Below are 57,671 nucleotides of genomic sequence, written 5' to 3' on the forward strand. Positions count from 1 at the left end.
GCGCTGCGCATATCGGGCGACCGGCACGACGCCGAGGATCTCGTCCAGCGCGCGTGCCTTCGCGCGCTCGAACGGGCGCATCAATTGCAGCCCGATACAGCCCCGTTAAGCTGGATGTTTTCGATCGTGCATTCCACCTGGATCAACGAGTTGCGGGCGCGAAGCGTGCGCAAACGTTCCAGCATGGAATGGGATGACGACTTCCTGGAAAACATTGCCGACCCTGTCGATAAAGGCCCGGAAACGCAGCTGATGCACGGGCAGATCATCAGCGCCGTGGAGCGCCTGCCCGAAGCGCAGCGCGTGGTCATGCTGCTGGTCGCGGTCGAAGGCCTGAGTTATCAGGAAGCTGCAGATGTACTCGAGGTTCCTATCGGAACCGTCATGAGCCGCTTATCGCGCGCACGGCAAGCCGTCGGCGCGCAATTCGGCACGCACGAACCGAAGTCAAAAGCCTCGGCGACGCGAAAGGACTCAATTGCATGAAGACCGATGAAATAACCTTAATGGCGTATGTCGACGGTGAACTGCCGATCGACCGGCGCCATGAAGTCGAGGAACACATACGGGCGTCAGCCGAAGCCGCTGAGCTGGTCGAGCTGCTAAAGGCGTCGCGGGTGGATTATCAGGGCGCGTTCGCCACGCAAAATTTGCCGCCGGTACCGGATTCGTTGACGCAGAAAATCGAAGCAATGGCGCGTGCGCATGCCGCTCCTTCCGCCGTCAACGACAGCGCTATGCCGGCGCCGGCCACCGCTCCCGTGCGCTCGCGCATGCGCTCGGTTCCGGCGTGGCTCGCGGCAGCATGCGTGGCCGGCGCATTCTGCGGCGGATTGTTCCTGCGCCTCGGGCCTTTGCTGGACCACGGCGCATCCAGTTCGATGGCGTCAAGCAACCTCTCGCCGTGGGTGCAAGCCGCAACTGGCTATCAAAAGCTCTACACGCGCGACACGCTCGCCTATGTCAGCGAGACGCCCGAAACTTCGTCGAAAACCGTCGATGACATCCGCCGCGAAGACGGACTTGCGTTGCGTATTCCCGATCTGCGCAATGCGGGTCTGACGTTCAAGACGGTGCAGCGCCTGCGTTTCAACAACAAGCCGCTGGTGCAGATCGTGTATCAGCCGGAAAAAGGCGAACCTGTCGCGCTGTGCGTGATGAAAGACGTGAAACCGGATCAGGCGGTAGCTGGTCAGGACGTCGATTCCATGCGTGTGGTCACGTGGCGTCAGGCCGAGCTCAGCTATGCGCTGATCGGCAAACCCGCTGGCGTGGACCTCAATGCGCTCGGCAAGCAGATCTCGAACCGCGAGGTCGAGCAGCTTTTTAGCGATGCAACCTCCGCGACGCAGCCCAAAGCATCGGCTAGCTGACTCCTCGCACTTGCATACGCCGTGCGTTCGACCCGCGGCGTTTTTCGCTCCGCAACCTACAACGTGTGGTTTGCAGGAAACAACGATTAAGCATCCGCACCAAATCACAGTTACACTTGTTACAGGTTCGGCTGAGGCTAGACTGCGCTGGGTTTCAGGGTTTTCAATTTAATCGTGCGCATATGGAATTTTGCGTCGAACCCAGGTGTTCTTCATTTAGGACCGGTATAACCTTGATGCGTCGTTATGGAAATCGCGTTGATTTCAGGTTGCGATTTTCTCGAAAGACAATGTAATCGAAAACCCCGGCACGCTCCTCGCCGAGCGGTGCCGCAAGCGCAACGGGTGGTTATGCTGGTTGTACAGGTGTTCCGGCTTGTTTATAAATAAGCCATTAGAGAAACTGTGACGAAGCAGTAGAGTCCTCGAAGGTCGATTGCAATTTCAAATCAGAATGTTCTGTTGATTGGGGAAATGCAATTAAGGGCACGAGAGAAACAAAAACATAAATCATCAGCGAAAGCAAACTGCTTAAGTCTTATGAAATCGGACGATACTTGGCTGATGGCCTACGTGGACGGCGAACTGCCGTTGCACGAGCGCGAGGAAGTCGAGCGCGAACTGCGCACTTCTCCCGACGTGGCCGAGCGTGTTGCGCTTTTGCAGGCTTCGCGGCTGCCATATCGCGATGCATTTGCCGGACAGAAGTTGCCGCCCGTTCCCGCGAGCCTGACGGCGAAGATCGATGAAATGGCCCGAGCGGCCAAGCTCAAGGCCGAAAGCCAGACAAGCCAACCCGATGTCAGCGTCAATGATCCGGTGGTTGAGCGCGCGCCCGGAAGTCCGGCGTCGCCGACTATTCGTTCGCGCCTGCGCGTGGCCCCGGCGTGGCTTGCCGTTGCATTCCTCGGCGGCGCATTCGCATGCGGCCTCGTGCTGCGGCTCGGACCCGGCGCGGGGCCTGCGTCGAACGTGGGAGCGTCGATTGCATCAGTGGGAACAGGTGTGTCGCCGTGGATCACGGCTGCGGCGAGCTACCAGCAACTTTATTCGCGTGACACGGTTGCCAACGTCAACAGCGATACCGACCTGTCCATCAAGACCGTCAACGAAATCCGCCAGGACGATGGCCTTGCGCTGCGCATTCCGGACTTGAGCGCGGCGGGGCTGACGTTCAAGCGCGTGCAGCGCCTGCGCTTCAACAACAAGCCGCTCGTACAGATCGTGTATCTGCCAAAGGAAGGCGCGCCCATTGCGCTGTGCGTGATGAAAGAAGTGAAGCCGGATGCGGCGGTGGCAGACCAGAAGGTTGCATCGATGACCGTGGTCACCTGGCGTCAGGCCGAACTCGGCTATGCGTTGATCGGGCAGCCGCAAGGTGTCGATCTGACGGCGCTCGGCAAGCAGATCTCAAGCAGTCAGGTCGCGCCGCTTTTCAGCCGCAACGAATCTCGCGCGGCAGACGCTGCGTTTTTGGCATCGGCCAAAGTCCCGTTCAATACCCGCTCTGTTTTCTAGTCGCGCGGAATAATTTCATCGCTTCGCTGTTGTGTTTAATGCACCAGCCATTTCCTGGCTCGCGGCGCATTAACGCACAGCGGAACGCATGAGATATCGCCTCGAATACTTCCTGTTTCTGTTGCCCTCGCGCGGACTGCGCCAATTGCTCGCGTTCGGCTTGTTGTTTGCAGTATCGCAAGCTCATGCCGGCTGGACGATTGCAAATGCCGAAGCGCCCGCCACAGTCATTCGCGCAACGAACGTCTATCAGCTAGGCGCGGGTGAGGCGCTGCGCGACGATGACCTGATCGAATCCGCGCCACGCAGCGTCGTCCAGCTTCAGGACGACGCCGGCAACCTGCTAGCGCTCGGCGCACAGACGCGCGTGCTGCTTCAGGCGGGGTTGCGCGTGTCGCTGCTCGATGGCTGGTTGAAGGTCGCGCATGCGTGCGTCACGCAGCCGTGCGCGGCGCCTGTTATCGATACGGAACGAGGCGCCCTCGAGTTCGGAGCGAACGCGGCGGCGGTTATCGCAGCGCTTCCCGGCGCCGATGACGGCAAGTCGACCATTGCTGTCTTTAGCGAAAGCGGCACGCAAACGTTGGCCGCTTCCGCGCGTCGAAGCACGATCACGCCGGGAAGCTTTGCTTATGCAACCGCGAGCGCACCGCCGCAGATTGCGCAGCGTCCGTCGAGCGCATTTCTCGCCGATATGCCGGTCGCTTTCCGCGACGCGTTGCAGCGTCTGCCAGTGACGCCGGCCACGCATGACAGTGCAATAAAACCGCAGCGCGCCGTGGCCTACGACGATGTTTCCGCGTGGCTCGTAAGCGACCTGCCTGCACGCAAGCGCTTCCCCGCACGCTTCCGGCCGCGCCTGAGCGACCCCGCGTTCCGCCGCGCCATCGACCAGAACCTCAAGGCGCTGCCCGAGTGGCGCGTCCTGCTCTATCCGCCCGCGCCACGTCCCGATGCCCGCCAACGTGCCTTGCAAGCCTTTCGCGTCAATACCTCCGCGCTACCCGCGAACTCACTGTATCAACACCCATGAAACGCAAACTCTCTCTTAGCGCCAAGTTCAACCTTGTCTTCCTGATCGTCTTTGCAATCGGGCTGAGCGCGGCGGGCGTGGTCGCAGACCGTTTGTTGCAAAAGCAGGCGCTCGATGAAACCGTTCACGACGCCAACGTGCTGATCAGCGCGGCCGCATCGATGCAAAGCTATACCGCGACCCACGTGACGCCGCTTCTTGCCACGCAGATCAAATATCAGTTCGTGCCCGAATCCATTCCGGCGTTCTCGGCCATCGAAATGCTGAATCTGCTGCAAAAGGATTTCCCGAACTTTTCGTACAAGTCGACCATGCTCAATCCGACCAATCCCCGCGACCGGCCGACCGATTGGGAAACGGACGTGATCACGCATCTGCACGATCATCCCGATCTGAAACAAATGACCGGCCAGCGCGTTTCATCCGGCAACCCGACCTTGTTCCTCGCGCGGCCGAGCCGCATCACGGACGTCGCGTGCATGCAGTGCCACAGCACGCCGAGCGCGGCGCCAGCCACCATGATCGATAAATATGGCTCGGCGAACGGTTTCGGCTGGGCCATGAACGACGTGATCGGCGCGGAATTTGTATCGGTGCCGATGACGCAACCTATCGAACGTGGACGCGCCTTATGGCGCACGTTCATGCTGTCGCTCACCGCGGTGTTCGCGGTGGTGCTGATCGTGATGAACGTGATGGTGAACCTGCTGATTACGCGGCCCATTCAGTCGCTCTCGCGCGCCGCCGATGAAATGAGTCTCGGCAAGCTCGCCGATACGCCGCTGCCGACGGGTGGATCGGATGAAATCGCGTCGCTGGCGGTATCGTTTGGACGCATGCGGACGAGCCTGATCGAGGCGTTCAAGATCCTCGATGAAGGCGCGCACTGATCATGACGGCATCCGCCGATATCCCATCCGAACTCGGCCGATACCGCATCGAGCGTGTGCTCGGACGTGGCGCAATGGGCATTGTGTACCTCGCGTTCGATCCGCAAATCGAGCGTCATGTCGCGCTTAAAACCATCCGCAACGAGTTGTTGCCGGCGGGTTCCGAAGGCGGATCGATGCATGAACTGACCGCGCGTTTTCTAAACGAAGCGCGTGCAGCCGGGCGTCTTGCGCATCCGAATATTGTCTCGGTGCATGACTACGGCGAGGCGGGAGACACGGCGTACATCACGATGGAATATGTGCGTGGGGAGAGTCTCGCCGCGCGCCTCGCGCAGCATGCCCGCAATCAGACGCGTATTGAACCGGCGCGTGCTTTGGGTTGCTTTGTGCAACTGCTCGATGCGCTCGACTATGCGCATCACGAGGGCGTGATTCATCGCGATATCAAGCCCGCAAATTTGCTGATCACGCAACGCGGCGAATGCAAGATCACGGACTTCGGCATTGCGCGGATCGAAGCGTCGCATCTCACGCAACTGGGCACGGTGATCGGCACGCCCAGCTACATGTCGCCGGAACAGTTCACGGGTGAGACCATCGATGCTCGCGCCGATCTCTTTTCCGCCGCGGTCGTCCTGTATGAAATGCTGACGGGCGTATGTCCGTTTGCGGGCACGCCGACCGTCGTCATGCGGCAAGTGCTGAGCGAAACGCCAGTGTTGCCGTCGGAACGCGCGCCGGACTTGGCCAGCTTTATCGATGCGATGTTGATGAAGGCGCTTTCGAAACGGCCCGAGGATCGATACGGCTCCGCGCGTGAATGGCGCGATGTGCTGTTGGGCGCGCTCGGCGCGGCGCAATCCGACGACAGCGATCAGACCGTCATTGCGTTTGCAAAGCCGGTTGCGTTGCTGGAAGCGCCCGAACTCGCCGAGCCTTCAATGGAATGGCCGCCCGAATTGATCGCGCAACTGGAGGAGCGGCTGGCGAGTCACGTGGGGCCGGTCGCCACAATCTTGCTGCGTCGTGCGACGGCCAGGTCTTCGGACTTCAACGCATTGCGCGAGCGGCTTGCCGCGCATTTCCCCACGGACGCCGCGCGTCGTGATTTTAATTCGCTGTTGATGCGGCTGGAAACGCCGGGGGAAGGATCGCGGGTTTTGTCGGGTATGAAGCGGACTTCAATGCCCAAAAGTGAGTCGGTGAATTACGCAAGTATAAAACCCGACGTGCTGCAAGACGCCACGCTTAAACTCGCGGCTTATGTCGGGCCGATCGCACGCGTTATCGTGGTGCGCGCCGCCGCGAATGTGCCAGATATCGATACGTTTTACGACCGTTTGATTGCGGCCGTGCAGGATCAAAAAGATAGCGATGCGTTGCGGCGGGATCTTGGTATCGCGCCGGATTAGCCTTCTAGCAATCGCAAGAACAACGCTGCATCGGGCGCACCGTCATGCTTATGCAGCACTTGCGGCGCATGCAATTCCGTTGCCGTCCACCATACGCTCGCAACATCTGCTTCGCTCGAAAAGCGCTTGAACGTATCACGCCAGACCAGCGTCTCCGCGCCATCATCGAGTTGCTCCAGTTCCGTCTCGAACTCCGTCAGCGCGAACCTCGCCTTCAACGTCGATAACGCCAGGGCCGCCGCATGTTCGTACCAGACCGAACTGCTGCGCAGCCAGTCGCCGAAGACCGCTTGGTCCATCGGCCGCGCCACCACGAACGGAAAATAACGCCCGACCGCATCGATCCCCGGCATCATCACGCCCGCATACGCGGCGTCATCCATCACCCCGGGTTTCATCGCGAAGCACCATAGCGGCATGCCGAGAAAGTCTCGAAGCCATGCATCGCCGAGACGTTGTTGGGCCGTAATCAAACCGCGTTGCAGCCACGCGTCCCATTGCACGACAAACTCGTGCGACAACCCCCTTCCCACGAAGTCGCCATGTGTGCGCACTTTTCCGTAGAAGCCCGTGCCCGCTTCTTCAAGCTTGGTCATAATTGCGCCGGGCAGCGGAAGCGGTCGAGCACGCCCGCGCGAAACGGATTGATTACGCTGCTCGCGGTGAGATCGACCGAGACCAGGCCACCATCGAACGCCGCCTTGAAATGGTCAGGCTGACCGGCAGGCGCGATCCGGGCGGTATCGAGGAGATGGAACAACGCCCATGGACCGTCCGCGTGCGCCGCACTCGTTGATGCCGGATCAAGCTCGACGTGCGCCTGTCCCGTGCCCTTGCCGCTCGGCCACTGGAAGGCGGCGGTCGCGCCAGGCGTGCTGTCGGTTGCGACCAGTTGCACGCCGTCTATATCGAGCACAAAACGTTTGACGGATGGATCGATGGACGCGAGCTTCGCCGAAAATCGCACCGATACATCATGGCCGCCGTCGCGAAACAACGCGTCGCGTATCTGCGCGGCATTTTGGAACTGCGCGAGGACGTCGTCGGGGATGCCGAGCGAGCGCGCCTCCGGACGCCAGCGCCACACGGCACCCGAGGTGTCCACGCGGTTCTGCAAGTTCTTCTGGAAGAAGTCATCGATCAAACCGCCCGGCCCGAGAATGCGACCGAAATCATCCGGCGCGGCATCACGCGTCGAAGTACGCACGAGCGGATAGCGGCCGTCGAGCGCTTGCCTGCAAGCCGGTGCAACCGTCGATGCCCAAAGCGCACGAACCTGCGCGCGCTGGCTTTGGACCTGCACGGTATCGGCGTTATCGGCGACGCCTTGCAGCACCGAACCCAGCGGCGCGGGCGCGCCTTGCGCGAGCAGCTTGAGACGGTCGAGCGAACTCGTCGGCGGCAAGGGCAGCGATTGTTTGCGCGCGGAATCGACGGCTTGCAGCGTCGCGGCGGCTTCCTTCAATGCACCAATCGAGTCGTCGATGGGCGCGCCCGATGTCGCTCCCGGCTTGCCCGCAAGATCATGCAGGGACTGAAAATGCGTGTTGACGAGCGCGGCGCTGTCGGCGGTCGCAGCGGGTTGCACGGCTGACCCACCCAGGCTTTTGCGCAATGCACCGAACTTGCCGGTGGCAGCGTCCGCGCCAGAACCAGGCGCAACGAACGTAGTCTCATTCGATGCCGCTTCGATCAGCGCGCGCAAGGGCGAATTTTGCGAACCCATCAGGTTCGCAACGCGCGCGCCCTGGTCGGGCGCGGAGAACGGCACGACGCCGACATCGCCAAGCAGACCGTCCCATTGCCGGATGCTTTCCTCGCAATACAAACGCGTCAGGGCCGTGCGAAGGTCATCGATACCCGCCGCATCCGGCTTCGTTTCCGCACGCCCCAACACCCAGTCATCCTTTGCGATATTGGCGAGCGTCATCTCGCGCAAGCGCAGGAATGCGGTGAAGCCGGCTTGGGTATAAGCGCCGTCGATACCCTGCGTCAACGGCGTCCCGCTCTTGCGCACGAACACGAGCAGACCACTTGGCCCCGCCGCCTTGGCGACGGAAAAATCCGCCAGATGCAGTTGCGTGAGCTGTTGCTGGATGCGGCTGTTCAGGCGCTGCGCAAGCGGTACGCGGCTCAAAGTGGAGCGCGCTTGGGCGATCAGATTCTGATTGAGCGGCAGGTTTGAATCAAACTGTCCGCGACGGAACAGCGCTTCGAGATGCTGGTCGATACTCGCGCGTTGCGCGTCGCTTGCTGTTTTCAGCGGACCGCGCTGCCAGTCTCGCATGGCCCAGCTTCTCAGCGCGTCGGGATCGTAATGCGTCGGGTCGCCGAGCATCAGGTAGGCGCGCAGCACTTCGTATTGAAGCGCGGCATTGTTGGCGTCCCCTCTGCGCAGCTCCTCTTCCATCCGCTGCACAACAATGGGCAACAACGTCTGGCGCAACAATCGCTGATAGACACGCTGCGCTTCGGCGCCGAGCTTCTCGCGCTGATCGAGTCCGAGCTTTGCCCACCAGGCATCGCCACGGCTTTCGCGTTCGGCTTCGCCGCCGGGAAGATCACGGGCTGCATCGAGTACGGGAAGTACCGCGAGCGGATCATCGCCCAGCGTGGTTTGCTGCACGCGCTGCTGAAGCGCGGCGATCTGCTGCCGGCTTTCTTCAACAAAGCGGCGGTTCGCGCGATCGCTCACGAAGAGGCCAATCAATCCCGCGATCAGCACCGCCCCGACCACGCCGATGGCCATCTGCTGGAACCGCGCGCGCCGCCGCTCCACACGCGGGTTGCTGCCCGCAAGACCGGCTTCCTCGAAGATCACATCGCGCAGCAGACGCTTCACGAAATACGCGCGTCCACTCGATGTATCGGCGAGCAGCACTTCACGTTGCAAGCCGAGCGCCGCCGCCATGGAACTCATCATGCGATCCAGCGGACGACCGCTTTGCGTACCGCTCGTGAAGTAGACGCCGCGCAACAACGCAGCGCGATCGAAGCGCGATTCGCTGAACGCGTCATCGAGAAAACGCTGCAACGACCCTTCGATACCCGCAAACTGCTGCGGGAACGAATAGATCAGCGCGCGACGGCGCACATCGGTTTCCTGCTGCATGCGTTGCAGCACGCGATCCTGAAGTTGCCGGTGCAGCAGACGGAATTCGTCGGGGAAACGCTGCAGCGGTTGCTCTGCGTTTTCCGCATTTTCTTCAGGCGAATGCGGAAAGGTCACGCCCCAGACTTGCTCGCGTTCGTCGCGGCCGAGATCATCGAAGAATTCGGAGAAGCCCGAGAGCATGTCGCTCTTCGTGACCACTACGTACACTGGAAAACGCATGCCGAGCTGCTTGTTCAACTCGCTCAGGCGTTCACGAACCGATGCCGCGTGCGCGGAGCGCTGGGTGTCGGTCTGCTGCAACAAATCCGCCGCCGATACCACCACCATCACGCCGTTGAGCGGACGGCGCGGACGGTATTTGCGCAGCATCGCGAGGAAGCCGATCCATGCGCCGCGATCTGCTTCGGCGTGGCTGTCTTGCGTGGTGAAGCGGCCGGCAGTGTCGAGGAGAACGGCGTCGTCGGTGAACCACCAGTCGCAATGACGCGTGCCGCCCACGCCGCCAATGGCTTGAACGCCCAATCGATCCGCTAACGGAAAACGCAAGCCGGAATGGACCAGCGCAGTAGTCTTGCCTGCGCCCGGCGCCCCGACAAACATGTACCACGGCAAATCGTAGATGGTCTGACGGCGTGCGCTGAACCACGACTTCCAGCCTTTGCTGTCTTTACCGGTGGCAGTGCTGCGCAAGGTTTTCAACGCTTCTTCGAAACGTGTGCGCAGTATGGAAAGGTCGGCGTCGGCGGCTTTGCGCGCTTCGCTCGGCTCGCGATTCGCCGGGTTCACCGAATCCGCGATAAGGCTGCGCACAAAGCTCGAACTCGCGAGCCGCGTCTTCAAAGCACGCGTGCCGAAGTACATCGCCCAGCCGGCAAACAGCAGCGCGATCGCGATCCACCTGCTCGTCGTGCTGCCAAGCGGCGCGCTGCCATTGAACGCGAGCAACGGGCCTTCGAACCACACAATGAACGCCAGCGCCATCACGCCGAAGAACGACATGACCACCGGCTTTCTGAATCCGCTTAACCACCTCATGACGCGGCTCCTGGCGAGAGAATCACAATGGCGACGCGACGGTTTTTCGCGCGGCCGGCAGGGGTATCGTTCGATGCAATCGGCTCGGTATCGCCCCGTCCTTCCGAGCTCAGGCGCGCCGGCGTATTGATCCGCGCGGCGATGATCGCGCGCACGGTATCGGCGCGTGCCTGCGACAGCGCCACGTTCGACGGAAACCGCGCCGAGATGATGCGCTGGTTATCGGTATGGCCGATCACCACGACGTTGCCCGGTTTGTCCTGCAATGCATCGGCAATGCGCTGCATCAGCGGCGCGAAATGCGGATCGAGGTCGGCGCTGCCCGATGCAAACAATTGCGTGCCCGTCGCGGTGTTGTTGATGGTAACGGTGGTGCGGTCCGCGGAATCGCCGACCGTGACCAGCCCCTGCGCAATTTCAGGCGCGAGGAATCCGGCGAGCGTCGCGGCGAGTTTGGGCGCCGCATCGACCTTCGATGCCAGCACGGGCGCCGGCGCCACGCGTATCGAACGCATGGAAGCAAATACCGGGTCTGAAAAGTCGTTGATCCGGAAGCTCAACACCAGGCTCGCGGTGACGAGCACGAATGCGGCAAGCGCAAGCGCGACCCACAGCGGCACGAACTGCAGCAAGCGCTTGCGTTCACGCGGCGCCGGCTGCCAATGCGGCGACAACGCGCGTTCAACGGGGGCGCGCTGCGCGCGAATCATTTGTTCGAGCCGTTCGCGGATCACGTCGAGTTGCGTCTTGCCGCCTTCGATCAGGCGATATCGTCCGTCGAAACCGAGTGCGAGCATCACGTAGATCAGTTCGAGCAGATCCACATCGATAGCCGGTGTTTGTGCAAGACGCTGCAGGATCACGAACAAACGCTCGCCGCCCGATGCTTCGTTGTGGAATGTCACGAGCAGACTGCGGCGGCCCCATACGCCCGCGCCCCACGGCGTGGCAGCAATCGACTCATCGATAAACGTGCACAGGCAATAGCGCGCCGGGCCGAGTTGTGCATCGGGCACGCCGAACGCGCGGCCGTTGGTTTCAAACGTGCGCACCATCTGGATCAGCTGCGTACGCAATGCCTCGAGGTCCGGGTGGCTCGTCAGGCGCCGCAACGGCAACGCGAGTTCAAGCAACGGGTTCGCGGCGCGCAACAGCGGGTTGCGGCCGGCGAGCGTGGCATCGAGTGGCGCCAACGCAGGCGCCGCCGCTGCGGACCTCAGCGTGGCCGGGCGCTCGCGCTTCAGGCCGGGCGTGGGCATCATGATGGTGCGCGCGGCGTCGAGGAAACCGGAGTCGTCGATGGCCGGATTCGTGTCGTTAGTCATTGCGGTGTCCTTGTTTCATCGGCGGATGGCCCAGCATTCCATGGTCAAGCCGGGGAATTCGCCGGCCACGTGCAGCGCCATGCCGGCCGATGCGTTGAGCGCTTGCCAGCCATCGTTCTTGTCATCGAGTTCGAAATAGGTGAAGCCCGCATGGAACGGCAGCTGGCGCGGCGCAACCGGCAACGCACGCAAGCCGATACCCGGCAATTGCAGGTTGACCAGATCGCGGATCTTTTCAACCGCGCCGATCTTCACCTGGCTGCCGAATGCGGACAGCAGCGTTTCGGTCGATACCTGTGCGCGCACGGCGAGCACAAAGGTCGCGTTCGTGAAGAGCGAGCGGTCGGCGACCAGGGCCACACGCAGGCCGTATTTGCGCTCCTCCAGCGGTATCGATACAACGCCCGGATCAGCAACCCGGCTCAAGGCAAGGCGCAACGCTTCAATTACCGGCGTGAACGTTTCCTTCAACCTGTCATGCCGATACACGGGAAACACAGGCGGCCTGCGGTCGCGCTGGCTGAAGGTCGCAAGCTCCCCGGCGAGCTGCACGGTGGCCTGAAATAGCGCCTCGGGATGCAGTCCGGTCATCGACCCGAAATGCGCGACCAATGGCTGCGCCCGGTTGACGATCTGCAGCAACAGGAAGTCGGAGATCTCCGCCATGCCCGCAGCTTCCGGCTGCGATAAGCGCCCCGCCAGCGCTTCACCACGTTGTTGCAGCAAGCCGTTGAGTTCGGTCGAAAAACGCGCGAGCTTGCCCGCCACGCTGAAGTCGAGACACGGCGCGCAATACTCATCGTCGAGCACCACGCGCGAATCGCTCAGGCGTTCCACTACGCGCGCCACGCCCACATAAGCGTGTGCGTTCGCGACATCCGGTTCGAGCGCGAGCTTCAATCGCAGCTTGCCGACCTGCAACAACGTGCTGACGGCGTCGGGATCGTTGCTGTCATGGACATCGAATTCTTCCGCCCGATACCGCGCGAGATTGTCCGCACGTTCGGGGCCACCGGATTCAGTGGCGCCCGGCCGGCGCACCGGCAACGCGAGCACGACGAGCAGGTTTGCCGTGCCTTCGGGAATGTCGAGCGGCTCGGGAAGGTCGTCATCGGCGGGGAGGTTGAAAGGCGTGCCATCGGGCAAGACACCAGCCGCTGAACGCAGCGCGAGTTTGCCGAGTTTCAGCAACGCTTCATCGATTTCCACCGATGTAAATCCCCAACCGTAAGCACGCAGGCTTTCAACGCGCGCTTCGAGTTGTGTCTGTACGTACCGGTCGTGCTGCTGCAGATGCTGCGGCTGCAGGAACATGCCTTCCGACCAGATGACCTTGCTGTTCCAGTACATGGCGTTATTCGCTTGGGGTTGAACGTGTGAGTGCGTCGAGCTGCGCCTGGTACGCGCGGCTGAAGGGTTCGCCGAAGGTGCGCTGGAAGTCGTCGCCGGCATCGCGCGCAACGTGCTCCCATGTATCGACGAAACGCTGCCAGAGGCGCGCGCGGCGGTTGCTCAGCAATGCATCGAGACCCTTCGCGGCATCGAGCGATTTGTCGATGGTCACAGGATCGATACGCGACATGGCGTGTTCGAGCGCCGCGCGCATGCCCGCAACGACCGCGAGTTCGTGCGCCTGGATGTCGTGGAAAGCTTCTTGCAATGCGTCTTCGGGCGCGAGATAACCCGCGCCGCGTGCGCCGAGCATTTGCGTGAGCGCCATGTCGACGTCGGGGAAAAACTTGAGCGGATTATTGTCGCGCTCTTCGATCAGCGTCATTGCAATGCGCGTTTCGCGCTTGGCCATCGAGCGGGAGCGCAACGCGGTCATGGTGCCTTGCGTCGCAACGCGCAACATGCCGCCGACGAGACGTGCGAGGTCCTGCGCGGGAATGTGGCGGACGGTGCTGGCGTCTATGCCGAGGCCATCTAGTAGTGCTGCAAGCGTGGCGTTGTCGTTGTCGTCAGCGATGCGCGCAGCAGGCTTTGGCTTGAACTCTGTTTTGGGAACGAGCGGCGAGACGGGCTCCTGCATTTCTATCGGCGGGATGAACGGGTCGAAGTCCTCGGGGATGGCTGCGGCAGGCGCTTCATCTAAAAGCGGCAATGTCGGAACCGAAGACATCGCGCGTTCCGGCGACACATGCTCGAAACCCTTGCTCGATCCCGACACCGCGAACGGCGACACTTCCGGTCTGGCTGGACCCAAGCCAAGCGAACTGTCGGGCACGCCAAGCGCATCGATCAATTCCTGATTTGCGTTCACACCGAATCGCGCAGGTTCGTGCAGGAGCGGTGTGGCCGCGAGCGGATCAGGCGTGAACGGTGCGGCTGCGTGGCTCTCCTTCGATGCCTCGTGCGGCGCGTTCCAGTCATCCGGAATCAGCGGCGCGACGGGCTTCACGTCCCAGTCCGGCTTTTCCGGCGAAGGCGCGGAAGGCGCCGGCATGTCCGGGCGCGTCATCATGGTCATGTTCTGCAGATCCTGCTCAATGCACACATCAAGCGAATACGGCCCAATGCGCAAGCGGTCCCGGTCGTGAAGTTCCGCCTCGCGCGAACCATCGAGAATCTGATCGTTCAGCAAAGTCGGATTGCTGCCTGCATCGATCAGGACAAATGCCCCATCGCGCCATTCAATGCGCGCCTGCACGCGCGAGATTGCACGTTGCGTGTCGGGCAGCACGACGGTGCACTCGGGCGCACGGCCAAGCGTGCCGCCGGCTGTATCGAATGCGATGCTTCGCGACGCGCTCATGTCGCCGCCGCTCAGCGTCAGCTTGAGTGTTGCTGCGTTGGGATCATTCAATGACATGCAATCTCCTTATTTGGCGACCTTGCGCGAGCCGTCGTCGGCGTCGCGTGGCGGGGTCGGCGGCGGTGGCGGCACACTCACCGGAACAGGCGGAATGCCGGGGCCGATGGGTATCGGAAAACTCGACATCTCGATGGTCTCGGGGCCGATCAAAATGTACGAAGCTCCCGCGCGCAACGCGATGGTCGCGGTCGCCTCGATCTCCACCGCCATGCCCGCTTTGATCTGCACAGCCATGCCGGCATTCAGCGAATAGGCTTCGCCAACGAACTGGTTGTGTGTGGTCATGGTCGCGGCCGTTACGCCGCCAAGCACGCTCGACTTGCAGCTGCCCATCACGGTGTCGTTGCGGGTGCCGTTCGTCTTCACGAACTCGCTGCCACTCACACTCAAATGACGATCGTGTTTCACGTTCATCAGCGCGTCATGCTTGACCCACGTCTCGTGATCGCGCTCCGCGTGGAAAAACAGTTGCTCATCGCCCTTGCGGTCGTCGAGCCGCACTTCGTTGTAACCGTTGCCGCCTTTGGTCGAATTGCTCTTGAGCGTGGAGATGGCCGCGTTCGCAGGCAACTCATACGGCGGCATGTTGGTCGAGTTGTAGACCGCGCCCGTGATCACCGGACGATCCGGATCGCCCTCGATGAACTCGACGAGCACCTCTTGCCCAATGCGCGGCAGTTGCATCGAACCCCAGCGTTTGTTGGCCCAGCTCTGCGACACACGCACCCAGCAACGGTCGAGTTTCTGCGCGCCCGATGACTGCGCAAGTTGCTCCCAATGGAACTGCACCTTCACGCGGCCGTATTGATCGGTGAGGATCTCATCGCCATCGGGACCCACCACTACGGCCGTTTGCGGACCGCCTACGCGCGGCTCAGGCGTGGTTCGGGCAGTGCGGAAAGTGTTATCGGCGCGAATTGCCTTGAAGCTGCAATCGAAGATCGGCAACGTGCTGTCACTGGTCGATACATATGCGTCAGAGACAATCTCCGCACGCGTTTCCGTGATCAGATACTGGCGATCCTGCGCGGTCGCAGGATGATCGCGCAAACGTATCAGGCCGCCCGGAATGAGACCGCGCGATGTGCTGCGCGCATCGATGGAATCATTTTGCGTCTGATGGATTTCCACGTTCACGCGTGCAAGACGGTCGCCATCGGCGGCCTTGATGTGACCCGTCAAATGCTCCTGCATCACGTAGCGCGCGGGATCGAAGGGCGCTGCGCGAGTCGCACGCGAGACGAGCCCGTGACTGTTACTCACCGATGCCTTCTCGAAGTCGTACTCGTTGACTTCATACCGGCCGGTCTGCAACGTTGCGCCCGACACCCAACGGTACACACATTCCTCGTCCTGGTCAGGCGTGTCCCAGGCCTGATACGGAATGGTCTCGTAGTGCGGAATGGGTCTGTGTTCGCTGTTCGAATCGGTCAGTACGAGCGTATGTTTGCCGCCTGCGTGCTCGAGAAAATAGTGAATGCCTTCGCGTTCGAGCAGACGGCTGACAAAGTCGAAGTCGCTCTCGCGATACTGCACGCAATGTTCAAGCGGCGGATAACTCGCGCTGCACGCGTTGCGAAAGTCAATATCGAATGGTTCGAATACGGCGCTCACGATCTGCGGCACCGTCTTCTGATAAAAGAACCTTCTATGCGACGACTGCGTCAGCAACCACAATCTCGGATGCACGATCGCCTCATAACGCGCCATGCGGTTATGCGTCGTGTCGCCAGGAACGATCAGCCGAAGCGTGGTGACAATCCCGTTGAACTGCCGCTCGCCGCTCACCGGATAATCGAGCGTGACGGACAGATTCTGGCCAAGCACATCGCCCGGGTCTATGTCGTTACGCGGGCTCAGGAAAGCGAGCTGGAACTCGCTCATGCGGCCGAGCGCTTCGATCGTCGACATGCGCATGAACACGGCCGTATCGCCTAGCGCGGCGCATTCCATGCGGACGTGGCGAGTACTAGTCGAAAGCATAGGTGAACTCCTCTGCTGCAACGCCTACGTGCACGCGAGCAAGCGCTTTTCCATCGATCACGCGAGACAGGAATTCTGTGCTGATACGCGGCAAGAGACTGTTGGTGAGAATTGCGTCGATCATGCGGCCGCCGCTCTCAAGACGCGTGCAGCGCACGGCGATCTGGGCCACGACCTCTTCGTCGAACGTGAAAGGCACTTGATGGGTACGGGTCACGCGCTCTGCTACACGGCCGAGTTGCAGACGGATGATCGCTCGCAGCATCCCGTCGCTTAAGGGGTAATAGGGGATCGTGACCATGCGGCCCAGCAACGCCGGCGGGAACGTATGCAGGAGTTCCGCGTGCAGTTGCTCTTCAATGGTTTCCACTGCAGGCATGTTCTGCGGATCGCGGCACAGATGCGCGATGCACTCAGTGCCTGCGTTCGTAGTCAGCAGGATCAGCGTGTTGCGGAAGTCGATGGAACGGCCTTCGCTATCTTCCATCCAGCCTTTATCGAAGACCTGGAAGAAGAGCTCGTGCACGTCTGGATGCGCCTTCTCCACTTCGTCGAGCAGCACGACGCTATGCGGCCGGCGACGCACCGCTTCTGTCAGCACGCCGCCTTCGCCAAATCCCACATAGCCCGGAGGCGCGCCCTTCAACAACGAGACCGTATGAGCTTCCTGATACTCACTCATGTTGATGGTGATGAGGTTCTGCTCACCGCCATAGAGCAGTTCGGCGAGCGCAAGCGCGGTTTCCGTCTTGCCTACACCCGACGTTCCCGCGAGCATGAACACGCCGACCGGCTTGTTCGGATTGTCGAGGCCCGCACGCGACGTGCGGATGCGCCGCGCGATCATCTCTGTTGCGTGACCCTGACCAATGATGCGACGGTCCAATAGCTCGCCGAGACGCAGCACGTTATCGATATCGTTCTTCACCATCTTGAGGACGGGCACGCCGGTCCAGTCCTGGACCACGGCGGCGACCGCCTGACGATCCACACCCGGCAGAATCAACGGCGCATCGCCCTGGTGGTCGGCGAGCAACGCCTGTTGCGTTCTGAGCGCGGCGAGATCTGCGCCCGGAGCGCCGTCGCGCAACTGCGCACGGCGGGCAAGAATGTCCTTCACGAGTTCGCGCTCGGTCTTCCAGCGCGCGTCGAGCTGGGCGAGCCGCTGCGTTTCATCTTCCAACGCCTTCGATGCCACCTCTTGACGCGCGGCGGTATCGATACCGATAAGACTTTCGCGCTTGATGACCTCCAGTTCGGTCTTCAAGGCGGCGATGCGTTTCTGCGCGTCGTCCACTGCGGGCGGCGTCGCGTGCTGGCTCACTGCAACACGGGCGCAGGCGGTATCGAGCAGGCTCACGGACTTGTCGGGCAACTGGCGTGCCGGAATGTATCGATGCGACAAGCGCACGGCTGCTTCAATGGCCTCGTCGAGAACCTGAACGCCGTGATGCTGTTCGAGCGCACCCGCAATGCCGCGCATCATGGTGATGGCGCGTGCTTCGTCGGGTTCGCGCACTTGGACGACCTGAAAACGCCGCGTCAATGCGGGATCTTTCTCGATGTGCCGCCGATACTCCGACCATGTAGTCGCCGCGATCGTGCGAACCGTGCCACGCGCAAGCGCGGGCTTGAGCAGGTTCGCGGCATCGCCGGTTCCGGCCGCGCCGCCCGCGCCCACGAGCGTATGCGCCTCATCGATGAAAAGAATCACCGGACGTTCCGCCGTCTGCACCTCCGCGAGCACCTGACGCAGGCGCGTTTCGAACTCGCCCTTTACCCCGGCGCCGGCCTGAAGCAATGCAACATCGAGTGTGCGCAGCGTGACATCGCGCAGCATGGGGGGCACGTCGCCGGCCACGATCCGCTGCGCGAGACCTTCGACCACGGCCGTCTTCCCCACGCCCGCTTCGCCCGTCAATAGCGGGTTGTTCTGTCGACGGCGCATGAGGATATCGATGACCTGACGAATTTCTTCATCACGTCCGACGATCGCATCAAGCTTGCCCGAGCGCGCTTGTTCCGTCAGGTCGACGGTGAAACGCTGCAACGCATCCTGATTGGTTACTGGCGCGGTAGAAACCGCCGACGCTGCATTGGAGGCTTCCACATTCTCCGGCGAACCGGCGAGTAAAAGGTCGAAGTCGTCCACGAGTTCATCGAGTATTACCCGGTCAAATTCACGCGAGATTCCGCGCAGCGCGTTGCGCAAGGACGGCGTCTTCAATGCGCCCACAATCAAATGCGCGCTTCGCACTTTCGATGCATTGAACAACAACGATCCATACACCCAGCCGCGCTCGACCGCCTCTTCCAGTTGCGACGAGATGTCTGTTATCGACGTAGACCCGCGCGGCAACCGATCCAGCGCCTCAGTCAGATCCCGAGCCAGCGCGGAAGGCTCTACACCAAAATGCTTGATGATCCGGTGCAGATCCGAGTCGGGCGAATTGAGCAACTGATGCAGCCAGTGCGTCAGTTCCACATACGGGTTGCCCCGCAGACGACAGAACGTCGTGGCACTTTCCATCGCGCGATAGCTGAGTGTGTCGAGTTTGCCGAACATCACGGCGCGGCTGATTTCTGCCATGGTTAATCCTGTGCGAAAGTCTTGACGCGGCCGTGGGGGCCGAGCGGTTTGAGTAGGAGTTGCGTGGCGTCCGACGATGCAGGACGCGATAACAACCAAGTCGTGTAACCAAGTCGTTGTTGCGATCCAAGCGCGAGACGCGGCACTTCGGCGCGCCGCAGTTGCAGATTCAGATCCCATTCGAGCGGATCGCGCACGTAGTTGCGGATCCAGTCGGCGAGACGCACGAGGCTCGCGCCGCCGGGCAGGAATCGCTGATAGTCGACCATCGAAAGCGGACCAAGGACGACGCGAAACTTGTGCTGCCGGTCCCACGCGCAAGCGCCGAGCATGGTTCCGATACCGAGGCGGCCGCTTTCATCGGCAGCGCCGAGACGGCTCAACGAACGCGCCGGCAAGTCGATCCAATGACCGACGTTCTGCTTCAGTTCGACCGGGATATTGAAGAAACGCATCAACACAAGGCGCAGGCCGGCGGCGTGACGGGTCGGACCGCTGAGCACGCCGGCGAAATGAAGCTTCGCAAAATCCGGAACGCTGTCGCGATTGCGCAGCGCAGGTTCACCGAGTCCGAACGTGCTGCCTACGTACGCCGAAAAACGATCACCATTGTTGCGATCCAGGCTGACTGTCGGCTGCGCAACGGCCCATGATCGATAAAACAGCGACGTCATACGGTGATGGAACACATCGAGAAAGCGCGCGAAGGTCGGATCGTTTGCATTGCGCGTTCTATCGCGGATGTATTCGGTCAAGTGCGTCGGCATCGGGCCATTCGGTCCGAGCAGGCCGAAGAAATTCACCACGAGCTTCGGCGCCTTGTCACCCTCGCCGTTCAAGCTGAAATTGCGCAGCGTGGTCGGGAAGAAGATGAGGTCGGGTTCCTGACCGAAGCGCACGGCGTCATCGCGCGGACGAAGCGATGAACCCACGCGCGGCAAGCCTGGATATGCGCATTCGAGCAAGCGCACGGCCTGGAAGAAGTCGAAGCTTTTTGCATCGGCGGAAAGGCGATTGAGGATGGTCACAGCGTTTTGCATAATCCGCCCCCCGGCGCCCAGCGCATGATTTCGCCACGCGTCGCGCTCCTGACTACGGTCTCCGTGAACGAGTTCAGCGACACGTATTGCGTAAAGAAGCGCGCTAGCACCGCGCCGAACAGAAACGCGCTTGCGCCTTCGAAGCCGGTTTCATCGATAAGCAGGTTGATCTCGAGGCCTCGTCCAAACACGATCGGTCCCCGCGATGGCAAACGACGCGTAACCGGATGTGTATCGATGGAACGAAGGCCGTCGATCTGACGCACCGCCGCGCCGTCGCCGGCGGGCGCGTAGAGGCCGAGCAAATCGCGCATTGCCTGCGCGCCTTGACCCTCGTTGCCATCCACAAGCGACGCATAGTTAAGGGACAAGTGGCTCAGCAAGCGCCACGCAACCGGACCCTCTGCGTACGATGGCAACGGCCGGCTCGGACCGCCGACGCAACGCGCGCTGAGCACGGGCACTTCCAGATCGACGGTGAAATCGGTCGCCGTATCGCCGAGCGGCATGGTCAGCGTCAGGTCGCGGTTGGTGCACAAGACGCTTAGCCCAAGTTGATGAAGCTCGCCCGGGTATGGCGCGTCGGTTGTATCGACCAGAGCGATGAACGTCTCGCTGCCAAGGTAATTCGAGCGCACGCCGCGTTCGTTTTGTCGCGATGAAGGCGGTCGTTTCTCACGGCGCACCTGGTAAAACGCGCCGTCGCCCGAGTCGGGAATGCCCATGTCGCGCGCGCGATAAAACGGCTGGAAGGGCAGTTCGGCGCCGCCGCCTGCGCGGTATCCGGTCACGCCTTGAATCTGATAGACCTCGAAGTCCATCGGCCGCGTGCGGTCCACCACAACGTGATGCTCGAACTGATCGCCAATCACCGCAATGCGGTCGGCGCGGCGGGGAAACAGGTTGATGCACGGCGTGCAGTGAAGGGCGAAGTGCGACGCATCGACGAGTTGTTCAAGCGTCTGATCCGCACGCGAGAGCAATACGATCAACTCGATTTCATCGCTGTTGCAACGAGCCATGTCCGGTTGGAGTCCGTCGATGGAAACGAACATGAAGCGCTGTGAAAACGCGAAATACTCCTGCAACAAGCGATACCCGGGAAACGACTGGCCGCTCACTGGAAGCAAGGCTTCGTCGTCGGAGAAGCCGAGCGGTCGAATAGACGATGCGGGCAACAACTTTCCTTCAACAACTACGCCAAGCGTTGAACCAAGCAGCAACTCATATAAACGCGCCGGCAAACCCTCTCCGCCGCGCAAATAAAACGGCAAATTATCGAGCGAAATATCGCTGATTTTTTGATTGTTCAGCGCACGCAAACGCAGGCGCAACCCCGCCTTCACGCCGCGTGGCAACGCTACGTCAACGCCTGTGAGCGTGCCTGTATGCGTGAACAAACGCGCTTCAATCAATTCGATGGGCCACATCGTCATTGCATGCGCGGTACGAAATTCACAGCGCGTGGAACTCTCGCCATCTAGCCGTCCATGCAAGGCCGTACCGCGTGGGACCTGGACGCCATCGGCGAGTGACGGATGTGTCATGTCGGGCTGCACTTCCACGATCGTCATTGCCGGCGTCGGTGCGAGATAGTGCGGATAGACCAGCTCTGCAAGATGTTGCGTGAAGCGTGGAAACTCGGCATCGATTTTCATCTGCACGCGCGCGGAGAGAAAGCTGAAGCCTTCCAGCAAGCGCTCAACATATGGATCTGCGCATTCGAAACTTTCAAGCCCGAGGCGTCCCGCGACCTTCGGGAATTCCTTCGCGAATTCCCCGCCCATCTCGCGGACGTGCTGAAGCTCCTGGCTGTAATACTCGATCAGTTTTGGATTCATGGTCGGGGTCGGTTATGACGCGATTCAGTTCGCACCGGCTTGTTCGGACACGTTGACCTTCCCTGCTTCGAGGTCGAGTTCGGTCCGCAGATATAGGCGTTCGGGTACGGGGTGCGCGTGCAGATCCCCTTCAACGATGAACGCAATCGCGTTGTGTTGACCGGTCGTTACGCCGGACTGCACCGCGCGCACGCGCAACGTGCCTGGAATGATTCGTGGCTCGAACGCACGGATGGTGTCCGCCATCAGGCGCTCGATCTGCACGATGTCCACATTGGATGCGCTCTTGCCGGCAAGATCGGAGAACCCGAAATTCAGCACCGAGTTCGCGACATGCGGGAAATGCCCAATCTCCTGCGATGCGGATATTCCCTGCGCATTCAAAAGCCATCCGAGATCGCGCATCACGCTCTGTCGCAACGCACGTGCAGAACTCGCACGTTGCTCCCGCACTTCGCGGGTGGCATCGCGATCGTGATCGGTCAGGCGTTCGAGCAATGAGGGCTGGATGCGTCCCGCGTTGCGCGCGATCGTCGGCGGCTTCGTCACAATCACGCTTCCGCGTTAGCAGGAATGTTCCACTTGCTTTCTACCACGCCGCCGAGCGCCGAGCCCGACGTCGGATCTTGCTGCTGATAACTCACGTGGAATTTTTCGAAGTTGAGCGTCACGGTTTCCGTGAAACGATCCTCACCGTCCGAACCACCCGTCGAGTAATTCGTGACCAGCACTTTTTCCAATTCGATGATGTAGTACTCGAGCGGCTTCGTTCCGCCGGCCTTGCGTACCGTCAGCTTGCCGGTCGGATAATGCTTGCCGGTCGTGCAGGCCGTGACTATGGACGGCGTCGAGCGGTCGGTGTATTTGGTGACCGACAGGTCGTGGACCGCAACCTTGCCGCCGCCACCACCCGTACCCAGGTGCATCGTCCCGGACTGGCTCATGCCCCAGCTCCACGAGAGGATGTCGATCTCGTCCTTATGCACCGAATCCAGCGATTCGCCTTTGACTGTACCGAGATCCAAGAAAATATCGACTGCCATGATTTGGTTTCCTAAATAGGTTATTGCGATTGAACAAACGTTCGGGTCGAGCCCGGGACCAAATAAAGTTACGCGGCCTTGGCTGAGGGCAGCTTCGATACAAGGCGCAACGAAACCGTAAGACCTTCGAGTTGATAATGCGGACGCAAGAAGAACTTCGATGTGTAGTAACCCGGATTGCCCTCCACTTCTTCCACAACCACCTCGGCAGCTGCGAGCGGACGGCGCGCCTTGGTCAACTCCGACGAATTCTCAGGATCGCCATCGACGTACTGGAGAATCCAGTCCTGCAGCCAGCGCTGCATATCGTCCTTCTCCTTGAAACTGCCGACCTTGTCGCGCGCAATGCACTTCAGGTAATGCGCAAAGCGGCTGCAAGCGAAGAGATACGGCAAGCGCGCTGCAAGGTTTGCGTTGGCGGTTGCATCCGGATCTTCGTATTCGACCGGCTTGTTCAACGACTGCGCGCCAATGAATGCAGCAAAGTCCGAGTTCTTCTTGTGCACCAGCGGCATGAAACCGTTCTTCGCGAGTTCAGCTTCACGACGATCGCTGATCGCGATTTCGGTCGGGCACTTCATGTCGACACCACCGTCATCGGTCGGGAATGCGTGCACCGGCAGGTTCTCCACCGCGCCGCCCGACTCAATACCTCGAATCCGCGAGCACCATCCATAGGTCTTGAACGAGCGGTTGATATTCACGGCCATTGCATAGGCTGCATTTGCCCAAGCGTATTTCGATGCATCCGCGCCAGCCGTATCTTCTTCAAAATCGAACTCTTCAACCGGGCTCGTCTTTGCGCCATAAGGCGTGCGTGCAAGGAACCTCGGCATGGCCAAGCCGATATAACGCGAATCATCCGAGTCGCGCAGCGAACGCCATGCGGCGTGCTCCGGCGTCTGGAAGATCTTGGTCAGGTCGCGGGGGTTGGCGAGCTCCTGCCAAGAGTCCATCAGCATTACGGCCGGGTCGGCCCCAGCGATAAACGGTGCGTGCGCTGCCGCCGAAATCTTGCCCATCTGCGTGAGGAAATCCACGTCCGGGCCGCTGTTATCGAAGTAATAATCTGCCACCAGCGCACCATAAGGCTCGCCGCCGAACTGACCGTACTCTTCTTCATAAAGCTTCTTGAAGAGCGGACTTTGATCCCATGCAACGCCCTTGTACTTGCGCAACGATCGATGCAAATCGTTCTTCGAAATGTTCAGCACGCGCAGCTTGAGCGTCTCGTCGCTTTCGGTGTTCGTCACGAGATAATGCAGGCCGCGCCACGCGCTTTCGAGTTGCTGGAATTGCTCGGTATGCAGGATCACGTTCACTTGAGCGCTGAGCTTTTCATCGATCTTCGCAATCAGCGATTCGATGGTCGCAAGCGCGTCGTCGGATACGAGATGCGTGTCTTGCAGGACTTGTTCCGCAAGCGTGCGAACTGCGGTTTCCACCGCTTCCTTGGCTTTATCTGTGCGTGGCTTGAACGCCTTTTGCAGCAGGCGCCCGAACTCGCCGGACGCATCCGCCTCGGTTGTCTGCGTCTCTTGCAGGTTGCTTGTCTGCTGTTGCATGTTGTCGCTGGCATCTGCCATGATCGGTCCTCGTGGCTTACTGATTGATAGGGATCCAAACGCGCGAGATCACTCTTGCGGCTTGGGCGCAGAAGCTAGCGCGCTGAGAAGAGCCGGGTCGTCCAGCAGTTTGCTGACCAGCTTTTCGGCATCGGTTTTGCCGTCCATATAGGTCAGCAGGTTCTGCAACTGGCTGCGTGCTTCGAGTAATTTCGCAAGCGGCTCGACCTTGCGGGCGATCGCTGCGGGCGAGAAGTCGTCCATGCTTTCGAAGGTCATGTCCACGCCCATCTTGCCGTTGCCCGTCAGCGTGTTCTCGACCTGCATGGCGACGCGCGGCTTCATGGAACGCAGGCGTTCGTCGAAGTTGTCGATGTCGATTTCGAGGAACTTGCGATCCGCCACCGGTTGCAACGATTCCTCGGGCGTACCCGACAAATCGGATAAAACGCCCATTACGAAAGGCAGATTGACCTTCTTCTCCGAGCCGTAAACTTCGACGTCGTATTCGATCTGCACGCGCGGCGCACGGTTGCGTGCGATGAATTTCTGACTGCTTTCCTTAGCCATCTTCCTGTTCTCCAGTGAATGAATTGAACGAGCTATTCGGGTGCCGACATGCCGGCCGCTCCAACTACGCTGGTCAGTTGAGCCAGCCCTTCGGGTGCAAGGTCCTTCAGCAAGTCGACGAACGACTTGTCGACCAGTCCTCGTGCGCGGTGCAAAAGTAGCGGCACGGGGCTGGAGGGTTCGTGGCGCGCGTAGTAGTCGCAGAGCCGGTCGAGCGTGGCGATTACATCGGCGCGTGTGGCGAGCTGGTTTGCTGCCGGCGCTGAGGCATTCGTCGCGGGCATTGTTTGTACGGGATCGAGCGCATCAGGTTCGGACGTTTTACCGATGCCCAGCTTTGCCAAACACTCACCAACAAGCGCCTCGCCTCGCCGCAACGGCGTCTTCAACGCAACCAGGTCGAGCGCTTGCGCCATGCCGACGTGTTCCACCAGCACGGTCTCAATCCGCTCCGCATGCTCGAGTGCCGTGCTGAATGCAGCCTTGAGCAATACCGCGCGATCGATCGCGGCAGCAGTCGCCGCTTCAATTTCCGCAAGGCTCATGACCGTGCGCACAGCGGGTGGCGTCATCTCACCGGTTGCGTAGAACCACTCGCGCAACGTAACCGGCAACGTTTGCGATGGAAGCTGCGGCAATAACGGGGTATCGAGAAGCTCTCCAAGTACGCCCGATGTATCCACGAACGCCGCGAGTGCATTGATACGCGTGGTCGGATCGTTGCCGTCGTTGGCGTCGAGTTGCGGGTGTACGTGATTCCAATGGCGCTCCAGAAGGCCGCTTGCAAGCGCGAGTCCATCAGCGAGGCCAACCATGCCGACGATCGCAAGGCGTGCACGCGCCAGGAACGCGACGACCCTCAAGTCACGGCTGCGCGACATCAGCTCCGCGCACAACGCGTTCGCCGCAGTCCAGTCGGCTGGTACGGCCGCGACAACGGTCTTGCCATATTCCGCTTCCGGCTTCCCGTTTACCGCATCTTCCAGCAGCCGGAACGACGGGTCGTATTCGAGATCCACACCGCACGCAAACTCTGCAGAGATGTCCTCAAGCCAGGCGGCCCATTCGATATGCGTGATGAAATCAGGTGTCATGTGGGACTTCAGAACAGGTCGGTTAGGGAACTCGTTTAGGCGGCGATCAATGCGCCTCTTACCTAACAAAACATCTTGAAGCGCGGTTTATTCCGGTTTGTTTTAACGCGCAATCTATTGAAAATGTTTCTGAATGAAACAAGAGTTTCCCGCGCGGCGGGAAGGAGGTATTCACGCGCGATTCAGTGCTCGGTTTTCACAGCCGGCCGTGATAAACCATCGGATTACTAAATTATTAAGACGAAAAAAAGCGCGCCAGATACCGGGCGCGCTTTCAGGTACTGCACTTCGCTCATTGCGCTGCAGCGTGCGGCTCGTCCGCATCGAACTCCGCCTGAATCGCGACGTGCACGTCGTCGCCCACTGCGGGATACCACGTCGATAAACCAAACTGAGCGCGGCTGAAGTGACCATCGGCGGAAAAGCCGAGTGTTTCTTTTTTTGTCAGCGGATCTTTTGCATGTCCATTGAACGTAACCGCAAGCGTCACCGGCCGTGTCGTGCCGCGTATGGTCAGGTCGCCGGTCAACTCGCCCTTTTGATCGCCCGTGCGTTTGAACTGCGTGCTGACAAAATGAATGGTCGGGTACGTCTCCACGTTCAGCACGTCGGTGCCCTTGATCATCTTGTTGAGGATCGGGACGTTGGTGTCAAGACTATTGGCATCGATCGTCGCCTCGACAGTACTTTGCTCCATGCCACCCGCGTTCCAGTTCAGCTGCGCATCGACTTTATCGAAGCGCATGACAAAGCGTGAATACTTGAAGTGATCTACGTCGAAGCTGACGTTCCAGTGATGTTCGTCGAGCTTATAGCGCCCCGCCGGAACGCTGGCTTCATTCGGCGATACAGAATGCGTCACCACGCTCAGCGCGGTGCACGCGGACAACGAGACCAATCCCGCCACGAGCAGTCCTGCCCGAAAGGTACGCAGGTTCGATAAGAATCTGGATCGCATCATGGCTGTCCTTGTCATGCTATTTGTAGAAGACGTAGTTCGCGATATACGGAGAACTGCCCGTCTGGTGTTCCGACGTACATGCACTTGCGGGCATCAGGCCGCCAACGGTATTGATGCGCTGGACATAACGAATGCTGGACAGGGTACCGCTTGCGCCTGTGCTGTGCGTTTCGAGCAACAACTGCGGAATGCTTTCAGTCGTATTGCTGGGCGTTTGCGCGAGCACGTGTCCGACTATACGACTTCCATCATCCGCCTGCCACGACGGTCCGGCCGCATGCTTGATCACGGCTTGGCCGCTGGGATCGTAGAGCGTTGCGAGCGGGCTCTTGAATATCCACGCAAGCTGATGCTGGGCATCGACCTCGCACGAATAGATCTGCACGCCGGAAGCGGTCGTCGATATAACCTGCTCCGCTTGCGGGGGGTCAATGGATGACGCAGCGGATGCGGCCGAACACGCCGCGATCGCCGAAACAAAAAACGCGGCGCGCATGGAAAGACTGGACAGAATGGACATGGAATTCCCGCTTGAATGATTCACTGTGAACTGCAAGCCACGCGTCTGGCAAGATGCATTAGGTTGCTTGCGGCGCCATACACGATCAAATTCGATCCAGATTGGCCGATGCGAATGCCCAGTTCAAATGCTGCGAAACCGTGGCGACCAGATAGTCGGGACGGCGATTCTGATAGTCCAGGTAATACGCATGTTCCCATACGTCCACCGTCAAGAGGGGTGCAAGCCCGCGCGTGAACGGTGTTTCCGCGTTGCTCGTCTTGACCACGGCAAGCTCGCCCTGGTCCACGACGAGCCATCCCCAACCACTGCCAAATTGCGATGCCGAAGTCGCAACCAGCGCCTTCGTCAGCGCTTCGACGGAACCAAATTTGCGCACGATGGCCGCCTGCAATTTTTCGCTAGGCTGCGTCGCAACAGGGCTCAGGGAATTCCAGTAGAAGTTATGGTTCCACGCTTGCGCAGCGTTGTTGAAAACATCGGAGAGATTCGGCTGATCGTGCGTTTGCATGATCAACTGTTCGAGCGACGCCTGAGCCAACGGCGTGCCGGCCAGCAACTTGTGCAGATTGTCGAAATACGCACGATGATGCTTGCCGTAATGAAATCCGATAGTACGTGCCGAGATCACCGGCTCAAGCGCATTTTCCGCGTAAGGAAGCGGCGGCAAGGTTTGCGGCGACGACCCCAGATAAGCCGGCACAGTGCCGAGCGTCGGTTTGGCATCGGCTGGCGCAGCGCCGAAAGCCAGCTTCGATAACGCCGCGCCAGCCGATGCCAGCGTTCCGGTTGCAATCAGACGGCGGCGGGAAATGAGCGAATTGAGCATTGGTGGAACCCGTATGTGTGGAGTGGTTGCAGCCGTTACCGTTTGTGGTTTCTCCTGGCTGCTTTTGACACAACACCTCATGTCCCGGGTCTATTCCGTCGATGGGTTAAAACGGTTAGCGCTAACGCGTTTAACCCTCTCGGAAGATGAAGCTGTAAGCGTTTAACGCCGGCACGCCGCCAAGATGCGCGTAAAGCACCCTTGATCCCGCAGGAAATTCGCCGCGCTTGACCTTGTCGATCATCCCGTGCATCGACTTGCCTTCGTAGACCGGGTCGGTCAGCACGCCTTCCAGCTTTGCACAAAGCCGAATTGCATCGAGTGTGCCTTCATTCGGCAAACCATATTCAGGGCCGCCATAACGCTCGTCCAGAACGATATCCCTTGCCGTGATGTCGTGCCCTAGCTCGACCTGCTCAGCCGTTTGCCGCGCGATCCGGTGGATCTGCTCGCGAGTCTTTTCAGGCTTAGCCGACGCATCGATGCCGATCACGCGGTCCGCACGGCCATCGGCTGCAAAACCGACGACCATGCCCGCCTGCGTGCTGCCGGTCACCGAGCACACCACGATGTAATCGAACTTGAAGCCGAGTTCCGCTTCCTGCTGCCGCACTTCCTCGGCGAAGCCCACGAATCCAAGGCCGCCAAGCGGATGATCCGAGCAACCGGCAGGAATTGCGTAAGGTTTGCCGCCCGCCTGCCTGACGCTTTCCAGCGCGTCTTCCCAGCTTTTGCGAAAGCCGATATCGAAGCCATCCGCCACGAGGCGTACATCGGCGCCCATGATCCGCGACATCTGGATATTGCCGACGCGGTCGTAAACCGCATCCGAATAGTTGACCCAGTTTTCCTGCACCAGCACGCATTTCATGCCCAGATGCGCGGCGACGGCGGCAACCTGGCGCGTCTGATTCGACTGAATTCCGCCGATTGACACCAGCGTATCGCAGCCCTGCGCGATCGCCTCGGGGATCAGGTATTCGAGCTTGCGGGTTTTATTGCCGCCGAATGCAAGGCCGCTATTGCAGTCCTCGCGCTTGGCATACAACTCGACTTTCCCGCCAAGATGTTCCGATAAACGCTTGAGCGGTTGGATTGGCGTGGGGCCAAACGTCAATGCATGCCGCGGAAATTTCTTCAAGTTCATGTCTCGCTCCTGTGATCAGCCAGGTCGCCGCAACCATTTGCGTCGATACGAACATGTTAGAAAAATTCGTAGATAGCGGTGTTGCAAAGAAAAATGCTTTATCTTTATTAGCGCGGTTTAATCGGGCTATATGCTTAATTAAAGTTTGGGGAATCGCCTATGAACGCAACAACAATTCGTGCCAGTTCGCGTATCGCCGGGGAGAAGCCCGATTTTTCAGGCAACGAGGTTGATCGCGTCGACCGCGCGATTCTCAGGCAACTTCAACGCGATGCATCCATCTCCAATGTCGCACTTGCAGCGAAAGTGAATCTGAGCGCGCCGGCCTGCTTGCGCCGCGTGGAGAGGTTGAAGCAGGCGGGGTTTATCAGCGGCATTGTCGCGTTGCTTGCGCCAAAGAAATTGAACGCCGGAATGCTGGTGATGATTGGCGTGGTGCTGGATCGATCAACGCCAGAGTCCTTCGCCGCCTTCGAAAAAGCCGCACAGAAAGTGTCCGGCTGCATGGAATGCCATGTGGTTACGGGGGAGTTTGATTACTTCATGCTGATCCGCACGCGCGACAGCGAGAGCTTCAACAAGCTGCATGCCGAACAATTGCTTTATTTGCCGGGCGTGCGGCAAGTGCGCAGCTTCATGGTGCTCAAGGAGATTTTATCGACCACGAGTTTTCCCGTATGAACTCGATGGTCATATTAAAATGCCGTCGATACCTCAACCGGATAAGGGACTTTTACGCATGGCATCGGACACGACCAATACGCAATTCGACAACGCCTCGATCATCAAACGCGCGAACATTTACTTCGATGGAAAATGCGTGTCGCATACGGTCCTGCTCAGCGACGGCACGCGCAAGACGTTAGGCGTGATCTTCCCTGCATTGCTGACCTTTTCGACGCAAGCCGCCGAGCAGATCGACGTCAACGCCGGCCGCTGCCGCGTGCGAAACCCCGGTGAGGAACAATGGCGCGAGTACGGCCCGGGCGAATCCATCTCGGTGCCGGCGAATACCAGTTTCGATATTGAAGTGGTCGAGACGCTGGATTACGTCTGCCACTATTTTTAAGTTGGTTGAGCCCGGCCAGATGCTAGTCGACCGGTCGCGCCCAGTCATCCCGTGAAGATGCGACCTTCGCTGTTGGTTTCGATACCGCGCCTTGCGTCGTCGATACCGTTTTGGGCGGCTGAGGGTCGGTCGCCGGTCGAGGCGTACTGCGCACCGTTGCCTGTCGGGTGCCGGCCGGCGATCCCTTGCCGACAAGCGCCATCGAACTATCCTTCACCTCGATGCGAACCGGGTCGCTCTGTTTCCACTGCTTGCGTGGCATCACCATCCGCCATGTAGCGCGTTGACTGTCCTCCCGAAAGAACGCAACGACCGCAACGAACTGCGCGTCGTCATTCATCGGCTCGCTGATGCTCGCGTTCGCATCCGGTCGAAGCACGACATCCGTTGTGCTCAACAGGTCGGGCTTCAAGGCATCCAGATCATTGCTCTCCAATTGCGCATAGTCGAGCTGCTCGAACGCTTGTGGCGTCTTCAATTGATATACCCGAATCACCGTCGATAACGATTGCCCCGCGCCACTTGTGTTGACCGATGACCGGCTGATGAGGTCGAGGTTCATCGTCCTGATCTGGGTTGTGAATGCCCATTTCGCTGCGTCCACTGTGCCGGTTTTGACGGATTGGGCTACGCCGCAGCCGCCGATGGCTAAGGTGGCGCATAGCACGACGCTTAGGCTTGCGCCGCGTTTGGTTCTGTCGCTCATTTGCATTATTCCGTTTTGTCGCTTTGACCATTCCATATGCCAAGCTGCACGCGCGTGATCGCGCCTGTTCTGTATGGGCGCTCGACCTGTTCCAATTGGCTCGTGTACCCAAGGCGAACCTGATCCGAAGCAATGTCCGCCCGTGGCATCAGTTCCGGCGAGACGTGCATTTCCAGATGTACATTTGCCTCGTATCCGAGATAAAAGCGCAGCAACGCCATAATTTCGCTGTGAACTTGGCGACCAGGCGTGAGGCCCAACACCGACTCGCATGTTGTCGGCGTGATGACCACCCGCACGCAGTTACCGCGATCGTAGAAACCGCGTCCGAGTACGCAGTTCTCGCCCAATGCCGTCGGTTCGAACTCGTCCAGATGAATCCAGACCGGATGGAATTCGGTGACCATGATGGTTGCATCGGGCACGGCATGTTGCAGCACGCCCGCAAGACCTTCAGCCGTGCGCGTGCGCTGGCTGGCAAGACCCAACATTGAAAGCAGCTTGCGCGTGCCAACCGTCTGCTCGATTGCGGGATGCCCGATCCCCAATCCCACGAGACTGACGAGACACCGCGAGACATCGTCCGTACCGCCCTTTTTGAAACCCGCTGGAAAGCGATACTTCCTCCATGCCCTGTAAAACTGCGTCGCGATCCGATGATGAAACATATCGAGAAACGCGGACAGCGGCTCGGCGCCATCGCGGTTCTGCGCGATTTCATCGATGAAATACGATGGCATGCGCGCGTCGACGCCGTAGAGCCCTAGAAATGTGGTGCGCACAGATGCAGGTTTGGATACGTCGTTGTAGTCATATTCAACCGCATCGATCTCCTTGCCCGGAAAGCCCAGACGATGTCGCGAGCGGAACCGGATCGGATCGCTCGATGGGGAGTCCGTCGTACCAAGCGGCGCGACATCCGGCCTTGCAAGCTCAAGCAACTCGCAGAAGCGCATGAAGTTCATCTGCATGGCGTTCTGCAGCAACGCGGGTAATAACGCAGGAAGCGGGGCGTTCAAAATGGCGCTCCTTCGCCCTTGCAATCGGCGAACGTGATGCGGCGCCCCGTGGGCAACGACACGATCACAAGCCGCGTGTACAGATTTACCGTGGCATAAAGCGCGAGAAAGCGGTTCAGCATTTCGCCGAACAACGCGAGGTCACCATTGCCTGCAAACTTGTCGCTTTGAAGCGTGACTTCGATTTCCACGCCGCGCAGCAAGCCGCCTTTGACGAGCTTTTGCAGCGGACGGTGTTTGACATCGGTGATTGCTTCAATGCGCCGGCGATTCAGTTCGCCATCGGTCCAGTCGTAGAGCGCGAGCGAGCCACGCAGGATTTCGGCATCTAGGAGCGACAGATAGTTGGGTGCAAGGTGAGACAGCACGCGCCAGTGAAACCGGTCGCCAGTTGGCGGATAAACGGGCAACGTGGGCGCAGTCAGATTTCTCACCAATGCCACGTTCGTAAAGCCGCCGCGCGTGCGATCGATGCTGGCTTCTCTTAAGCCTTTGCGCGGAAGCATGCCGTTCGTGCCCGTCACCGAAAGCGACAGCGTTTCGTCTTGCAACGCGGTCTTGCTTTCCCACGCGTGTCCACCCAGCACCACCCACGTATCGAAGCGCCCCGACGGCCCGCGTCGTGAGCGAGTGTGGAAATAGCGCTCGGGCATCTCATGTCGCAACATGCCGCCGCGATGACGAAACGATGCAAACGGCGCGTACTCGAACCGCGAACCGTTCGAGGTCTCGAAGCCGACAACCTCATCAACCGAATACGCTTCGACAAAATCCCCGCTCTTTTTCACGGCATGTACGCGATATCAGGAAGCGCATACCGTGTCTCAGCTAAAGGGCTCGCCGCCGGGATACGTCGGTTATGGACAAGGTGGCGTGCTGACTGAAGCCGTGCGTCGCCGGCCTTATAGCGTGATTCTTCTGGACGAAGTCGAGAAGGCGCATCGCGATGTGCTCAACGTGTTTTATCAAGTCTTCGATCGCGGTTTCATGCGCGATGGCGAAGGACGTGTCATCGATTTCCGCAATACGGTGATTGTGATGACATCGAATCTGGGCAGCGAGCAGATCATGGCCGCGCAAGATGCCGCTCAGGCAGCCGCTCAGGCAGCCGCTCATGAAGCCGGCGGCGATGTGACCACAAGCATGCTGATGGAAGCGATCAGGCCCGAGTTGATCGCTCATTTTCAGCCGGCGCTGCTTGCGCGGTTCCAGACGGTGGTCTATCGGCCGTTGTCTGTTGAAGCGATGACGACCATCGTGAGGATGAAACTCATGAAAGTGGCCCAGCGAATCGAACGCAAGTTTGATCTACCGCTGATCTGCGACGATGCGTTGATTGGCGAACTGGTACGCGCATGTCAGTTGCCGGATTCGGGCGCGCGCAATATCGACAGCTTGTTGGATCAGCAGATCCTGCCCGTGCTGTCGCGCGAATTGCTTTTGCGGGCGGCGCAAGACACGAAGGCTGGCGCAATCAAACTTTCGTATTCGGATGATGACGGAATCGGCGTTGAGTTCGATATGTCCACAGAAAGCACGAAACCATGACCCGAGGCGGCCCCGGATTATTCGAAGCATTGACGGGTCACTTTGCCAACGGCGATCCGATTCACCTGCACAAGCCCAACGACCAAACCTTCCTGTCGGTGCGCGACAACATCCAGCGGATCTTGAACAGCCGCCGCGATTCGCTCGCGCATTTGCCGGATTATGGGCTCGGTGATCTGTCGAAGATTTATCGGCACATGCCCGCGTCGGCGCATACGTTGCAGCGAGAAATCGAAAGTACGTTGCTCAAATACGAGCCGCGTTTGAGCGCCATCGAAATCGAGGCGGCTGAAAAACAGGACGACATGCTGCTCAGTTTCACGATGACATGTCACTTGCATAAAACCGGGCTCGTGCGTTTCGGCACGCATTTCGCGCCTGATGGGAAAGCACGCCTCACCACGCAGGAAGAGGGCTAATCCACCAACGCCCCATCTTCATCGAAGAAAGGATACGGACCATCAAACTGCTCGACATACGCATGATGTGAAACCAGCCCGACATCCGCGTTCCAATAATGCAGCGCGAACGCGCCGGGCTCAAGCACGAATCGCGATGGCGCATCGGCGTGCAGATCGAGCACGACCTGATGCGCGGTCGATGGCGCTATCGATGCGATCGTTCCGCCAAAGCGACGATGCACCGGCCGATGCACATGCCCGCACAACACGCGTTCCACGTTCGGATGCTTTGCGATCAGCGCTTCGAGCTTGGCGGCAGCTTCGGCATCGAGCGCCATGTCGTCCATATGCCCGATACCGGTCGCAAACGGCGGATGATGCAACGCGACGATAACCGGTCGCCCACGTGCCTTGTCCAGCTGACGTTCGAGCCATTGCAGACGAGCATCGCACAAGGTGCCGGGGCTCGATTGGGGAACCTGCGAATCCAGCGCGATCACGCGCAACTCGCCAAGGTCGAAAGCGAATTGCACAAAGTCGGTACCTGTACCCTCTTTCTGCAAATAATCGGCATCGAAGACTTTGCGCAGCGTAGCGCGATCGTCGTGGTTTCCGACCATCAAATACACGGGCATTGTCAGCGGCTTCAAACAATCGGCCACGTGCCGATACTCCTCCACCGTCCCAAAGTCCGTCAGATCACCGGTCACCAAAACCGCATCGGGTCGTGGACTCATTGTGTTCAAGCGCTCAACGGTCTGACGCAGGCAAGCTGCGGTATCGACCTTGCGGTAAGCCAGCGCGCCAGGAACCTTGATATGCAGGTCGGAAATCTGAGCTAACAGCATGACAACATTCTCCTGATGTTTTAGTGCAGTGCGACCCAGCCTTCGTCGCGTACCGATATGCCTACAATAGTCCCCTGCGCCAGTTCGACGCGTCCGGGGACATCGACTATCACCGCATCTGCGGCGGCGTCCTTGATCTTGAGACGCGTGCGTTCACCGAGGAACATCGCCGACTCGACTGCGCCTCGCAATTGTGCGGCCTCGGGGTTGACGAGTTCGGCGTCCTCGGGCCGGAAAAATACTTCCGTGCGCGCGCCGTCACGAACGCGCAATCGAGCGACGAGCCCCTGTACGTTGATCGTGCCTCCGGGCGCAACAAACGCATCATCGCGGCACTCGCCCGCGACGCGATTCAACGTGCCGATGAACTGCGCGACCGCGCGCGTCGCTGGCTGATAATAGATCTCGCGCGGCGTTCCGCACTGCTCGATCCGCCCTGCACTCATCACAACAATACGATCGGCAAGCGCCATCGCCTCCGACTGGTCGTGCGTCACATAGATGCTCGTCACGCGAAGCTCGCGCAGCAGCGCATTCATCTCGGCACGCAGCGTTTCGCGCAGACGTGCATCGAGTGCGGTCAGGGGTTCATCGAGCAACAATACGCGTGGTCGTGGCGCCAATGCGCGCGCAAGCGCAACGCGCTGCCGCTGACCACCGGACAGCTCGGTGATGGGCTTGTCGGCGTGCGCGGTGAGTTCGGTCATCGCCAGCAATTCATCGACCCGGCGACGCGCCGCCGACGCTTCCACTTTCTGAATCCGCAGACCATAACCCACGTTGCCGCGCACCGTGAGGTTCGGAAACAACGCGTAGTTCTGAAAGACCATGCCGACCTGCCGACGCTCGATGGGCAGCGCGGTGACATCGTCGGCGCCGAAGCGGACGTGTCCGCCCGCGTCGGGCTTTTCGAGTCCGGCGATAAGGCGCAACGTCGTGGTCTTGCCGCAGCCCGACGGCCCGAGCAACACCAACGTTTCGCCGGGTTCTATCGATAAATCCACGGGCTCGAGAACGCGTTGTCCGCGGAACGTTTTCGCGCATCGGCTGAGGGTGACGGGAACGGCTTCAAGTCTCATCGTGCGGTCTTTACAGTTGGTGTTTGAACGGGCAACGCGCCAGGGACACGCCTCGATTCACGCTTGCGCTTCGCCGCCGCGCGGGCGCTTTGTGCGCCGGCTGGATCGACGCCGAGCCACTGCATCGCGATCAACAGCGGCATTGTCATCAATAGAAAAAGTATCGTGTATGCGCTGCCAATTTCAAGGCGCATCGACGCATACGCGTCTGCAAGTCCGACGGGCAGCGTCTTGGTATCGGGCGTATGCAGCATCCACGTCAGGTTGAATTCGCCGATAGACAATGTCAGTACTGCCAGGGCGCCGGCAACAATGCCGGGCCTTGCATTAGGCAACACGATGGTAACGAACCGCTGCGTGAACGACGCACCCAGACTCGCCGCACCTTCTTCCATCGTGCGCAAATCCGTTCCGGCGCAAACGGCCGCGACCGAGCGCACCATGAACGGCAGCGTGAAGACCACGTGCCCAGCCACGATGAACCACATGCTGGACCGGAAGGCGCTCCATCCGCCATACACGGAAAGCAACGCGAGCGCCGTGGCGAGTCCCGGCAACGCAATCGGCAAGACGAGCAACTCTTCGATCCATCTTGCCGAGCGGCTGTTGCTGCGCGCGAGCGCATAGGCTGCGGGCACGCCGATCGCAAGCGTGATGGCGAGCGTGGCGAGCGCGATTTCTATCGATAACCAGACCGAACCTTGATACATCGCCCACACTTGTTCGAGCCACTTGAGCGTGAGTCCGCTCGATACACCGCGAAAATAGTTGACGGTCAAACCGGCCATGACCGACATCACCACAGGCACGACCATGAACGCAACGAGCGCGAGCGTGACCACCGTTTGCGCCGCCACGAGCAGACCGCGCGGCTTCATGAATTCAGGCATCGAGTAACCTCATGCAGTGGCCGCAACCGTCGCGCCCGTGAGGCTGCGCGCAACCGCAAGCACGGCCCATGTAACGAGTCCAAGCACGATCGACAACGCCGCCGCCGTCGCCAGATTCGCGTTGAGCGTGAACTCGGTGTAGATGGTCATCGGCAGGACGTCGAGGTCGGTGGCGAGCGTGAACGCGGTGCCGAATGCGCCCATCGCGGTTGCGAAACAGACGGCGCCGGCCGCGATCAACGCGGGCATCAGCGCAGGCAGGACGACATCGGCGAAAATCCGCCATGGCGATGCACCCAGCGAACGCGCCGCCTCTTCCAGCGATGCATCGAGCTTGGTTGCGGCCGCCATGACCGTCACGATGACGCGCGGTATCGAGAAATACAGGTAACCGAGAAACAGGCCGCTGAGCGAATACGCGAACACCCAGCGATCGCCCGTAAGCCGCGTGGAGATGGCGCCAATCAAACCCTGGCGCCCCGCGAGCATGATCACCATGAAGCCCACCACCACGCCCGGAAATGCGAGCGGAAATGTCAGCAGCGCGACCAACAAGCGCTTCGCGGGGACATTGCGGCGAGCGAGAAACAACCCCGCCACCGTCGATAACACCAGCGTTGCTGCCGTCACCGCGACCGACAACGCGATCGTCGCAAACAAGCTATGCAGATAGCGCGCGTTCGTCAGCACCTCGCGATACGCGGTGAACGCATTGGGCACGGCGCTCGCCTGCAGCAACGCGACGAGCGGCAGCAGCCAGAACGCGATGAACACCGCGAGCGCGGGCGCGAGCAACGCAATGCGTGCGCGCGTGGAGAAGGTGGAATCTTGCATGGCTGAAAATCAGTGCATCACTCGAAGATACTCTTCGCCGAACGCGCCTTGCTTGGCCGCCATCTTCGCGAAATCGACGTCCTTCGCACGCGCATAGTCGGAAGCCGGCAGGAATTTCGCGGCGACATCGGGTGGCAGCGTTCCGCCGCGAACCGGGCGCAGGAATGCGTTGGCCCAGAGACGTTGACCGGCATCGGACAGCACGAAATCAAGCACTTTCTCGCCGTTCGCCTGATGCGGCGCACCCTTCACAAGACTCATCACATATGGCACGACGATGGTCCCTTCCGTCGGAATCACGAACTCCACGTTCGCGTGATCCTTATACTTGGCGCGATAAGCATCGAAGTCATAGTCCAGCAGGATGGGAATCTCGCCGGACATCACGCGCGCGTACGCGGTCTGCTTCGGCACGATCGGCGCATTGGCTTTCATCTTCGCGAACCAGTCGAGGCCGGGTTTGAAGTTGTCGAGCGTGCCGCCCAACGCCTGGTTCACCGCGACAGCGCCCGCATAACCCACGAATGCCGACGATGGATCCAGGTATCCGACCATTCCCTTGTATTCGGGCTTCAGCAAATCGGCCCATGAACGTGGAACCGGCTTGCCATCGAGCGCATCCTTGTTCACGAAAAAGCCCAGTGTGCCCGAGTGAATAGCGAACCAGTAACCGTTCGGGTCCTTCATGCCGGCAGGGATATCGTTCCAGTGCGCGGGTTTATAGGGCTGCACGAGGTCCTTGTCCTTCGCCTGGAACGCCGACGACACGCCCAGATACACCACATCCGCAATCGGGCTCTTCTGCTCGGCCATCATTTGCGCGATGGCCTGGCCTGAACTCTTGTTATCGAAGGGAACGCGAATGCCCGTTTGCTTCTGGATCGCTTCAATCTGGCTCGCCCAGTCCGCCCATTCCGGCGGGCAGTTGTAGCAGATCGCGGTGCCGTCGGCATAGGCCGCGCCGGCCGCGCAAAAGGTGGCCGTCGCGGCAAGCAGCGTGGCGAGGATATGACGGATTTTCATGCAGGATTCTCCGGTTCGAGAGCGGCCATTCGGGCCGCGGGTTCGATGTATGGCGCGATGGTCGCGCCAGTTCGCACGCTATGAGGCAACTTGAAGGGAATGAGGTTGGCGGCATCGCTGTCGGGCAAACCGAGTCGCCTCGCCAGATGACGCCAGGCGTGCCGGCCGATCTCGCGATTGGGCGTGGCGACGCTCGAAAGCGCGGTCGATAGCCATTCGCCAAGCGGAATGCCATCGAAACCAAGCACGGAGATATCGCGGGGAACCGATAACCCCGCATGACGCAGACCGCGAATCACGATCATCGCGAGGCGGTCGTTGCTGCAGAAAAGCGCGGTCGGACGGCGTAACGGATCCGAGAGATGCGCGAGCAATTCGAGGGGCAGTTCTTCCGCGTTGAAGTCCATCTCGAGTGGCGCGTAGGGCGTGAGGCCGGCATCGAGCATGGCGTTCTCGTAACCGAGATAACGCAGGCGCGCCCGGTCCGATTCAGCGAACGATCCAGCCAGCATCAGCACGCGTTTGTGGCCACGCTGCAAGAGCGCGCTCACACCATCACGCGCCGCCCGTCTGTTGTCCACCGATACCGCGGCACGACGAGCCGTGTCGTTGTGCGCAAGCACGTAAGGCAGCCCGATGCGATCGAGTTCATCGAGCAGCGGATTGGATTCGGCATCAGCCACGGTCGCGATCAGGCCGTCCACGCGCTGCTCGCGCAAGGTCTCGATGGCGCGGCGTTCGCGCGCGCTGTCATACGCGGTGGTCATCAACATCAACCGATAGTCACTCGCGGATGCGGCTTCATCTATGCCTTGCAACGACTCCGCAAACACTGGATTCGCGAGCGTCGGCACGACCACGCCGACCAGGCGCGTACGCACGCCGCGAAGCTGCCGCCCGCGGGCGCTCGGCATGAAATCCAGCGCTTCGATGGACTCGCGCACCTTCGCGAGCGTCTCGGCGTTGAGCAGCTCCGGCGTATTGAGCGCACGCGATACGGTGGCAATGGACACGCCTGAATGCGCGGCGACGTCCCTGATGGTGGAGTGCATGAGCCGGTGACAGTAGAGAGATGAAAACGGTTACAGCGGACGGATTATCTGAGCGCCGTGTGACGCTGGCATGACTGCCCATGCGCCCGATGTCATCTTTTTGGAACCTGTCCTTACCGACTCTTTCTGCCTGTTATGTGTAAGTAACCATGGCGAAAGCGGAGCGCCTTTTGGGCTTCATGTGCGGGTGTTCCAATGCGCTCGGAAACGAAAAATGGCTTTCAAGTCCGGACTCGTCCCCCAAAGGCCTCACGGCCATACGCTTCACACACAACAAACGACATCGGAGCTTCACACATGTTTCGTCGAGCCTTATTGGTTGGCGTACCCACCGCAGCAATGGCCATCGGCCTGTATGCATGCGGTGGCGGCAACGACAGCAACCCCGACTCGTCACAGTCGATCCAGAACCGTCTCGCGACGGCCACCCCGATCAAGCACGTGGTCGTGATCTATAACGAGAACGTCTCGTTCGATCATTACTTCGCGACCTATCCGAACGCAGCGAACCCGGCCGGCGAGCCGGCGTTCACGGCCGCCGCCGGCACGCCGACGGTGAACGGACTCTCCGGATCGCTGTTGACGGCGAACCCGAACTTCACGAACACGGCGAACGGCGCCGCAGCCGCAAACCCGTTCCGTCTGGACCGCACGCAAGCCGCGACGGCCGACCAGAACCACGCGTATCGTGCAGAACAGCAGGCCTATGACAACGGCCTGGCCGACCTCTTCCCGAAGTTCACGGGTAAGGGCACGGCGGGCGGTGCCGGCGCGTTTGGTACGGCAGGCCAGGTCATGGGTTATTACGACGGCAATACGGTCGGCGCCTTGTGGAACTACGCACAGCACTTCGCGATGAGCGACAACGCGTACACGGACACCTATGGTCCGTCCACGCCAGGCGCGCTCGAAGTGGTATCGGGTCAGACCAACGGCATGCAGATCGTCAAGGCGAGCCAGGGTCCGGTGAGCGCGACGAACACGGGCGGCTACTACGTCAATGACGGCCAGGGCGGCTTCACGATGATCAACGACGTCGACCCGGCGAACGACGTGTGCTCGAGCACGACGGACACCGCGTTGATGGCCGGCAAGAACATCGGCGATCTGCTGAATGCGGCGAACATCTCGTGGGGCGGTTTCATGGGCGGCTTCAACCTGGCCACCGTGAACAGCAACGGCACGACGTCCTGCAAGCGCAGCACGCTGTCGCCGGTCGTCGGTCAGGCAACGGCTGACTACGTGCCGCATCACAACTGGTTCCAGTATTTCGCGTCGACGGCCAACCCGACGCACGCACGTCCGAGCTCGCAGGCTGTTATCGGCTTGTCGCTCGAAGCCGATGGCAAGACGCCGGAACCGGCTAACCACCAGTACGACACCGACGATTTCTTTGCATCGGTCAAGGCTGGCAACTATCCGTCCGTTAGCTTCATCAAGGCGCCGGCGTTCCAGGACGGCCACGCTGGCTATTCGGATCCGCTCGACGAACAAGCGTTCACCTCGAAGATCGTCAACTTCCTGCAGCAGCAGCCGGATTGGGCGAGCACCGCTGTGATCGTGGCGTGGGATGACTCGGACGGCTGGTACGACCATGCGTATGCAACGCCGACGTCGGCTTCGTTCGACGCCATTGCGGACCAAGTGAACGGTGCCGGCAAGTGCGGTACGGGCACGGCTCCGCTGGGTGTGAAGGGCGCGCCGGTCAATGGCCGTTGCGGTCCGGGCACGCGGATCCCGTTTGTCGTGATCTCGCCGTGGGCGAAGGTGAATTTCGTGGACCACACGCAGATCAGCCAGGCATCGGTCACGCGCTTCATTGAAGACAACTGGCTCAATGGCAATCGTCTGGGCGGCGGTTCGTTCGACGCGACTGCCGGCAGCATTATGGGCATGTTCAACTTCAGCGGTGCGGGCAACAACCCGAAGGTGTTCATCGATCAGAACCTCGGGTCGCCGGTTGCATCGGTTCCGACAATCTGATTTTTTAGTCAAGGCTCGCGTTGCACGTTGACGCGAACCGAAGCCTTAACTTCGTGCCTCGTCGCCGTCCCTTCAAGGGCGGCGACTTTTTCACTACTGCTTTACGTATCCTCAGGTCCCATGTCGCATACCGCCACACCTTCCATGTCGCCGAATGCCGGGCAGAAACCACGCCTGCCGCGCGCAAAAACCGTCCTGCTCTGGTGCGTCGCCACGGCCTTTGCCACCGCGATCGCGTTTTGCATCTGGGCTGTGCTTTATCCGGCGACCGTGCCCGCGCGGATTGGCGATATCGTGGAAGACCTGACGGGTGCAAATCCCAATCCCGTGATGCTGAGCCGTCCGCCGGTCGCGCCGCTGAGCGCCGTGGCGCTGCTCGGCCAGAAGATTTTCTTCGATAAATCTCTGTCCGCATCCGGCACACAATCGTGCGCGTCGTGTCACAGCCCCGACCACGCGTTCGGACCACCGAACAACTTGTCCGTCCAACTCGGCGGACCACACATGACGCTGCAGGGGTATCGTCCGCCGCCTTCGCTGATGTACCTGTATTTGCAGCCCAATTTCAGCATCGGCCCGGATGCCGGCGAAGCAGAAGCGCCACCCGATTTTGCCGCCCTTGCCGCGCAAGCCGCCGGAACCGCCCGCGCGCAAAAGAACGCCGGCGCTGCGCCCGCCGCGCCCGCAATGGTGCCGCAAGGCGGTTTCTTCTGGGACGGCCGCGCCGACACGCTGCAGGCACAAGCTTCGGGCCCGATGCTCAATGCCGTTGAAATGGCCAACACCAGTCTCGACGATGTCTCCGCCAAACTGCAGCGCACCAGCTACATGGGCGACTTCAAGACCTTGTTCGGCCCGAACATTTTCAAGAGCACGGAACTGGCGACGTCCGAGGCAATGTTCGCGGTCGCGCGTTATCAGATCGAAGAGCAGGCGTTCCATCCGTATTCGAGCAAGTACGATTACTGGCTCGAAGGCAAAGCGCGCCTGACGCAAGCCGAACTGCACGGCCTGCGTCTTTTCAACGATCCCGACAAAGCCAACTGCGCCGGCTGCCATTTGTCTAAGCCGAGTTCCGACGGCACGCCGCCGATGTTCACCGACTACCAGTACGAGGCACTGGGTGTTCCGCGCAACACGAAGCTCGCAACCAACAACGATCCCAAATTTTTCGACATGGGCGTATGCGGGCCATTCCGCAGCGACATCAAGGAACAGACGCAATATTGCGGCATGTTCCTCACGCCTACGTTGCGCAACGCGGCGACGCGCCAGGTCTTCTTCCACAACGGCGTCTATCATTCGCTCGACGACGTCATGGCGTTCTATAACGAGCGCAATACCGCGCCGGAAAAGTTTTATCCGAAGGGCGCCGACGGCAAGGTCAACAAGTACGACGATCTTCCGGCGCAGTTCCACGCGAACGTCGACGTAGCCGATGCACCGTTCGATCGCAAACTCGGCGACAAGCCCGCGATGACGGACCAGGAAATGAAGGACATCATCGCGTTCCTGCATATCCTCGACGATGGGTATCGCAAAGGCTCTTAACTCTTGCCGAGCTTGATGCTGGTTGTGTCCGCGGTGAGATAACCCACGGTGGCCCCGAAGCGGTCCTTGAAGTTGGCGCGCACGAGCGGGTCAAGCGTGGCCTTCACCTTGTCGTGGACCGGGCTTTCCCAGTCGCCGGCGTGCTGGAAGTTCGTCATGATGTAGGTCCAGCCGTTGATTTCATCGACAGCATGAAGGCCGGTCGATTCCGCGCCGGCCGGACACGACAACACGCGCGACAAGGTCTTCGTATCGACGTTATAGGCCCACAGGAAGTTGTTCACGTGCATGCTCGAATCTTCGCCAATGAAGAGCGTGCGCAGCTTCTCCGAGAATTTCACGTTGTCCGGATTCGCGATCTTCGCGGCGTTCGCGGTGTTGCCCAAGGCATCGGGCGTCGCGAGGTCTTCGCCCACGAGTGCTGCCGGCGCGGCCATATCGACCGGAACCCATTCGCTGTTGATCACGGCGCCGCTCGTGTCCTTCTGCCCTGACTTCAGGTTCAGCGCATAGACCGCGCCGGCGCTGATGGCGGCGTCCACGGCGACATCGGTCGATGCCGAGTTGCCCTTCACCATCGACTTCTCGACGCGCGACATCGCGGTGTAGACAACCTTGTCCTTCGCGTTGACGGTCGTGCCTTCCAGCTTCGTAAAGCCCAGACTTCCGCCGATAAACGCCGCATAGCGATGCGTCTCAAGATACGCGGCGGCCTTCTCCATGCCCGGCTTGATGCGAATCCAGTTGAATGTGCCGTTGTAGTTGATCTTCTTGAAGCTGGTATCGAGCGGATCTTTCGTCGCGACATCCATGATGTCCGATGCCTTCAGACGCGAGGCCATGGCCTCGATCTCGGCGCTCGTCGCATTGCCGATCCTGATCCACGTGAGGTTCGCCGACCCTGCTCCCGCCGATGACGTTTGCGCCCACTTCGCCACATACAAGGTGCCGGAAGACAAGTCCTCCGCACGATCCGCGATGAACATGAACAAGCCGCCGTTGGTGGCGTCGTCGCCCATCATGACCGTGCGCTTGTCCGGCATCACCTGAACCAGTTCGTGCGAGATGCGCCCGAGGCAGTAATGCTTCTTGATCGTGCCCGTGCCGTCCGGGTTCACCGTGACTTCAGGCAAGTGGCCGTAGTTGTACGGGTTGGCGCGGGTTGCATCGCCGTAAAGGCTTGTGCTGTATGCCTTGAATTGCGCGTTGGTCGAAATGGTCGTGGCGTCCGGCTCGTATTCTTCGCTCGACAAATGCGTGTTCCACGGCGAAAGACTCGCACCGCACGTGATCCACAAGCCGTTCGCCTTCGACGTATCCACGTTGTGATACTTCACGAGCGTGAGCTTGCCGGTGGTCTGGTCCTGATCGAGCGTCAATACCGCGATAGGCGAAGGCAATTGTCCATACGCCGAGACAAGGCTTTGATCGCGCGTCGCGTATTCGAACTGGACCACGGCGAACACGGCCTTGCCCTTGATGCCCGCGACCGTGGGTTTATCGAGGGAAAGCAGCGAACTGCCGTCCGGGCAATCCGAAAAGAACTGGCGCTCCTTGCCCGGCACCGACCGGTCGATGATCGGCTGATTGTTGATATCGAAATAACCGCCGCTCAGGATCGTGCCGCCGTTGCCGTTCGGAACCAGATCGCCGGTCACGAAGAATGGCTGATACGCGAGCTTGTAGTCCTGCGTGCTGCCGTCGCTCATGGAAACGGTGAGCGTGGATGCGACCGTGGTGGTTGCCATGGCTGCGGGGTTGGCCAAGGAAGGCGCTGCCATCGACGAAAACGCCGCCGATTTGAACGATGCCGACGTGCCAGCCACCGCGTCGTCACCCCCGCCGCAACCCGCCAGCAGCGTCGAAACGGAGAAGGCGCCCAAGGGCAGCATGGGTGCGCCGACCAGCAGTTTCAGGGTCTTTCGGCGGGAGAAATTGGGCTGCTCTTGCATGTCTTCTTATCCGGTTTGTGGGTAGGTCGCGACCGGTTTTGCATTTCACCGGCGCGCGATGAAGGCGAAGTGTAAGTTTCATGTATGAAAGCTATATGACAGTTATAGGTATTGAATTTGGAAGCAAGACCAGTCGCGGCACCGCGTTTGCTAAAAGATGTGGAGAGACATGCCCTCCCTTCCCACCAGCGCAGGCACGCACGTGACGACCGAAACGAAGCTCGACAAACCCATCGCGGAGCTGCTTCAGGGCACGCTGAAAAAACGCCTGAAGGCGTCCTTGCGAGATGTTTTTGGCATAGAAGCACTCCGGCCCGGCCAGGAAGAGGTGATCCGCAGCGTGCTTGATGGCCGGGACACGCTTGCCGTCATGCCGACCGGCGCCGGCAAGTCGCTGTGTTATCAGCTGCCGGCGCTGCAGCTTGGCGGCCTGACGCTCGTGGTGTCGCCGCTGATATCCCTGATGAAGGATCAGTCGGACAAGCTGCGCAAATCCGGCATTGCGGCTGTCGCGCTGCACAGCGGGCTTTCTGCTGCGGACGAACGGCAGGCGATTCGCGATATCGATTCAGGCGCCAGCCGTTTTTTGTTCCTAACGCCTGAGCGGCTGGCGAAGGCGGATTTTGCCGAGATGCTGAGCGAGCGTGGCAAGCCTGAGGTGCAGTTGATCGTGATCGATGAAGCGCATTGCATATCGCAATGGGGTCACGACTTCCGGCCGGCTTTCGTGGAAATGCTGCAATCCATCAAGGCGCTCGGAAGGCCGCCTGTTCTCGCGCTGACCGCAACCGCAACGCCCGCGGTCGTGAAAGATATCCTGCGCGAACTCGACCTGAAGAATGCGAATGTCATCAACACAGGGGTGTATCGCGACAATCTAGTGTTTGCAGTCGAACAACTGACCAATCCGAAAGAGAAACACGCGCGTTTGCTCGAGCGAATTCAAGCGCTCGAAGGAACGGGCATTGTCTATTGTTCGACTGTTGCCGAATGCAACGCAGTGCATGCAGAACTCGTGGAAGCGGGAATCCAGGCCGACCGGTACAACGGCAAGATGTCGGGTGCGGAACGCAACGCGGCGCAAGACGCATTCATGAATAACCGATGCCGCGTGATGGTGGCAACCAACGCGTTTGGCATGGGTATCGACAAGCCGGATATCCGGTTCGTGATTCACCATCAGATGCCGGGAAGCCTCGAAGCGTACTACCAGGAAGCCGGCCGCGCCGGGCGTGATGGCGGCGAAGCGCATTGCATCCTGTTGTTCGAGTTGAAAGACAAGCAAGTGCAACAGTTCTTCCTCAGCGGCCGGTATCCGAGCGTGGAAACGCTTACCCGTTGCGCCGATGCTCTGCGCAAGATGGTTCGCGAAAATGACCGCAAGGTAATCGATACACCCGTCGAAGCGTTGCACGAAGCATTGCCCGACATTGGTACGAACAAGTTGCGCACGGTGCTATCCGTGTTGCAAGACATGCGGATGATTCGCCGCACAGGCAAAGGCAAAGGCAGCGTTACTGTCTTCGACAACCGCGCGCCGCACGATATGCACGACGCTGCGCAACGCTTTACAGAGATGGCCGCACACGATCGCGAAGTGCTTGAGCGAATGATCGGTTACGCGCAAAGCGCTCAATGCCGATGGCGCATCCTGCTCGACTATTTTCACGCGCATCTCGACGCGGCGCGCTTGCATAAAGCGGTATCGATCATGCCGGATGAACTCGATGGCGGTGTCTGCTGCAAATGCGACAACTGCGTTTCACCGCCGACCGTTACGCCGAGCGAACGTGAATTGCATGAGCCCGTTTCCCGGCCAAAGCGACTCGCCAAATCGTGGAATCCCGGCGATTTGGTTCAGGTGCGCAAATACGGCGGCGGGCGCGTGGAAATGGTCAGCGGCGACCGCGTAGCCGTTTCGTTTCCGGACGGCGAGACAAGGACATTCATTGCACGCTATGTAAAGGCAGCGACTTCACGGAGGGCTTGATCATGAAACACGAACTCGATTCGGCATTTCATCCGGCAGATATCTCGTTTGAGACGCTCAGGCTTGCGCCGCATGCCTGGGTGCCAAACAACAGGCGCTTGCCGGTATTGATCTACCGACGTGCGCTTGATCCATCCACGAAGGATCTCGGCAAGGCTTTCGAAGCATTGTTTGAACGCAACGAATGGCCGCCGCAATGGCGCGACAGCATCTTTGATTATCATCACTTTCACTCGACGGCGCACGAAGCGCTTGCGGTGATATCAGGGAAAGCGGACGTGATCGTCGGCGGGCCGGGTGGCGAAGTTGTTTTCATAGAAGCTGGCGATGTCGTGCTGCTACCGGCCGGAACGGGACACTGCCTGCAATCAACGGAAGGACGTTTTCAGGTTGTCGGCGCGTACCCCGGAGGGCAGCAATGGGATATCCGGCGCGAGGCTTTATCGAAGGACGAAATCGCTGCAATGGAAGCGTTGCCGTTTCCACGCAGCGATCCGGTGGCTGGACGCGAAGGTCCGTTGCTCCAGGAATGGACGTGAACGTCATTCCATGACGATCTGAACCTTGACGTCGGTTGGATTGCCGCTTGCGGCTTCCTCGAAGGCCTTGATGCCATCGGCGAACGCGAACGAGCGGGAAATGAACGGCTTTACGTCGAGCCGTCCGGACGCGATCAACTGGATCGCGCGTGGGAACATGTTGGCGTAGCGGAACACAGATTCCATGCGCACTTCCTTGATCTGCACGGCGACTATATCGATAGGCACCGGGTGCTGCGGCATGCCCACGAGCACAATGCAACCCCCCGGACACAGCAAGTCGACGATGCCATCGAACGCCTTCTCGTTGCCGCTTGCCTCGAAGACAATGTTCGCGCCCCAGCCATCGGTAAGTTCGGCGACCACGTCCTTCACCTTGCGATCGCGGATATTCACAGCCGTCACGCCTTGCACGCCACCGATCAAATCGAGCTTCTCAGGCACGAGATCACAGACGATCGCGCGGCTGCAACCACCGGCAAGCGCGGCCAGTGCACACATCATGCCGATCGTCCCTGCGCCGAGAATAACGGCCACGTCCCCCGGCTTTATCTTCGCCTTCGTCGCCGCCTGCATGCCGATAGCCAACGGTTCCACAATCGCGCCTTCGCCGAACGTCACGTTGTCCGGCAGCTTGAATGTGAATGCTGCCGGATGCACGACAAACGGCGTCAGGCATCCATGCACCGGCGGTGTCGCCCAGAAACGCACGCTCGGGTCGAGGTTGTACAAACCCTCACGCGAGGCACGTGATTCCATATCCGGTACGCCCGGTTCCATGCAAACGCGGTCGCCTACTTTCAGATGCGTGACTTCATCGCCAATCTGGATCACTGTGCCGGCCGCTTCGTGCCCTAACACCATCGGCTCGTTGACAACAAATGGGCCGATGCGGCCGTGCTGATAATAGTGGATGTCGCTGCCGCAAATGCCTACCGTGTTGATGCGGATGCGTACATCGCGCGGGCCGACGACCTGCGGCAATGTGAACGGCCGCAAGCTGATGCGGCGCGCTTCTTCAAGAACCAGTGCTTCCATGATTGAAGCCCTCTGCAAAGGAATTACGTGGATAAAAATCAGCCGGCCTGAAAGCCGCCGTCCAAAGCGAGGCTTACGCCGTTGACCATGCTCGAGTCGTCGCCGAGAAGGTAGGCAATCGTGCGCGCCGCTTCATCAGGCTGCACGAACCGGCGCAACGGAATGCGCGCTAGCATGGGATCGGACTTGGCGGGTTCGCTCCAGACCTTTTCTGCCATCGGCGTGAGCGTGATGACCGGATTGACCGTGTTCACGCGTATGCCATGCACGCCGAGTTCGACGGCCATCACGCGGCTCAATGCATCGAGCGCCGCCTTCGAAGCGCAATACGACGCATGCAATGGCGTGCCGACTTGCGCCGCGATACTCGATACGTTGACGATAGCGCCGCCGTTGCCCCTGGCGATCATGCTGCGCGCGCATTCCTGCGCGACGATCATTGCGGCGCGAACGTTCACTGCCATCGTAAGATCGAAAGCGTCGATGGTTGCATCGAGGAAAGCGCCGAGCTCGGCAATGCCCGCGCAGTTCACGAGCAAGTCAACTGGCTGCGCTTCTTGTGCAGCTTTCAACGTGGCGGCAGCATCCGCGAGATCGACCGCTATGGTCTTGCAACCGATCAACGCGTTCAGCGCATCCAGATCGGCTGGCGAACGGCTCAACGCAACCACGTGCGCGCCGCGCCCGGCCATCAGCAACGCAGTCGCGTAGCCAATGCCTTTTCCTGCGCCGGTGATCAGCACCGTCTTGCCTTCAAACTCGCGATTACGATCGACGTTCATTATGTTCTCAAGGTTCATCGCAGAGACGGCGCGCGGTTTCTTCGTCCGTCACCAGCACCGATGGATAACGCCCGCGCAACGCAGCGCGCGTCACTACGAACTTCTTCGCGCCGCCACTCACCAGCACGACGCGCTTGATCTTGCGCAGATCGTCGAGCGTGATCGCAACCGTGCGGCGATTCAGCGGATGATCGATCGCCTCGCCATCGGCGTCCATGAAATGGCCGAGCATGTCGCCGACCGCGCCCGCTTTCTCAAGCGTTCGAACCTGCTCGGGATCGTTGATGCCATACGTCACCACGAGAGATTCCGTCAGGTCGCCGCACGTCAGCAACGCAAGATCGGATTGACGTGCGCGGTCATACGTCTCTCGCACAGCGCCTTCCTCCAGCAGCATGTCCCGCACCTTCTGGCTGCTCACGTAAATCGGCGCCGCGAACAGGAAACCATCGGCCTGACACAGGTTCGCGAAGTCCGAAACGATATCGAACGTATTGATGCTGGGGCAATGCGACAGCCCCCCCTGCAGCGATACCGCCGACACCGGCCCGTAAGCACGCTGCGGCAATGCGCGGAGCACAGCGCGAATCGTGCGGCCCCAGCCGAGGCCAATGGTCTGCCCTGACTCGATCTGACGCGCCAGATAATTCGCGCCGCCAATGCCGATCGCGGCCATGTTCGCTTCGGTATTCGCCCCGGTCGGGACCACGACCGCGGCCTCCAGACCGAAGCGTTTGGTCAGGGCCTCTTCCAGCGCAACACACGGCGCGAGCCGGCTGTTGATAGTGATCTGTACCATGCCGGATTCGCGGCTCGCGGCGAGCAGCCGGTTCACGCGCACGCGATTGCTGCCAATGCGCTGCGCGATCTCCTGCTGGGTGAGATTGCCGACGTAGTAATGCCACGCTACACGCGCCTGCAACTCCTCTTCCGTATCGACGGAGGGTTCAGCTGACGCGGTCACGGCGGACGGTGCGGATTTGTTCATGAGCGTGATGGGTTTCGATGAGGGCGGCGTGATGGTAATGCACAGTCCCTCACGTCTCCTTTCATTTCACCGCGCCCATGGTGAGCCCTTGCACGAGCCTGCCCGATACCGCCAGCGCGAACACGACCATAGGCAACACGATCAGCGTACCTGTCGCCATGATTTCGCCCCAAGGCAACTCGTAGCCGCTCATGTAGCTTGTTGCAGCGACCGGTGACGTAATGGCGTCCGTTCGCGTCAGAACCAGCGCATACAGCAGATCGTTCCACGAAAAAATAAACGCGAAGATGGCAGACACCACAATGCCCGGCATCGCCAGCGGCAGGTTGATGCGCCAGAAAATGCGCCAGGGAGAAGCACCATCGAGACGCGCGGCTTCATCGAGTTCAACCGGGATGTTGCGAAATTGATCGGTGCAAATCCATACGACGATGGGCAACGAGAAGGTCAGATACAGCAGGATCAGCACGATATGTGTATCGACAAGCCCAAGTTTGGTCGCGATCAGGAAGAACGGCACGGCGAGCACTACGGGGCTCACCATGCGGTTCGAAATGAACCAGAACCACAGGTCTTCCTTGCCGCGAAACTCGAAGCGCGCAAGCGCGTACGCGGCGGGCGTGCCGAGCAGGATCGAGAGGAACGTGGCGCTGCTTGCCACGATAAGCGAATTCAGCAAACTTGCAGCGACATCGTGTTCGAAGAGTGCGTCGGTGTAATGCGCGAGCGTCGGCGTGAAGACCCAGACCGGCGGAACAGCGAGTGCATCGGCCTGACTTTTCAGGCTCGTCGTGACCATCCAGTAGAACGGGAACACAGAAGTCAGGAACACAATCAGCAAGCCGATCACATGCCAGACAGTCGCTCGGCGACGCGCGTTTCTAGCTCGTCGTGCACGCGAGGAAAGCGGCGCGACAGCCACGTTGGTAGCGGTAGATGTGCTCACACGGCCTCCCGATAAACAAAACGAATGTAGAGCCGCGACAGTACGATCGTAAGGATCAGCAGCAAGACTGCCTGGGCGGATGCCATGCCTTGATCGAAGAGACGGAACGCGACGCGCTGGATATAGATGCTGATAAATTCAGTCGCTGTTCCTGGGCCGCCACGGGTCATGGTGAAGACCGCATCGAACATCTTGAGCATGTCGGCGGAACGCAGGATGAGGATGGCGGTCAGGCCCGGCAACAGATATGGCCGCTGCAGGTGCCACAAAATCTTGCTCCACTTCGGCGTCTCCAGACGCGCGGCTTCTTCCGCTTCCTTCGGGACCATCGCGAGGCCGGCCAGCAGGATCAGCGCGCAGAACGGCGTCCATTGCCAGATGTCCATGATCATCACGGAGACAAACGCAAGCGTGGGGTCGGCCAGCCAGTCGAGCGGCGGAATTCCAAAGAAGCTCAGCAGATAGTTGACCACACCGAATTGCCGGTTGAAGATCAGACGGCCGATCAAACCAACCACGGCATACGTGGTCGCCATCGGGATCACCAGACCGACACGCGCCGCCACACGCAACCACGGCAACGCCGTACGATGCAGCATCAATGCGGCGAACAGTCCGAACGCAATCTCCACAGGCAAGGTCAGGCAGAGGAACAGCACCGTGCGGCCGAGCGCGCCCCAGAAGGACGGGTCGGTCAGCGTGGCGATGTAATTATCGATACCGACAAAGGACGTACCGGACGCGAGATCCGCCAGCTTGTACTGGTGAAACGAGTTGTAGACCGCGAGCAGCAGCGGATAAATGCCGATGATCGCCAGCGCCGCGACGGCGGGAAATAAGAACCAGAACGCGGGTGAGCGCGGCATGAAGCGAAATCGCGCGCGCGGCCGCGGACGCATGGCGCCGGTCGCTGGTGGAACCGTGGTCTTGAGCATGAACTTCTCCGCAGGTTGACTCGGTGAGCGGGAGGCATCGCACGCGCAATGCCTCTCTCTCCGGCTTTACTTGAGCAAAGGCTTTTTGCCGTCGTAATAACCCGCCTTCTTCAGGATGTCTTCCGTCTTCGTGCCAATAGTCTGAGCACCGTCCTTCACCGATACCTGACCCAGCATGATCTTGCTGCCCCACTCGCCGATCACTTCCGACACGGCTGGCCATTCCGGGAAACGCGGCCGGTAGTCAGGCACGCCGCCTTGCCACGATTCGACCATCGGCTTCACGAACGGATACTTGCTCTGTACGTCCGCTTCCTTGTAGACCGCTGTACGACCGCTGACACCACCCGCGTCAAGATACGGCTTGGCCATCGCCTCGGACGTGATCCACTGGATGAACAGCCACGACGCCGCCTGCTTTTTCGCATTCGACTTCGCGTTCACTGCCAGCGAAAAGCCGCCGAGCGCAGGCTTGAGCCCGGCCGGGCCCTTGGGTTCGGTCGTAATCGCAAGACAGTCGCCAATCTTCGACTTGCTCGGATCGGTAAGCGTGGGATAGAACGCGGACCATTCCGTGATCATCGCGACCTGTCCTTGCGCGAGCGCGTTCACGGCCTCCGCGTGGTCATAATCGACAATGCCCGGCGGCATGTACTTCATCAACTTTTGCCGGTACTCCAGCCCCGCCTGCGATTGCGGCGACATAAGGTTCGACTTGAACTTGGCATCGAGCAAAGAGCCGCCGTTGGGCCACAACATGCGCATGAAGCTGTCGGCGGATTGCGTTTCACCTCGACGCGATTGCAGCGCATAGGCGAACTGGTTCTTGTCGGGCTTGGTCAGCTTCGGCGCATAGACGTTGAGGAGTTCATCCCACGTCTTCGGCGGCTCGTTGAAACCCGCGTCCTTCAACATGCACTTGTTGTAGAACATCAGGCCCGAGTAGTTATCGAACGGCAGGCCGTACGTGGTCTTGTCCCACGTGCCGAACGAGTCCAGCAGGATGGGGAAGAAGCCCGGCAGATTCAGCTTCGGGTCAGCGAGCTTGGGGTTGTCGGTGAAAGTCTTGATAGGCACGAGCCACTTGTTGCTCGCGAATTCGCCGATCCACACCACGTCCACGAGCACCACATCCTGATCGCCCCCGCCCACGAAATTGAGCACCTGCTTTTCGCGGGTGTTCTCGTAAGGGATAACCTCAGTACGCACTTTGATGCCGGTCTCTTTCTCGAACTGGGGAATCAGTTTCGATGCCGCCTTGTAGCCCGGACGGTCGAGAAAAACCGCTTTGATGGTTGTGCCGGAATAAGGCTCGGCTGCTTCCTTGAGCGTCCACGCGGACGCGTTCGATACCGATATCAAGGACGCCGTAACGCCCAGCAGCGCGAACGCCGCGGCCTGCGTGCAATGCTTCTTCATGCCTGTCTCCTGGGTAGTTCTTTTTAAAATGCCCAAAGCGGTCGAGGCCGGTTGAGCCGTTCTAGCGTGCTGAAGGTCCGACTTGTGATTCCACTCTCGCTGCCGTTTCACTTGTAATTTCAGTTTTACAATTGTATATTTGGACGCGAACAGGTTGTCAAGAACAAATTCGAAAAGCACCGCTTGCTGCGTTGCAAGGCAAACCGCACGCAAAGCAACTTACCTTGCTCGGGTCTTGACCGAAGGCGCGGGCATCTGCAGGAGACACGCATGAGTGCAGTCCAGTTGCATCAGATCCGCAAGGCGTTTGCCGGAACGGAAGTGCTGAAGAGCGTCGACATCGCGGTGACCGACCGTGAGTTCATGGTGTTTGTCGGCCCTTCTGGGTGCGGCAAATCCACGTTGCTGCGCACCATTGCCGGCCTCGAACGCAGCGACTCGGGGCAAGTACTGATCGGCGGCGAAGACGTCACGGACCTCGAACCATCGCAACGCGGCGTAGCGATGGTGTTCCAGTCATACGCGCTATATCCGCATATGTCGGTGTACGAGAACATTGCGTTCGGACTGCGGATGATCAAGCTGCCCGAAGCGCAAATCAAGGAACGCGTGCAACGCGCCGCACAAATTCTGCAGATAGAACAATTGCTCGAACGAAAGCCTCGGGCGTTATCGGGCGGCCAACGCCAGCGCGTTGCGATAGGACGATCGATCGTGCGCGAACCGAAGGTATTTCTCTTCGATGAACCGTTGTCCAATCTCGACGCCGCATTGCGCGTGCAGATGCGCCTTGAGTTGATCAAGCTGCACAAGCAGCTCAATGCAACCATGATCTACGTGACGCACGACCAGACGGAAGCCATGACCATGGCGGACCGGATCGTGGTGTTGAATCATGGGAAGGTCGAGCAGATCGGTTCGCCGCTGGAGCTTTACCGGACACCGGTGAACCGTTTCGTTGCGGGGTTTATCGGATCGCCGAAGATGAATTTCCTGCCTGCGAAAGTTCAGAAGACGGACGCAACAGGGGTCGTGATCGGGTTGCCGGGAGGCGCGTCCATCGCGTTGCCTTTCTCGGCCGACGGCGTGAAGGCAGGCGATACGCTGAGCTTCGGCATACGTCCCGAGCATCTGATGGAAACCGCCGCGAGCGGCGCGGAAGGGAAGCTGTCCGGCACGGTCATGGTGGTCGAGCACCTTGGCGGCGAGACCTTGCTGCATGTGAATCTGGACGGCGATGTTCTGATCCAGGTAAAAGGCTCGGGAGAATCGACGGCGGTTGATGGACAACCTATCGATGCAGGTTTCAACCTGCGTCACACGCATCTGTTCCGCGAAGATGGCGAAGCGCTCAAGCGGCTTCAACCGGTTGCGGCGAGCGCGGCGACGGCCTGATCGAGCGCTCATCAAAACGCGCGCAGGCATAAAAAAAACGCGAGGCGCCTAACATTCCGGGAGCCTCGCGTTCTCTCATGCACCTGTTTTACACCATACCGCTTACTTGATCAGGCTCAGGTAATTGCCACTTGGGTACGCGGTGTTCAACCACGTCGTCAAACGATTCACCTGTGTCTTGTCGATCCCGTCAGCTTGCATCTGCGGAATCTGGTTCCACGTCCACGTCGGGAAGTTTTCAACCGTGCCGCCCGATACCGTCCCGTGAACATAGTCGATCGCGCACAGGCTTCGCATGCTCCAGAAGCAGGTGGTCTCGCCGGAGACTGCATTGGCCTGGCCTTCGCGTTGCCACGAGTTGATGTTGAAACTGGTCGTGGTGTCCATCCAGTTCGACAAGAACGCGTTGACGACCGCTTGCTCCGTTGCGGGGCTGGTGCCTTTCCAGACACCGGCCTGACCGCCGTTCCATACATCCAGCGGACTGCTGTCGCGAATGGTCCAGCCGCGCGTGACATCGGTTACGCCCACGCCGTTATCCATTTCCTGCGCGCCCTTCAGCACGTACAAGAGGTTGCGAATCGGCTCAGGACGGCCGCTGCTTTGCGATAGGTTGTTGAGCAGGCCATACGCGTATTGCCAGTCGGTCGGCAAATGCACGTTATGCGCGCCCGAACCCGGGTTCAGCAGGATCTGCAGGTAATACCACTGGTTCGCCTTCACGTAATGCGCCACCGCGCTGCCGAACATGCTGTTGTCGGCGGGGAAGCCCTGGATATGCGGCGATACGTTGAAGACAAACCGCCAGTATCCGCACCAGCCGCGTTTTTCGGCTTTGGGCGCTTTCTGCGTGTTGACCCAAGCCGTCGGACAATTGGTTTCCAGCGAGAAATCCTGTGCAAGCTCCCACGATTTCATCAGTTGCCACTGAGCCGTGCCATACAGGTTCTTCTGTTGCGCGATCGTGTAGCTGCCGCTCACGCCTTCGTTCGGCGGCGCAAACCGTTCGCCGAATTCAACGCCCCAGTAATAGAGGTTGCCGAAGATATCGCCGGTCTTGCCTTGCGCGTAACTCGTGCCGCCATTCGCAAGCTGGCTGCGCATGTTGTACGTAGCCGTACCTGTTCCTTCACCCGCGTATTCCTTGTTCAAGTTGCCATTCGTGAAATAGTCGCCCCATGCATCTTTAGGGTGAATGCGCGGAACCCAATGATTCCAGTCCGGCAATTGAAAGGCGATCGGGATTTCGCGGAGGTTGATTTGCCCCTTCGTCGATATCGCCGCTTTATTGACGCCACTCGGGAAGATCGTGGCAAGCGTATCGAGGTCATTTTCCGATACCGCATCAATCCCGGCGCCGCACGTCCAGTCGCTTACCGGCGCGCTATCAAGACCAGGACCCGGCTGATACGGCGGATTCCACGGACGGCATTTTGGTCCCGGCACAGGATTCGTGCTGGCGAGGCTACGGATATAGCTGGCGATCTGCATGCCCTGATTCTGCGACAAGCCATGATATTCGCTTCGTATGACGATCGAATTATTCGAGTAATTGAACTTGAACAAATCGTTTCCGCTCGCGCTGTGGCAGTCCATGCAATGCGCCTTCAACTGCTTGCCCGAATTGATCGGCGAGTCAATCAGCGTTGCGGTTTGCCACAGCTTCTGACCCGCGGAGATATCGGCTGTATTCGCAAGCGGCGCGGTCCATTTGGTCGGATCGTCCTGCGCGAAACTGTTGCTCGCAATCAGCGCGTTGCCCGATGCATCGAGCAGGTTGAACGAGAGCACGCGATAACCCGAGCTCACACCGTCAGTTGTGTTGAAACGGAAATTGATGGTGTTGCTGCCGTTGATACCACCCGTCACTGGAACGTTGAGCTTGATGGTGTCGTAACCGCCGCCGATGCCACCGTACGCCTTGGCGTTGCCCAGCACCGTCACGTTTGCATTCGTCAGATCGATCCACTTGCCGCCGTTGA

General features: G+C 60.0%; 48 protein-coding genes and 2 pseudogenes (2 of these 50 running past the window's edge). 15 read left to right on the plus strand and 35 right to left on the minus strand.

Annotated elements, in window-relative coordinates; all coding sequences use genetic code 11:
• The 6 genes from HB633_RS05575 to HB633_RS05600 form a co-directional block, all read left to right on the plus strand.
• Nucleotides 1-486: the 3' portion of an RNA polymerase sigma factor gene (locus tag HB633_RS05575; RefSeq protein ID WP_213777101.1), read on the plus strand. 60 nt of this gene lie to the left of the window's left edge; only the last 486 of its 546 coding nucleotides appear in the window; the start codon falls outside the window, past its left edge; it ends in the stop codon at nucleotides 484-486.
• Nucleotides 483-1,373 (plus strand): zf-HC2 domain-containing protein, encoded by an 891-nt coding sequence (locus tag HB633_RS05580; protein WP_213777102.1) that lies wholly within the window; start codon nucleotides 483-485, stop codon nucleotides 1,371-1,373. The genes HB633_RS05575 and HB633_RS05580 overlap by 4 nt, the downstream gene beginning before the upstream one ends.
• 540 nt (nucleotides 1,374-1,913) lie before the next feature.
• Nucleotides 1,914-2,891 (plus strand): anti-sigma factor, encoded by a 978-nt coding sequence (locus tag HB633_RS05585; RefSeq protein ID WP_213777104.1) that lies wholly within the window; start codon nucleotides 1,914-1,916, stop codon nucleotides 2,889-2,891.
• 88 nt (nucleotides 2,892-2,979) lie between these two features.
• Nucleotides 2,980-3,924, plus strand: a complete 945-nt coding sequence (locus HB633_RS05590; RefSeq protein ID WP_213777105.1) for a hypothetical protein — start codon at nucleotides 2,980-2,982, stop codon at nucleotides 3,922-3,924.
• Nucleotides 3,921-4,814, plus strand: a complete 894-nt coding sequence (locus HB633_RS05595; RefSeq protein WP_213777107.1) for a DUF3365 domain-containing protein — start codon at nucleotides 3,921-3,923, stop codon at nucleotides 4,812-4,814. The genes HB633_RS05590 and HB633_RS05595 overlap by 4 nt, the downstream gene beginning before the upstream one ends.
• Nucleotides 4,815-4,816: 2 nt before the next feature.
• Nucleotides 4,817-6,229, plus strand: a complete 1,413-nt coding sequence (locus HB633_RS05600; RefSeq protein ID WP_213777109.1) for a serine/threonine-protein kinase — start codon at nucleotides 4,817-4,819, stop codon at nucleotides 6,227-6,229.
• Here HB633_RS05600 and tagF read toward each other — a convergent pair.
• The 18 genes from tagF to HB633_RS05690 all read right to left on the minus strand — a co-directional run bounded on the left by tagF (nucleotide 6,226) and on the right by HB633_RS05690 (nucleotide 29,702).
• A complete protein-coding gene (gene tagF, locus HB633_RS05605; RefSeq protein ID WP_213777111.1) occupies nucleotides 6,226-6,825 on the minus strand; it encodes a type VI secretion system-associated protein TagF in 600 nt (199 codons plus the stop codon). The two genes, HB633_RS05600 and tagF, sit on opposite strands and share 4 nt — an antisense overlap.
• Nucleotides 6,822-10,379, minus strand: coding sequence for a type VI secretion system membrane subunit TssM (gene tssM, locus HB633_RS05610; RefSeq protein WP_213777113.1), 3,558 nt, complete (start codon nucleotides 10,377-10,379; stop codon nucleotides 6,822-6,824). The genes tagF and tssM overlap by 4 nt, the downstream gene beginning before the upstream one ends.
• Entirely contained in the window at nucleotides 10,376-11,704 is a 1,329-nt protein-coding gene (gene tssL / locus HB633_RS05615) for a type VI secretion system protein TssL, long form (protein ID WP_213777115.1), read from the minus strand. Before tssL ends, tssM begins: the two co-directional genes overlap by 4 nt.
• Nucleotides 11,705-11,719: 15 nt before the next feature.
• On the minus strand, nucleotides 11,720-13,054 hold the full coding sequence (gene tssK / locus HB633_RS05620; protein WP_213777117.1) for a type VI secretion system baseplate subunit TssK: 1,335 nt from the start codon (nucleotides 13,052-13,054) through the stop codon (nucleotides 11,720-11,722).
• A gap of 4 nt (nucleotides 13,055-13,058) precedes the next feature.
• On the minus strand, nucleotides 13,059-14,516 hold the full coding sequence (gene tagH, locus HB633_RS05625; RefSeq protein WP_213777119.1) for a type VI secretion system-associated FHA domain protein TagH: 1,458 nt from the start codon (nucleotides 14,514-14,516) through the stop codon (nucleotides 13,059-13,061).
• Nucleotides 14,517-14,525: 9 nt separating this feature from the next.
• On the minus strand, nucleotides 14,526-16,502 hold the full coding sequence (gene tssI / locus HB633_RS05630) for a type VI secretion system tip protein TssI/VgrG (RefSeq protein WP_213777121.1): 1,977 nt from the start codon (nucleotides 16,500-16,502) through the stop codon (nucleotides 14,526-14,528).
• Nucleotides 16,489-19,092, minus strand: a complete 2,604-nt coding sequence (tssH, locus tag HB633_RS05635) for a type VI secretion system ATPase TssH (protein WP_213777124.1) — start codon at nucleotides 19,090-19,092, stop codon at nucleotides 16,489-16,491. Before tssH ends, tssI begins: the two co-directional genes overlap by 14 nt.
• Before the next feature lie 2 nt (nucleotides 19,093-19,094).
• Nucleotides 19,095-20,120 carry a type VI secretion system baseplate subunit TssG gene (gene tssG, locus HB633_RS05640; protein WP_346730267.1) on the minus strand — a complete coding sequence of 342 codons (1,026 nt, stop codon included), beginning with the start codon at nucleotides 20,118-20,120 and terminating at the stop codon, nucleotides 19,095-19,097.
• The gene (gene tssF / locus HB633_RS05645) at nucleotides 20,117-21,973 is read right to left on the minus strand and encodes a type VI secretion system baseplate subunit TssF (RefSeq protein WP_213777126.1); all 1,857 of its coding nucleotides are present in this window, start codon (nucleotides 21,971-21,973) and stop codon (nucleotides 20,117-20,119) included. Before tssF ends, tssG (HB633_RS05640) begins: the two co-directional genes overlap by 4 nt.
• Nucleotides 21,974-21,997: 24 nt before the next feature.
• The gene (tssE, locus tag HB633_RS05650; protein ID WP_346730268.1) at nucleotides 21,998-22,528 is read right to left on the minus strand and encodes a type VI secretion system baseplate subunit TssE; all 531 of its coding nucleotides are present in this window, start codon (nucleotides 22,526-22,528) and stop codon (nucleotides 21,998-22,000) included.
• Entirely contained in the window at nucleotides 22,525-23,016 is a 492-nt protein-coding gene (locus tag HB633_RS05655; protein ID WP_213777127.1) for a type VI secretion system tube protein Hcp, read from the minus strand. Before HB633_RS05655 ends, tssE (HB633_RS05650) begins: the two co-directional genes overlap by 4 nt.
• A gap of 68 nt (nucleotides 23,017-23,084) precedes the next feature.
• Complete coding sequence (gene tssC / locus HB633_RS05660) at nucleotides 23,085-24,581, minus strand: type VI secretion system contractile sheath large subunit (RefSeq protein WP_213777206.1); 1,497 nt, start codon at nucleotides 24,579-24,581, stop codon at nucleotides 23,085-23,087.
• A gap of 69 nt (nucleotides 24,582-24,650) precedes the next feature.
• Nucleotides 24,651-25,151, minus strand: a complete 501-nt coding sequence (tssB, locus tag HB633_RS05665) for a type VI secretion system contractile sheath small subunit (protein ID WP_213777128.1) — start codon at nucleotides 25,149-25,151, stop codon at nucleotides 24,651-24,653.
• A gap of 32 nt (nucleotides 25,152-25,183) precedes the next feature.
• Nucleotides 25,184-26,245: a type VI secretion system protein TssA gene (gene tssA / locus HB633_RS05670; RefSeq protein ID WP_213777129.1), complete on the minus strand. Its 1,062-nt coding sequence runs from the start codon at nucleotides 26,243-26,245 to the stop codon at nucleotides 25,184-25,186.
• Nucleotides 26,246-26,537: 292 nt separating this feature from the next.
• Entirely contained in the window at nucleotides 26,538-27,203 is a 666-nt protein-coding gene (locus HB633_RS05675) for a YceI family protein (RefSeq protein WP_213777207.1), read from the minus strand.
• A gap of 19 nt (nucleotides 27,204-27,222) precedes the next feature.
• Nucleotides 27,223-27,702, minus strand: a complete 480-nt coding sequence (locus tag HB633_RS05680; RefSeq protein WP_213777208.1) for a DUF3455 domain-containing protein — start codon at nucleotides 27,700-27,702, stop codon at nucleotides 27,223-27,225.
• Nucleotides 27,703-27,811: 109 nt separating this feature from the next.
• Complete coding sequence (locus tag HB633_RS05685) at nucleotides 27,812-28,555, minus strand: superoxide dismutase (protein ID WP_213777130.1); 744 nt, start codon at nucleotides 28,553-28,555, stop codon at nucleotides 27,812-27,814.
• A 130-nt stretch (nucleotides 28,556-28,685) separates the two neighbouring features.
• A complete protein-coding gene (locus HB633_RS05690) occupies nucleotides 28,686-29,702 on the minus strand; it encodes a 1-aminocyclopropane-1-carboxylate deaminase (protein WP_213777131.1) in 1,017 nt (338 codons plus the stop codon).
• Nucleotides 29,703-29,861: 159 nt separating this feature from the next.
• Here HB633_RS05690 and HB633_RS05695 point away from each other — a divergent pair, with 159 nt between their 5' ends.
• Together HB633_RS05695 and HB633_RS05700 are read left to right on the plus strand one after the other, a co-directional pair.
• On the plus strand, nucleotides 29,862-30,383 hold the full coding sequence (locus HB633_RS05695; protein ID WP_213777132.1) for an Lrp/AsnC ligand binding domain-containing protein: 522 nt from the start codon (nucleotides 29,862-29,864) through the stop codon (nucleotides 30,381-30,383).
• A gap of 58 nt (nucleotides 30,384-30,441) precedes the next feature.
• Nucleotides 30,442-30,771, plus strand: a complete 330-nt coding sequence (locus HB633_RS05700; protein WP_213777133.1) for a pyrimidine/purine nucleoside phosphorylase — start codon at nucleotides 30,442-30,444, stop codon at nucleotides 30,769-30,771.
• A gap of 22 nt (nucleotides 30,772-30,793) precedes the next feature.
• On the opposite strand, the gene tssJ is transcribed toward HB633_RS05700, so the two are convergent.
• The 3 genes and pseudogenes from tssJ to HB633_RS05715 form a co-directional block, all read right to left on the minus strand.
• Nucleotides 30,794-31,477, minus strand: a complete 684-nt coding sequence (gene tssJ, locus HB633_RS05705) for a type VI secretion system lipoprotein TssJ (protein WP_213777134.1) — start codon at nucleotides 31,475-31,477, stop codon at nucleotides 30,794-30,796.
• Between the two features lie 5 nt (nucleotides 31,478-31,482).
• Complete coding sequence (gene tssG, locus HB633_RS05710; protein ID WP_213777209.1) at nucleotides 31,483-32,442, minus strand: type VI secretion system baseplate subunit TssG; 960 nt, start codon at nucleotides 32,440-32,442, stop codon at nucleotides 31,483-31,485.
• Between the two features lie 50 nt (nucleotides 32,443-32,492).
• Nucleotides 32,493-33,305: pseudogene (locus tag HB633_RS05715) on the minus strand (type VI secretion system baseplate subunit TssF); the annotation flags it as partial.
• 10 nt (nucleotides 33,306-33,315) lie between these two features.
• Between HB633_RS05715 and HB633_RS05720 the strand changes: the two are divergent.
• Entirely contained in the window at nucleotides 33,316-34,044 is a 729-nt protein-coding gene (locus HB633_RS05720) for an AAA family ATPase (RefSeq protein ID WP_346730269.1), read from the plus strand.
• Nucleotides 34,041-34,463: a type VI secretion system baseplate subunit TssE gene (gene tssE / locus HB633_RS05725; protein WP_213777135.1), complete on the plus strand. Its 423-nt coding sequence runs from the start codon at nucleotides 34,041-34,043 to the stop codon at nucleotides 34,461-34,463. Before HB633_RS05720 ends, tssE (HB633_RS05725) begins: the two co-directional genes overlap by 4 nt.
• Here the strand turns inward: tssE (HB633_RS05725) and HB633_RS05730 are convergent.
• From HB633_RS05730 to HB633_RS05755, 6 genes and pseudogenes are all read right to left on the minus strand, one after another.
• Complete coding sequence (locus HB633_RS05730; protein ID WP_213777136.1) at nucleotides 34,460-35,293, minus strand: phosphodiesterase; 834 nt, start codon at nucleotides 35,291-35,293, stop codon at nucleotides 34,460-34,462. The two genes, tssE (HB633_RS05725) and HB633_RS05730, sit on opposite strands and share 4 nt — an antisense overlap.
• A 20-nt stretch (nucleotides 35,294-35,313) precedes the next feature.
• On the minus strand, nucleotides 35,314-36,372 hold the full coding sequence (locus HB633_RS05735) for an ABC transporter ATP-binding protein (RefSeq protein ID WP_213777137.1): 1,059 nt from the start codon (nucleotides 36,370-36,372) through the stop codon (nucleotides 35,314-35,316).
• Nucleotides 36,369-37,211: pseudogene (locus HB633_RS05740) on the minus strand (ABC transporter permease subunit); the annotation flags it as partial. The gene HB633_RS05735 and the pseudogene HB633_RS05740, both read right to left, overlap by 4 nt.
• 60 nt (nucleotides 37,212-37,271) lie before the next feature.
• A complete protein-coding gene (locus HB633_RS05745; RefSeq protein ID WP_213777139.1) occupies nucleotides 37,272-38,096 on the minus strand; it encodes an ABC transporter permease in 825 nt (274 codons plus the stop codon).
• A 9-nt stretch (nucleotides 38,097-38,105) separates the two neighbouring features.
• On the minus strand, nucleotides 38,106-39,119 hold the full coding sequence (locus tag HB633_RS05750; protein ID WP_213777140.1) for an ABC transporter substrate-binding protein: 1,014 nt from the start codon (nucleotides 39,117-39,119) through the stop codon (nucleotides 38,106-38,108).
• Entirely contained in the window at nucleotides 39,116-40,171 is a 1,056-nt protein-coding gene (locus HB633_RS05755; RefSeq protein WP_213777141.1) for a substrate-binding domain-containing protein, read from the minus strand. Before HB633_RS05755 ends, HB633_RS05750 begins: the two co-directional genes overlap by 4 nt.
• A 297-nt stretch (nucleotides 40,172-40,468) precedes the next feature.
• Between HB633_RS05755 and HB633_RS05760 the strand changes: the two genes are divergently transcribed.
• Together HB633_RS05760 and HB633_RS05765 are read left to right on the plus strand one after the other, a co-directional pair.
• Entirely contained in the window at nucleotides 40,469-42,154 is a 1,686-nt protein-coding gene (locus HB633_RS05760; protein WP_213777142.1) for an alkaline phosphatase family protein, read from the plus strand.
• Nucleotides 42,155-42,274: 120 nt separating this feature from the next.
• A complete protein-coding gene (locus tag HB633_RS05765; RefSeq protein WP_213777143.1) occupies nucleotides 42,275-43,705 on the plus strand; it encodes a cytochrome c peroxidase in 1,431 nt (476 codons plus the stop codon).
• Here HB633_RS05765 and HB633_RS05770 read toward each other — a convergent pair.
• Entirely contained in the window at nucleotides 43,702-45,657 is a 1,956-nt protein-coding gene (locus tag HB633_RS05770) for an alkaline phosphatase PhoX (RefSeq protein ID WP_213777144.1), read from the minus strand. The two genes, HB633_RS05765 and HB633_RS05770, sit on opposite strands and share 4 nt — an antisense overlap.
• Before the next feature lie 169 nt (nucleotides 45,658-45,826).
• Between HB633_RS05770 and HB633_RS05775 the strand changes: the two genes are divergently transcribed.
• Together HB633_RS05775 and HB633_RS05780 are read left to right on the plus strand one after the other, a co-directional pair.
• Entirely contained in the window at nucleotides 45,827-47,647 is a 1,821-nt protein-coding gene (locus tag HB633_RS05775; RefSeq protein ID WP_213777145.1) for an ATP-dependent DNA helicase RecQ, read from the plus strand.
• 2 nt (nucleotides 47,648-47,649) lie between these two features.
• Nucleotides 47,650-48,186, plus strand: coding sequence for a cupin domain-containing protein (locus tag HB633_RS05780; RefSeq protein WP_213777146.1), 537 nt, complete (start codon nucleotides 47,650-47,652; stop codon nucleotides 48,184-48,186).
• A gap of 3 nt (nucleotides 48,187-48,189) precedes the next feature.
• On the opposite strand, the gene HB633_RS05785 is transcribed toward HB633_RS05780, so the two are convergent.
• The 6 genes from HB633_RS05785 to HB633_RS05810 all read right to left on the minus strand — a co-directional run bounded on the left by HB633_RS05785 (nucleotide 48,190) and on the right by HB633_RS05810 (nucleotide 54,294).
• Complete coding sequence (locus HB633_RS05785; RefSeq protein WP_213777147.1) at nucleotides 48,190-49,224, minus strand: NAD(P)-dependent alcohol dehydrogenase; 1,035 nt, start codon at nucleotides 49,222-49,224, stop codon at nucleotides 48,190-48,192.
• Between the two features lie 38 nt (nucleotides 49,225-49,262).
• Nucleotides 49,263-50,006: an SDR family oxidoreductase gene (locus HB633_RS05790; protein ID WP_213777148.1), complete on the minus strand. Its 744-nt coding sequence runs from the start codon at nucleotides 50,004-50,006 to the stop codon at nucleotides 49,263-49,265.
• Between the two features lie 7 nt (nucleotides 50,007-50,013).
• Nucleotides 50,014-50,994 (minus strand): sugar-binding transcriptional regulator, encoded by a 981-nt coding sequence (locus HB633_RS05795; RefSeq protein ID WP_213777149.1) that lies wholly within the window; start codon nucleotides 50,992-50,994, stop codon nucleotides 50,014-50,016.
• Between the two features lie 61 nt (nucleotides 50,995-51,055).
• Nucleotides 51,056-51,940, minus strand: coding sequence for a carbohydrate ABC transporter permease (locus HB633_RS05800; RefSeq protein ID WP_056360616.1), 885 nt, complete (start codon nucleotides 51,938-51,940; stop codon nucleotides 51,056-51,058).
• A complete protein-coding gene (locus HB633_RS05805) occupies nucleotides 51,937-52,875 on the minus strand; it encodes a sugar ABC transporter permease (protein ID WP_255580758.1) in 939 nt (312 codons plus the stop codon). The genes HB633_RS05800 and HB633_RS05805 overlap by 4 nt, the downstream gene beginning before the upstream one ends.
• Nucleotides 52,876-52,941: 66 nt before the next feature.
• Nucleotides 52,942-54,294 carry a sugar ABC transporter substrate-binding protein gene (locus HB633_RS05810; RefSeq protein ID WP_213777150.1) on the minus strand — a complete coding sequence of 451 codons (1,353 nt, stop codon included), beginning with the start codon at nucleotides 54,292-54,294 and terminating at the stop codon, nucleotides 52,942-52,944.
• A 270-nt stretch (nucleotides 54,295-54,564) separates the two neighbouring features.
• Here HB633_RS05810 and ugpC point away from each other — a divergent pair, with 270 nt between their 5' ends.
• Complete coding sequence (gene ugpC, locus HB633_RS05815) at nucleotides 54,565-55,689, plus strand: sn-glycerol-3-phosphate ABC transporter ATP-binding protein UgpC (RefSeq protein ID WP_213777151.1); 1,125 nt, start codon at nucleotides 54,565-54,567, stop codon at nucleotides 55,687-55,689.
• A 102-nt stretch (nucleotides 55,690-55,791) separates the two neighbouring features.
• Here the strand turns inward: ugpC and HB633_RS05820 are convergent, their stop codons facing one another.
• On the minus strand, nucleotides 55,792-57,671 hold the 3' portion of the coding sequence (locus tag HB633_RS05820) for a hypothetical protein (protein WP_213777152.1). 136 nt of this gene lie beyond the right edge of the window; the window shows 1,880 of its 2,016 coding nt (coding positions 137-2,016); its start codon lies off the right edge, out of view — the gene reads right to left on this strand; it ends in the stop codon at nucleotides 55,792-55,794.

Source organism: Caballeronia sp. dw_276, from assembly GCF_018449635.1.
GTDB lineage: Bacteria > Pseudomonadota > Gammaproteobacteria > Burkholderiales > Burkholderiaceae > Caballeronia.

Coding starts and splice junctions, on each gene's coding strand:
- HB633_RS05755 (WP_213777141.1), bottom strand. CDS start 40,171: ATGCACTCCACCATCAGGGACGTCGCCGCGCATTCAGGCGTGTCCATT.
- HB633_RS05590 (WP_213777105.1), top strand. CDS start 2,980: ATGAGATATCGCCTCGAATACTTCCTGTTTCTGTTGCCCTCGCGCGGA.
- HB633_RS05695 (WP_213777132.1), top strand. CDS start 29,862: ATGAACGCAACAACAATTCGTGCCAGTTCGCGTATCGCCGGGGAGAAG.
- HB633_RS05735 (WP_213777137.1), bottom strand. CDS start 36,372: ATGAGACTTGAAGCCGTTCCCGTCACCCTCAGCCGATGCGCGAAAACG.
- HB633_RS05685 (WP_213777130.1), bottom strand. CDS start 28,555: ATGCTCAATTCGCTCATTTCCCGCCGCCGTCTGATTGCAACCGGAACG.
- tssE (WP_213777135.1), top strand. CDS start 34,041: ATGACCCGAGGCGGCCCCGGATTATTCGAAGCATTGACGGGTCACTTT.
- tssB (WP_213777128.1), bottom strand. CDS start 25,151: ATGGCTAAGGAAAGCAGTCAGAAATTCATCGCACGCAACCGTGCGCCG.
- HB633_RS05745 (WP_213777139.1), bottom strand. CDS start 38,096: ATGCAAGATTCCACCTTCTCCACGCGCGCACGCATTGCGTTGCTCGCG.
- HB633_RS05595 (WP_213777107.1), top strand. CDS start 3,921: ATGAAACGCAAACTCTCTCTTAGCGCCAAGTTCAACCTTGTCTTCCTG.
- HB633_RS05600 (WP_213777109.1), top strand. CDS start 4,817: ATGACGGCATCCGCCGATATCCCATCCGAACTCGGCCGATACCGCATC.
- HB633_RS05775 (WP_213777145.1), top strand. CDS start 45,827: ATGCCCTCCCTTCCCACCAGCGCAGGCACGCACGTGACGACCGAAACG.
- tssK (WP_213777117.1), bottom strand. CDS start 13,054: ATGTACTGGAACAGCAAGGTCATCTGGTCGGAAGGCATGTTCCTGCAG.
- tssM (WP_213777113.1), bottom strand. CDS start 10,379: ATGAGGTGGTTAAGCGGATTCAGAAAGCCGGTGGTCATGTCGTTCTTC.
- HB633_RS05580 (WP_213777102.1), top strand. CDS start 483: ATGAAGACCGATGAAATAACCTTAATGGCGTATGTCGACGGTGAACTG.
- HB633_RS05730 (WP_213777136.1), bottom strand. CDS start 35,293: ATGCTGTTAGCTCAGATTTCCGACCTGCATATCAAGGTTCCTGGCGCG.
- HB633_RS05810 (WP_213777150.1), bottom strand. CDS start 54,294: ATGAAGAAGCATTGCACGCAGGCCGCGGCGTTCGCGCTGCTGGGCGTT.
- tssA (WP_213777129.1), bottom strand. CDS start 26,245: ATGACACCTGATTTCATCACGCATATCGAATGGGCCGCCTGGCTTGAG.
- HB633_RS05765 (WP_213777143.1), top strand. CDS start 42,275: ATGTCGCATACCGCCACACCTTCCATGTCGCCGAATGCCGGGCAGAAA.
- HB633_RS05805 (WP_255580758.1), bottom strand. CDS start 52,875: ATGCTCAAGACCACGGTTCCACCAGCGACCGGCGCCATGCGTCCGCGG.
- tagH (WP_213777119.1), bottom strand. CDS start 14,516: ATGTCATTGAATGATCCCAACGCAGCAACACTCAAGCTGACGCTGAGC.
- ugpC (WP_213777151.1), top strand. CDS start 54,565: ATGAGTGCAGTCCAGTTGCATCAGATCCGCAAGGCGTTTGCCGGAACG.
- HB633_RS05795 (WP_213777149.1), bottom strand. CDS start 50,994: ATGAACAAATCCGCACCGTCCGCCGTGACCGCGTCAGCTGAACCCTCC.
- HB633_RS05790 (WP_213777148.1), bottom strand. CDS start 50,006: ATGAACGTCGATCGTAATCGCGAGTTTGAAGGCAAGACGGTGCTGATC.
- HB633_RS05585 (WP_213777104.1), top strand. CDS start 1,914: ATGAAATCGGACGATACTTGGCTGATGGCCTACGTGGACGGCGAACTG.
- tssG (WP_213777209.1), bottom strand. CDS start 32,442: ATGAACTTCATGCGCTTCTGCGAGTTGCTTGAGCTTGCAAGGCCGGAT.
- tssC (WP_213777206.1), bottom strand. CDS start 24,581: ATGCAACAGCAGACAAGCAACCTGCAAGAGACGCAGACAACCGAGGCG.
- tssH (WP_213777124.1), bottom strand. CDS start 19,092: ATGGCAGAAATCAGCCGCGCCGTGATGTTCGGCAAACTCGACACACTC.
- HB633_RS05760 (WP_213777142.1), top strand. CDS start 40,469: ATGTTTCGTCGAGCCTTATTGGTTGGCGTACCCACCGCAGCAATGGCC.
- HB633_RS05785 (WP_213777147.1), bottom strand. CDS start 49,224: ATGGAAGCACTGGTTCTTGAAGAAGCGCGCCGCATCAGCTTGCGGCCG.
- HB633_RS05780 (WP_213777146.1), top strand. CDS start 47,650: ATGAAACACGAACTCGATTCGGCATTTCATCCGGCAGATATCTCGTTT.
- HB633_RS05700 (WP_213777133.1), top strand. CDS start 30,442: ATGGCATCGGACACGACCAATACGCAATTCGACAACGCCTCGATCATC.
- tssF (WP_213777126.1), bottom strand. CDS start 21,973: ATGAATCCAAAACTGATCGAGTATTACAGCCAGGAGCTTCAGCACGTC.
- HB633_RS05770 (WP_213777144.1), bottom strand. CDS start 45,657: ATGCAAGAGCAGCCCAATTTCTCCCGCCGAAAGACCCTGAAACTGCTG.
- tssI (WP_213777121.1), bottom strand. CDS start 16,502: ATGCTTTCGACTAGTACTCGCCACGTCCGCATGGAATGCGCCGCGCTA.
- HB633_RS05750 (WP_213777140.1), bottom strand. CDS start 39,119: ATGAAAATCCGTCATATCCTCGCCACGCTGCTTGCCGCGACGGCCACC.
- HB633_RS05655 (WP_213777127.1), bottom strand. CDS start 23,016: ATGGCAGTCGATATTTTCTTGGATCTCGGTACAGTCAAAGGCGAATCG.
- HB633_RS05680 (WP_213777208.1), bottom strand. CDS start 27,702: ATGCGCGCCGCGTTTTTTGTTTCGGCGATCGCGGCGTGTTCGGCCGCA.
- HB633_RS05690 (WP_213777131.1), bottom strand. CDS start 29,702: ATGAACTTGAAGAAATTTCCGCGGCATGCATTGACGTTTGGCCCCACG.
- HB633_RS05675 (WP_213777207.1), bottom strand. CDS start 27,203: ATGCGATCCAGATTCTTATCGAACCTGCGTACCTTTCGGGCAGGACTG.
- tssL (WP_213777115.1), bottom strand. CDS start 11,704: ATGACTAACGACACGAATCCGGCCATCGACGACTCCGGTTTCCTCGAC.
- tagF (WP_213777111.1), bottom strand. CDS start 6,825: ATGACCAAGCTTGAAGAAGCGGGCACGGGCTTCTACGGAAAAGTGCGC.
- tssJ (WP_213777134.1), bottom strand. CDS start 31,477: ATGAGCGACAGAACCAAACGCGGCGCAAGCCTAAGCGTCGTGCTATGC.